The following is a 44548-nucleotide window of genomic DNA, read 5'->3' as shown; positions in this document are numbered from 1 at the left end:
GTCAACGACACCCTCAAAGGCCAGCTCGACCTCGAACAGCACGGCGGGCGCACCATCGAAGGCGTCGGCGTCCGCGTGGCCCAGCGGATCCTGGCGATGACCTGCGCCATCTGGCACAACCGCACCATCGACGCACCCATCACCAGATCACTCATCGCCTACGACCACTGAGCCACAACGGAACTACTCGTCTAGGCCGGGAAGGAAGGGAGTTGGGCGGCTCGCTCCCGCAGATGGCGGTGCAGGCCCCGGTGCGGCTCGCCCCGCCGGGGCAGCCACTCCTTGCGGATCTTGGCGACACAGGTGTAGTTGGTGTCGCAGACATTGGCGAGCGGAGCCTCGCCCGCCTGGCTCACGAGCTGGTACGCGTCCAGCGCGGACAGGCCGTAGTCGCGCTCCAGCCAGCCCACCAGATCCAACTGCGAGACACGGAAGGCGTCTTCGAGGGGCCGGGCCGAGCCCGTCGACATGATGTGGGTGTCGGACTCGATGCGCGGCCAGGGTGTGGCGACGCCCTTGAGGAGCTCCACCACGACCACCGTGTTCATGGCGCACTCGACGGCCACCCCGCACGTCTCGCCCTCGCCCTGGCGGGCATGCCCGTCGCCGAGACTGAACAGGGCGCCCTCCACGTTGACCCCGAGATAGCAGGTCACACCCGCCCGCATCTCAGGGGTGTCCATGTTCCCGCCATGGGCGTCCGGGACCAGCGCGGAGCGCACCTCCAGATTGGCCGGGGCCACCCCGACCGTGCCGTGCATCGGGTCCATCGGCAGCTCGATCTCGACATCGCTCTCGCGAGCCCGGAACAGACACGTCCCGCGCGCCCGGTCGAGCTCCCACATCCACACCACCTCGGGCAGCGGCGGCTGGAGCGTCGCCGTCGTGTGGGTGGAGGTGAGCGCGCCGAACAGCGGGACGGTCGTGGACGCCGCCCAGTCCCGCGCGGGCCGGATCGACACGAAGTGCACGGCGAGGGTGTCGCCCGGTTCGGCGCCCTCGACGTAGAAGGGCCCGGTCTGCGGGTTGAGGAACGGGAACTCGCAGACACGCGACACCAGATCGCGCTCGGAGCGCACCCGCCCGGCGAAGCAGTCCTCGGTGTACAGGTCGAGGGCGGTCCCGGGGGTGATGCGCGCGACCGGGGCCGCACCCCCGAACGTCCAGGCGTACTCGTTCTCCTTGGGCCGCACGGTCAGGATCCGGGGATCGTCGCTCATCCTCGTACCGCTCCTGTCTCCTCGTGGTCCTCATCGGGATCGATGAGGTGAACGCGGCCGGTCTCCGCAAGGCGCTCGGGGTTCCGGCGCGCCACCACCACTAGCACGACGAGCCCGATCGCCATCCACACCCCGACGACGGGCCCGGCGTACGACACCGGCGGTGCGAGCTCGGCGACGAAGCTGAAGGCCGGGATCCCCGCCGCGGTGAGGAGCGCCGGGGCGAACGCGGCGATGCCGAGCACCGGGAACAGCACATGCCTTACGGGGCTGAACAGTTCACGGCGCCGCCGCAGGAAGTATCCGGCGCAGGCCAGGTCGGCGACGATGTACACGCCGATGATCACGATGACGATGACCGTGGCGAGCAGCGCGAACGCCGTCACCGGGTCGTACCAGAGGCCGAGCCCCAGCATCGCGGCGACCGCCACGGCGAACTGCACGGCGACGCCGGTGACGGGGGAGCGGTGGCGGGGGTGGAGGCGGGTGAAGGGGCGGGGGAGGAACCCGATCCGGCCGAGCGCGAAGGCCGTACGCGTCGACACGTTGGAAGCCGCGTTGGCGTTCGCGATCGTCGAGTTGACCACGGCCAGGAACAGCACCACCCAGAACAGGCCGAACGAGGCCCGCGCCACGCCCTCCCACGAGGCGTCGCCGGACGCCCCGAACCCGGCGAACCGGTCGGGGCCGAAGTACACCGCCATCGCGTACGTGGTCAGGACGTACACCACCCCGATCGAGAGAGCCGCCCCCAACACCGCCCGGCGCATCGTCCGGCGCGGATCCCTGGCCTCTTCGGCGAGCGGGGCGGCCGACTCGAACCCGGCGAAGGCGAGCACCGTGTAGACGGATCCGGCGAATACCCCGGCGAATCCGCCGTACCCCCGCGCGGTGTGCGAAGTGCCGAACACCGACAGGGTGTTGTGGGACCCGGCGGCCACGATGAGCATCACCGCGAAGGCCACGAACACCACCACCTCGAAGATGCCGAGCACCGTGCCGAACCGCGCCGACGCCCGCACTCCGAAGAAGCCCGTGACCGCTATGACGACCGCCCCGGCCAGCGACCAAGGCCACCACAGATCCGCCGGATACGACGCCCACTGCTGGTGCAGGGTGCCCGCCGTGGTGAAGCCCAGCTGGAGCAGCGGCAGGGGCGGCACAAGCACCTCGACGAACACATAGCCCCAGCCGACCAGGAACCCGACCGCGGGATGCAGGCCCCGCGCACTGTAGGTGGAGACCGAACCCGCGGCGGGCAGTTGCTGTGCGAGCTCGGCCACACACGACGCCGTGAACAGGCACGCCACGAGTGCCACCAGGACCGACAGCGGCAGGCTGCCGCCCGCGAACGCGGCGCCCGCCGGAATGGACGCGGCGACAGCGGCCGCGGGCGCCATCGCGGTGACACTCTGGAAGAGGACCTCCCGCAGACCGACGGCGTTCCTCGCCAGCTCCGTACCCGTACTGGATCGCCCCGGCACCGATGGCTCCCTCTGTCGGTCAACAGGCAAGAGGCTAGCGCCAGTTACCGTACGGTCAGGGGCACCCGGGGTGGAAGAGGACGGGCGGTGCCGGCGGTGCGCCTCACATGCGGCGGCCCTCCGGGCAGGTTGGCGCAACTTCTGCGGAAGGGCCGCCGAGGCGCCCCCTTTCCGCCGACTCTGGAGGGTATGGCCACACCGCCCGTACCGCCCAAGCCGCCCGGTCCGCCGTACGGGCAGGGATTCGGACCGCCGTCAGGAGGGGGGTTCGGCCCGCCGGCCCCGCCGCTTCAGCCGCCGGGAGGAGGGCGGCGCAGAGGCCCCTTTCTCGCCGTGGCGATCGTGGTGGCCGTCCTGGCGATCGCCGCCATCGCCTTCGCGGTCACGCGGGGCGGCGGCAGCGAGAAGCCGGGTGGCCCTGCCGGGAGCAGCCCCACGAGCCCGACACCGACCCCGTCCCTGAGCCTGCCGAGCGGGTTCCCGACGTCGCTTCCCACCGTGCTGCCATCCGAACTCCCTTCCCTGCCAACGGAGTTGCCGAGCGGGTTCCCGACCACGTTGCCCAGTGGGTTCCCCACGGACTGGCCCACCGGGGACCCCGCCGGGCTGGAGGGGCTGGTGTCGGCCGCCCGGGCGCCGGGCTGAACGTCGCCGACCCCCTGCTCCTCACGCGCCGGAGGCCTCCGCCCGCATCGTCTCCAGCGCCGCCGCCGGGTCCCGGTCGGCCGGGCCCGCCGGGGTCCAGCGGCCGCGCTCCTTGCGGTAGGGCCACCACCGGCCGTCGTGGCCGAGCCGCAGCTGGGCGTCCCGGCCGGTTGCGGTCCACCGGTTGCCGCCGGTCGTCCGCAGCGCGGGACGCTCGCCCTCGGGCCAGGCGCGGTCGAGCCCCGCTACGGCCCGGGCCAGCTCCTCCGTACCGGGAGTCCACGGCTCCTCAAGCACCCGCAGCGACGCGACCCCGCCGAGCCGCCAGGCGCGTACGGCCGAGGCCAGATCGGCGGGGCGACGCCCGGAGGCGGTGGCGAGCCGCGCCGAGATCCGGCTGTCGTGACAGTCGGCGGCAAGGCGCACGGTGTCCTGATCCTCCGTCAACTCCTTCTCGAATGGCTGGAGTTCATGCCCGGGTGTCAGAGCGTCCGCCAGCATGCGGTGGGCCCGCGCCGCCGCGTCCGCGGCCAGGAACTCCAGGGCGTCCGGATCGACCCCGGGCTCCGGCGCGGTCTCGGTGTCCAGGTGTGCGGGCTCGCCCGGCTCCGGCGGAAGCCCGGGGAGATCGGGCAGCGGCGGCACGATGCCCCTGGCCGCGAAGGCTTCCTCGGCCGGAACGCCCTGCGGTATCGCCGGACCGGCTGCGGCGGGGGCCGCGCTGCGCTCCTGCAGGGCGTCGAGCAGCGGCCGTTCCCCGCGGCCCCGCATCAAGAGCAGGACGAACGGATCCTGGTCCAGGAGCCGCGCGACCTGATAGCACAGGGCTGCCGTGTGCGGGCAGTGGTCCCAGGCTTCGCAGGTGCACTCGGGCTCCAAGTCGCCTATGCCCGGAAGGAGTTCGACCCCGGCGCTCGCCGCGTCCTCCACCAGGTGCGGCGGCATCTCGCGGTCGAGCAGTGCCGCGATGTGCCCGGCGCGCTCCGTCGCCATCGTCAGGAAGCGGTCCCAGTCGCCCTCGGTCAGCTCCTGGAGCAGCACGTCGCTTCGCTGGTGCGAGCCGTCCCGGTCCCGTACCACCGCGGTGATCCGGCCCGGCCGGACCGTCACCGCGCCCACCGCGCCCTCCCGGGCGAGTCGGCGCCCCTGCTTGAGCTGCTGGCCGTCGAGCGCGGTGTCCTCCAGGGCCTTGAGCCAGGCCACGCCCCACCAACTCGTCGCGAAGCCGCGTCCGTGCGCGGGCGGCAACGGCTCGAAGGTGCGCTCGTTCTCGTACGTGTCGCTCATCGTCCGCTCCCTCGCAGCGCCACCAGATCCGTCAGCTCGGCATCGGACAGTTCGGTCAGCGCGGACTCGCCCGAGCCGAGCACCGCGTCCGCCAACTGCCGCTTGCTGTCCAGCATGTGGGCGATCCTGTCCTCGACGGTGCCCTCCGCGATCAGGCGGTGGACCTGGACCGGCTGGGTCTGGCCGATGCGGTACGCCCGGTCGGTGGCCTGCGCCTCGACGGCGGGGTTCCACCAGCGGTCGTAGTGGATGACATGGCCGGCCCGGGTGAGGTTCAGGCCCGTGCCCGCCGCCTTCAACGACAGCAGGAATACGGGGACTTCACCGTCCTGGAAGCGCCGCACCATGTCCTCGCGGCGCTCCACGGGCGTCCCGCCGTGCAGGAACTGCGTCGGCACGCCGCGCGCAGCCAGGTGCTCCTCGATGAGCCGGGCCATCTGCACGTACTGGGTGAAGACGAGCACCGAGCCGTCCTCGGCGAGGATGGTGTCCAGGAGCTCGTCGAGCAGCTCCAGTTTGCCCGAGCGGCCGGTGATCGTCGGGCTGTCCTCCTTGAGGTACTGGGCGGGGTGGTTGCAGATCTGCTTGAGCGAGGTCAGCAGCTTCATCACCAGACCGCGCCGCTCGAAGCCGTCCGCGCCGGAGATCTCGGCGAGCGTTTCGCGCACCACCGCCTCGTACAGGCCGGTCTGCTCCTTCGTGAGGGAGACGGCCCGGTCGGTCTCGGTCTTGGGCGGCAGTTCGGGGGCGATGCCCGGGTCGGACTTGCGGCGGCGCAGCAGGAAGGGCCGCACCAGCCGGGACAGCCGTTCGGCGGCCGCCGGGTCAGAGCCGCTCTCGGCGGCGGACGCGTACTTCGTACGGAACGTGGCGAGCCGGCCGAGCAGGCCGGGAGTGGTCCAGTCGAGGATCGCCCACAGCTCGGAGAGGTTGTTCTCGACGGGCGTGCCACTGAGCGCCACCCGGGCCCGGGCCCCGATGGTGCGCAGTTGTCTGGCCGTCGCGGAGTACGGGTTCTTGACGTGCTGGGCCTCGTCGGTGACGACCATGCCCCACTGCGCGGCGGCCAGCTTCGCCGCGTCCAGGCGCATCGTGCCGTACGTAGTGAGGACGAACTCGCCGTCCGCCAGGGCATCGAGGGAGCGGGAGGAGGCGTGGAAGCGGCGCACGGGCGTGCCCGGCGCGAACTTCTCGATCTCCCGCTGCCAGTTGCCCATGAGGGAGGTGGGGCAGACGACGAGGGTCGGGCCCGCCGTCGCCGGGTCGCTCTGGCGGTGCAGATGCAGGGCGATGAGCGTGATCGTCTTGCCGAGGCCCATGTCGTCGGCGAGACAGCCGCCGAGGCCCAACGAGGTCATGTCGGCAAGCCAGTTGAGGCCGCGCAGCTGGTAGTCGCGCAACTGCGCGGTGAGAGCCGCGGGTTGGGCGACGGGCTGCTCGCGGTCGCCCTCGGGGTCGGCGAGCCGGTCGCGCAGCCGGGCCAGCCAGCCCGTCGCCTCCACGTCGACCCGGCGTCCGTCGATCTCGGTCGAGCCGGTCAGGACGGCGGCGAGCGCGTCGACCGGGGTCACCTTGCGGTCCTGGGCCGTGCGGGCGCGCCGTACCTCCTCCGGATCGACGAGCACCCACTGGTCGCGCAGCCGCACCACGGGACGGTTCGCCTCGGCGAGCGCGTCCAGCTCCTGCCGGGAGAGCCGCGTGTCGCCCAGCGTGAACCACCAGTCGAACGCGAGCAGTGCGTCGGCGGACAGTACCGAGGGTGCCTCGGACCCGATCCGCTCGGGCCCCCGGTCCTGCGGGTCCAGCGAGTGCTGCGAGTCCTGTGGGCCGATCACGGCACGCGCCGTCAGCTTGCGGGACAGCTCCTTCGGCCAGTGCACCTGCACGCCGATCGCGGCCAGCGTGCGCGAGGCCGCGCCGAGCAGCTCGGCCGCCTCCTCGTCGGCGAGCTCGACCGCATCCGGCACGGAGGCCGAGAGCAGCGGGGCCAGCGGGGCCCAGGCGCGGGCCGCCCGGCGCAGGGCGAGCAGCGCGTCCATGCGGGCCCGGGATCCGAACGCCGCCGAACTCCCCGCCCACACCTCGGCGGCGTCCGCGACCAGCGCGGGATCGCTGACGCTGTGCATCTGGAGCACCGCGCGGAACACCGGTCCGGCGTTGTCCGGGTCCGCCGAGGCGAGCCCCGGAAGCTCCACCCGTAGCGAGATCCGTACGCCCGCGTCGTGCCCGGCGGCCACATCGGCGGCCCAGGCCCGCTGCTCGGGCAGCCGCTGCGGCGCCTCGGCGGCGAAGGCCGGGGAGCCGGTGGCCCGTGCGGCCGCGGGGGTGCGCGGAAGGCCGTCCGCGACCGCGTCGAGGAAGGCGCGCAGAAGCCGCTCCGGCTCGGGAAGCAGAACGGGGCCGGGCACGTCGAGCGGTACGGCGTGTGCCTCGGGGGGCATCGCGGCGGCCAGCCCGCGCACCTTGTCCAGCTCGTCGGCGCCGAGCGGACCGACCCGCCAGGCATCGTGGTCGCTCGCGGTGAGACCGGGCAACAGCAGCCCCCGCGCGGCGAGTTGAAGGGCGAGCAGCGCGGCCGTGCCCCAGAACGCGGCCGGGCGCGAGGCCTGGGCGAAGGCGCGGGCCCGGGTGAGCGCGGGCAGCGCGTCACGGACGGGAAGGAGGAGGGCGCGCACCTCGTGGAGCGTGGCGTCGGCGGCCACGACGGTGAGGTCCTCGACGGCGCCGGGGGTAGCCGGGGGCTCTTCGCCCTCGGGATGCCAGAAGGCGATCCGGCCGGCGCGGGAGGGGTCCGCGGGCACGAAGGCCACGGAACAGCGGGCGAGTTCGGCGAGCTGGGGCGGAGTGGGAGCGGGGAACCTCTGCACAGCGATAACGCATTCCTCAAATTTGACTACGTTGGCCGGAGCGGCCGAGGGTACAGGAAAGAACGGCCGGGCGGGGGGCTTGTGGGAGTGGCCTGCGTCACTCGTGATCCGGGTGAGTGTTGCCAGCACCACCTGGGGCGCGGGGTAACCCCCCGCCGGTAGAGGGGTGGTGGCTCCATGGTCGTCAAGGAGTGCCGATCCGTACGTTCAGTCAGGTCAGCGCAGGGAACTGCGAGGGACGACCGACCGGAGACGTCATGCCACAGGCGACCATGCCGCAGCCCACCACGGGCCTCGGCGCCCCTGCCGAGCCGCGGGCGGGCAGCGAGTTCGCGCCGCTGCTCAAGACGGTGAAGGGGCAAGGCCTGCTCGACCGGCGCACCGGCTGGTACGCGACCCGCATCGTCGTCAACCTCCTTGCCCTGGCCGCGACGATCGCTGGAATGGTGCTGACCGGTGACACCTGGTGGAATCTGCTGCTCGCCGTGCCGCTCTCGGTGTTCTGGGCCCGCAGCGCCTTCTTCGGTCACGACGCGGGGCATGCCCAGATCACCCGGGGCAAAGGCGCGGGACGGCTCATCGGCCTGTTCCACAGCGACCTCCTCCTCGGCATGAGCTACGCGTGGTGGAACGACAAGCACAACCGCCACCACGCCAACCCCAACCACCTGGACAAGGACCCCGACGTCGGGGTCGGCGCCCTCGTGTGGACCCAGCGCCAGGCCGAGCAGCGCGAAGGCTTCGCCCGCTGGCTCACCCGCAACCAGGCCCGCCTCTTCTTCCCGATGCTGCTCCTGGAGGGCATCGCCCTGAAGGTGTACGGATTCCAGGACCTCAAGCGGCAGCCATCCCGCGAGCGAGCCGTTGAGGCGCCCCTCCTGATCGCCCACCTCGTCGGCTACGCGACCCTGCTCCTGACCGTCATGTCGCCGGGCAAGGCGCTGGTCTTCGCCCTGGTGCACCACGCGCTGTTCGGCCTGCACCTCGGCATGACCTTCGCCCCCAACCACAAGGGCATGGAGATGCCCGACCCGAACGACCCCGGGCACTCGAACTGGGGGCATCTGCGCCGCCAGGTCCTGACCTCGCGCAACGTACGCGGCGGCGTCCTCACCGACTGGTTCCTGGGCGGCCTGAACTACCAGATAGAGCACCACCTCTTCCCGAACATGCCGCGCCCGCACCTCAGGCTCGCCCAGTCGATGGTCCGCGCCCACTGTGCGGCGCTGGGCATCCCGTACGCGGAGACCTCGCTGACCGACTCCTACCGGCAGGCGCTGGGGCACATGCACGAGGTCGGCGCTCCGCTGCGGAAGTGACGCATAGTGGAAGCAGAGCTGGAACCAGCGGACGCCGCCGTGCGTTCTCTGGACAGGAAGAGCGGCCACAGGCCGCGAAAAGGAAGGCGACGGACATGTCGAAGCGCGCGATGATCGCCGCCGGTGGAGTCGTGGCGGGTCTCATCCTGATCCCACTGATCGGTTTCTGGCTCGCCCTGCTGGTGCTGATCGGCGTCCCCGTGGCGGCCTACCTGATGCTGGACCCGAGCCAGCGCCGCAGGCTGCGGCACATATCCCGCAAGGAGCTCGGCCGCTAGGCAGCCCCTGGAAGCCTCTGACCTGCCGGGATAGGCTCGACCCGGTCATTGTTCACGGCAGAGGGGAGCCCCGCGCGATGAGTGCCATCAGGGGAACGGTCACGGCGGTCAGCAGCAACGGTGAGTACTCGTTCACCAAGCCGAACCGGGACAGCATCACGCTGCTGCCCGGGCTCGGTGTGGAGGGGGACGTCCATGCGGGGGTGACGGTCAAGCACCGTTCCCGCGTCGCCCAGGACCCGACGCAGCCGAATCTGCGCCAGGTCCACCTGATCCACGGGGAGCTGTTCGGCGAGGTCGCCGAGCAGGGCTTCGAGGTCGCCCCCGGACAGCTCGGCGAGAACGTGACGACGCAGGGCATCGACCTCCTCGGCCTGCCGACCGGCACCCTGCTGCACATCGGCGCCGAGGCGGTCGTCGAGGTCACCGGCCTGCGCAACCCGTGCCTCCAGATCGACGCCTTCCAGGACGGCCTCCTGAAGCAGGTCGTCGGCCGTGACGCCGCCGGCGACATAGTCCGCAAGGCCGGGATCATGAGCGTGGTCCGCGCGGGCGGCGAGATCCGCCCGGGCGACACGATCACGGCCGAGCTGCCGGTGGGACCGCATCGGCCGCTCGAACGGGTCTGAGTCCGGGCTCAACTGGGCTGTAGCGCAAGGGAGTTGATGCGGGGGCGGGTCGGCGACCCGGTGTCGTCGGCGTAGTGGCACTGGCGGGGGAGCGGGCGCGCCGACCGAGGGCGCGGGTGAGGCAGCGGGCGGGCGTGCTGCTCACCTGAGTCGCCGCGTCGCCCCGCGTCGCCGCGTCGCCCCGCGTCGCCGCGTCGCCCCGCGTCGCCGCGTCGCCCCGCGTCGCCCCGCGACGCTCACCCGGGTCACTCGTAGTACTCCCGCATCAGCTCCACCGACCACTCAGGCTGCGTCGTCTCGCCGCGCGGGCCGAACTCGGCCATGTGCGGCTTGATGTCGAGCACCGGCGTGCCGTCCACCGCGTCGAGTCCGGCGACCCGCACTTCCAGGCCCTCGACGGCGAGGACGCGGCAGCGCGAGACGCCGAGGCGGTTGGGGCGGTTCTTGCCGCGTTGGGCGAAGATCCCCACCAGCGGCCAGTCCGGGTTGCCGCGTGGGCGCCGGGCGCCGGACTCGATCTTTTCCGGGGCCACCCGGTCGAAGTGGAAGACCACTTCGAGATGGGAGAAGTCCGCGAGTCCGTACAGCGCGTCGGGCCCGAACTGCTCCGCGTCGAGCCGAATCACGGCCGTCTCGCGGTCCCAGTGGTCGTCGGCGACCTCGGCCCGCCCTCCGACCACCCACCCCACCGGCCGGCACACCACGTCGAGCTCGTGCGAGGCTGCCCCGCCCGCGTTCCCGTCCTTGTCCCCGTCGACGACGTCCCCGACTCTGTCCCTGTCAACGGCCCTGTCAGCCATGCCAGTTCCTCCCCGTTGTGCGCGTTGGTCCTCGTTCGGCGCTGGATCGGATCGAAGCGCCGGGACGATCGTAGACATGGTGATCCCGAATGATCGGTGGAGGGTCGGAGGCGGCAACCGCCCCTCGCCTCGGCCGGGGGCCGTCGGCGGCAACTGACCGCTCACGTCGGCCAGGGTCCCGAGGCGGCAACCGCCGTGTCGGTTGGGGCGCGGAAGCAGCCGCTCCCCTCAGAGCCTGTGTCTGAACCCCGCCCGGGCCTGCGGCGCCTGGCACGCACTCCCCCAAGGCCTTAAGGGCCAGGGGGGACCCCCATGCCGCGTTGGCCGAAAGCCCTGGTAGCTCCTCCCCCCTGGCCTTAAAGGCCAGGGGGGACCCCCATCAAGGACTTCCAGCCGCCTTGCGATCGCACGCACCAGACGCCGCAGTCTGATCCGGACGGAGTTCAGACACAGGCTCTCACGACGGCCGGACAGCCATCGCCTCCAGCGCTTCGAGGAGGGCGGTCAGTTCCGCGCCGCGGCCCACGGGGTGCACCTCGCAGGGACAGTCGTCCAGCAGGACGAAGGCGATGTCGTCGGTCCGGGCGACCAGCGACCAGCCGGGGCCGTCGGCGCGCAGCGTGCGGGCGCCGCCCGGGGCGAAGGCCGAGCGGACGCGGCCGACCGGGGGAGCGGAGTCGAGGTAGCCGCGCAGCTCGGCGAGCACGCGCCGGACCCCGGCCATCTCGGCCCCGGTGTGGGAGTGTTCGGGTTCCGCCGAGGCGGAACCCGTGGGTTCGGGCTCGCCCGAGACGGCGCCTGCGTTCTCGCGCTCGCCCGATGTGGCCGCCTCCCGCGGCGCCGGGGCGAACGCATCGTCCCCCAGCTGCTCCCGCCACGCCGCCCACTGCGACGCGATCTCGTCCGCGCCGAGGCGGCGTTGGGCCGGGCCCCATTGGGTTGTGTCGGGGGGTGTGAGCGGGCTCCGGTCCTCTGCTTGAGGTTCGGGGTCGTGCGGGGCGGGGACGTCCGGGGCCGAGATGGCCAGTTCCAGGGGCCAGCCCGGCAGGGCCGCCACCACCGTGCGCTCGTCCGGCGACAGCTCGTACTCCATGCCGCAGTCCCAGGACGCGATCGCGACGGCCACCAGCGACACGTCGTCGATGACCACCGTCCAGCGGGCACCCGCGCCGTCCTGGCCGAGGACGAGACCGTAGCCCTGCGCGTACGGCCCGAGGCCGAGCGCCGCGCACGCCTCGGGGTAGTCGTCGCCGAGCACGCTGGGGAACTGCGCGGGCGTAAGAAGCATTGCCGTGAGCACGTACAGCGACTCGTCTGCGGCGGTGGCGGCCGCTTCGGCCTCGTCGGTCCCGGTCACGGAATCCTCCCCTTCGGTTCGCTCGTCGGCGCACCTTAACCAGTGGGTAACGTGGACGTCGAGGGTTCGCGAAGCGCCAATCCGCACTGCGCCTCCCAGAGCCCGTGCCTCAGACCGTCGGCAGACCCATCAGTTCCTGGACGACCGCACTCGGGGGCTCGTCGCGGTCGCGGGCCAGGGCGATGACCGCCCGGCACGCGAGTTCGCGCACCCCGAAGGAGAGGGCTTCCGGCGAGACCCAGCCCGCCGCCTCTTCGAGCGCGTCCTGGTCGTCCTCCGCGCAGGCCGCCACATACGCGGCCGCCGCCTCGAAGATGTTGTGGTGGCGGTCCTCGGCCGATGGTGTCCGAGCCTGCTTCCGGAACCTCCCGAACATCAGGACCACCTTCCCCTGGTTTCACACTGGACGACCCGGCCGCGGTGCGGCGGCGCCGATCTCTCAATCCGTCCGGTCCAACGTAGAGTTGAACGTCCGTCGACACATAGGGGGCAGCGGTGACTCGCTTCGACCGGCTCAAGGAAATCCAAGGGCTCGACCCCGAGCGGGACTTCCTCGCGATCTACCGGATGACGGCGACGCTGGAATTCCCCTGGGACTACACGCGCGCCCTGGAGCTCGCGCTGTACCGCACCTACGCGGTGCCCAGCATCGGCCGGCTCCTCGCCGAGACCGCCGAACTGACGGATCGTCCGCAGAAGAGGTACGACGACACCGTCCTGCTGCTCGACACCGTCATCGAGCACGGCTTCGACAGCGTGGGCGGACGCACCGCCGTGCGTCGCATCAACCAGATGCACCGCTCCTACGACATCAGCGACGACGACATGCGCTACGTGCTCTGCACCTTCGTCGTCATGCCCAAGCGCTGGATCGACTCCTACGGCTGGCGGCGCCTGAGCGACCACGAACTGCGCGCCTCGGCCCGCTACTACCAGACCCTGGGCAAGCACATGGGCATCAAGGAAATCCCGGATTCCTACGAGGAGTTCGAGCGCTGCCTCGACGAGTACGAGGCCGCTCACTTCGGCTTCGACGAGGGCGCGCGGCGGGTGTCCGACGCGACCATCGGCCTGATGGCTTCGTGGTATCCGAAGCCGCTGGCCCCCATGCTGCGCACCGCGAGCCTCGCTCTCCTCGACGACTCGCTGCTGCGGGCGTTCCGCTACGACCCGCCCGCCCCCGCCGCACGGGCCCTGGTCCGCGGCGCACTGCGCCTGCGGGCCCGCACCGTACGCCTGCTCCCGCCGCGCTCCGCTCCCCACTACGCGCGCCAGAACCCCGAGGTCAAGGGCTACCCCAAGGGCTACAGCGTGCCGGAGCTCGGCACGTTCCCGAAACCGGGTGTGCGCGGCTGCCCCGTCCCCCACCTCAAGGCGACCGAAGGTGAGTGAGTCCGGCTCAGAGCGCAGAGGTGTCAAAGGTTCAGAGGTTGAAAGGTTGAGAGGCTGAGAGGTTCAGACACGGCCTCTTCTCACTCCAGTGAACGCAGCGTCGTGCGGAGCCACTTGAGTTCCGCCGCGCTGGTGGCCCGGGCGATCGTGAGGATGCCGCGCCGGAACGGATCGTCCAACTCTTCAGCGGCGATGGGCGGCGGGCGGCGACCATGCGGCTCGCCGACCCGCTCGGCCTGCACCGCACGGCCATCGGGCTCGTGCGCGGTACGGAGCCGACGATGCGCGAGCTCCTCATGAAGCTGCCCGTCGACCGCACCTATCTGGTGGGCGGGCTCGACGACCGGCTGCCCGGGCGCGCCGAACTCGTCGGATCCGGCGTCCGGGTCGTGATGGTTGCGGACGCCGGCCACAACATCATGTTCGACAACCCGGCCGCTTTCGTACGCGAAGTGGCCGGGCCGGCCGCAGTCTGATCCCGACGGGAGTCCAGGCGCAGGCTCCGAGCGGCCCTCAGCCCTCGCGCACGGCCACCGCCAGGTAGCGCTCGTCCTCGTCGGCGTACGAGGTCAGCCGCCACCCGGCCGATGCGAGCAGCGGGCGCAGCCGGGGTTCCGCGCGCAGGTCGTCGTCGGTGATCCGGCGGCCCTGGCGCGCGGCGAGGGCGGCCCGGCCGATCGGGTGGAACAGCGCGAGGCGGCCGCCCGGACGGGTGATCCGTGCCAACTCCCGCAAATTCAGGGCCGGTTCGGGCAGATGTGAGATCAGCCCGGCGCCGAACACCACGTCGACGGACGCGGTACGCAACGGCATCCGGGCCACGTCGGCGCGCAGCAGCACGGCGTACTGGTCGCGCCCGGCCCGTACGGCCTCGGCGAGCATCTCGGGCGTGAGGTCCGCCCCGAGGACGCTGCCCTCGGGGCCGACCGCGGCGCGCAGCGGCATCAGGGCGCGGCCCGTTCCGCAGCCCGCGTCGAGGACGGCATCGCCCTTCGCGAGGCCGAGTTCCGTGACGGCCGCGGCATACGCCGGTCCGTCGTCCGGGAACTTGCGGTCCCAGTCGGCCGCCCGGGCGGCGAAGAATTCCTGAACGTGTGTGTGGTCTTCGGCCATGGGGCCATGATCCCCCATGAGCCGCCGATCCAACGGTGGCTGAAAATCGAGCACGGCGGGCAGGTTCGAACAAGCGGCGATCGCTCTGGAACATTTCTTCGTCATGTTCCAGCAGCTTTCGAACTGCGCCCCCGCCGTGCGCCCCTCCCCGGACTAGCGTCCCTGGGCCATGGGACACCTGGACCACGCCGCCTTCGGCTGGCTTACACCCGTGCTGTCGTACGTGATGGCCTGCATAGGCGCCGCCCTCGGGCTGCGCTGCACCGTGCGCGCCCTGGGGGCCACCGGCCGTTCCCGGCGCAACTGGCTGATCACCGCCGCGTCCGCCATCGGCACCGGCATCTGGACGATGCACTTCGTCGCGATGCTCGGCTTCGCCGTCACCGGCACCGACATCCGCTACAACGTGCTCCTGACCATCCTCAGCCTCCTCGTCGCCATGCTCTTCGTCGGCGCCGGGGTCTTCGCCGTCGGCTACGGCAAGGACCACACCCGCTCCCTCCTGCTCGGCGGCCTCGCCACCGGACTCGGCGTCGCGGGCATGCACTACCTCGGCATGGCGGCCCTCAGGCTGCACGGACGGGTCCACTACGACCCGGTGCTCGTCGCGCTCTCCGTCGTCATCGCCGTGGTCGCCGCGACCGCTGCCCTGTGGGCCGGGCTCAACATCAAGTCGCCGGTCGCCGTGGCCGTCGCCTCCCTCGTGATGGGCGCGGCCGTCAGCAGCATGCACTACACCGGAATGGTCTCGGTGAGCGTGGACGTGGCCCCGAGCGGCGCCGAGCTGCCCGGGGCGACGGCGATGCAGTTCATCTTCCCCCTCGCCGTCGGCCTCGGGTCCTACCTCTTCATCACCGCCGCCTTCGTCGCCCTCTCCCCGACGGCCCGCGAGCGTGCCGAGTACGCCTCGGCCGAACAGCTCGCCCCCACGACCTGAACCGCCTTGCGCCGCCCGGCACTTGGCCCCATCCGTAAGCGAGGAGATCCGTGCGCATACCCCGCAAGGCCCCGGACGCCGCGCCGCCGATCCCGGTGGGCGCCCGCGGGCGACGCGCCCACGCAGGACCGCCGGCCGCCGACGAACACGTCCTCGGGGAACCTCCCGCGCCCCAGGAAACCGAGGCTCCGTGGAGGCTGCGCCCGCGCACCGTACGCGCCAAGATCGTCTCGCTCCTGATGGTGCCCGCCGTCTCGCTGCTCGCCCTGTGGGGCTTCGCCACCGTCACCACCGCCCAGGACGTGTCCGCGCTGCGCCAGACGCGCCGCGTCGACGAACAGGTCCGCACCCCGGTCGCCGCGGCCGTCGCCGAGCTCCAGGCCGAACGGCGGTCCGCAGTACGGTACTTGGCCTCTCCAGCCGACGACCGGGCCGCCGAACTCGACCAGCAGGCCAAGCGCACCGACACGGCGATCGGCAGGCTCCGGCTCGACCGGGAACACACCGTCGCCGACGCGGGCGACCTGCCCTCGGGCGTGAGCGACCGGCTGCGCACCTTCGTCGCCGAGGCCCTGAAACTGCCCGCGCTGCGCACCGGCGTCCATGACCGTTCCACCGGCTGGGACGCCGCCTACCAGCGGTACACCGACACCATCGGCGCGGGCTTCGACGTCGACGGCGCGCTCGCCGACATCCAGGCCCCGGCGTCCGGATCCGGCGCACGCGTCCTGTACGAGTTCGGCCGGGCCGGCGAAATGCTCGCCCGCGAGGACGCGTTGGTGTCCTCGGCACAGCTCGGCCGCACCTTCACGGCCGAGCACCTGCGCCGCCTGGCCGGCGCCGTCGACAGCCGCCGCACCCTCACCGACGGCGCCACCGCCGACCTGACCGGCACCGAACACACCGCCTGGGCCACGCTCAGCGGCCAGAGCGCCTACACCTCGCTGGGCGCCGCCGAGGACAAGATCCAGGCCGCCGAGCCGGGGCGCGCCGCCGCCACCGCCGTGGACCCCGCCGCCTGGGACGCCGTGCTGAGCACGGTGCAGAAGGGCATGCGTGACATCGAGACCGGCGCCGCGGCGAGCGCCGCCGACCGCGCCGACCCGTTCGGCCGCGGACTGCTCACCGCGGGCGGCGCCGCCGTCCTGTTCGGCCTCGCCGCCGTCGCCGCCTCGCTCGTCATCTCCGTACGCATCGGGCGCGGCCTCGTCGTCGAACTGATCAGCCTGCGCAACAGCGCCCTGGAGATCGCCCGGCGCAAACTCCCCACTGCCATGGGCCGGTTGAGGTCCGGCGAGGAACTCGACATCCAGGCCGAGGCGCCGCCCGGGCCGCCTCCCCGGGACGAGATCGCCCAGGTCGGCGAGGCGCTCGGCACCGTCCACCGGGCCGCCCTGCACGCAGCCGTCGAACGCGCCGAACTGGCCAGCGGAATCTCCGGCGTCTTCGTCAACCTGGCCCGCCGCAGCCAGGTCCTGGTCCACCGCCAGCTCAACCTGCTCGACCGCATGGAGCGGCGCGCGGACGACCCGGGCGAACTCGGCGACCTGTTCCGGCTCGACCACCTCACCACCCGCATGCGCCGACACGCCGAATCCCTGATCATCCTGTCCGGCGCCGCCCCCGGCCGCGCCTGGAGCGTGCCGGTCCCGCTCACCAATGTCGTACGGGCCGCGGTCTCCGAGATCGAGGACTACGCCCGGGTGGAAGTGCGCCCGCTCCCCGAGGCCGCCGTCACCGGCGGCGCGGTAGCCGACCTCACCCACCTGCTCGCCGAACTCGTCGAGAACGCCGCCCAGTTCTCGCCCCCGCACACCAAAGTGCGGGTCACGGGCGAGTTCGTCGGCAACGGCTACGCCCTCGAAATCGAGGACCGCGGACTCGGCATGGGCGACGAATCCCTCGACGAGGCCAACCGCAGGATCGAGCAGTCCGAGGCGCTCGACCTCTTCGACAGCGACCGCCTCGGCCTCTTCGTCGTCAGCCGCCTCGCCGCCCGCCACGCCATCAAGGTCCATCTGCGCACGTCGCCCTACGGCGGCACCACCGCGGTCGTGCTGCTCCCGACCGGCCTCCTCCAGGCCGCAGTGACAGCCCCCTCCCGCCCCGCGCGGGCCACCGCCCGGCGTGAGGACCAGCCGCGCGACGAACCCCGCAGGAGGATCGAGGTGCCCCTCGAAGGACCGCCCCGACCGGCCCTGGTCGCCCAGCACGCGCCCCCCGCCGCCCCGCCCGAACCACCTGCGCCGCCCGGCGTCACCACCCTGCGCCAGCGGGCCCGGGGCGTCGCGCCGGACGGCGCGGAGGCCGGACTCCCGCGCCGGGTACGGCAGGCGAGCCTCGCCCCCCAACTGCGCGAGGCCCCCGTCCCCGAGCCGGACACCGGCCCGGACGCCGCGTCGCCCACTCCCGAGCAGGCGCGCGACCGCATGACGGCCTACATGGGCGGCTGGGCCCGCGGCGGCGCCGCCCGCACCACCACAAGCACTCCCGCCCCGGGCGCCCCCGGCGGCGGCCACCCGAGCGAAGGAGACCGCGCATGATCGACCACCAGAGGCTCGACACCCCGCTGCACACCGGGTCGGCGCCCGGCTCCGACGCCCGCTCCCGCTCCGGCGAACTCGACTGGCTGCTCGACGACCTGGTCATGCGGGTGGGCGAGGTCCGGCACGCCGTCGTCCTGTCCAACGACGGCCTCGCCGTCGGCGCCTCCAGCGCGCTGACCCGCGAGGACGCCGAACACCTCGCCGCCGTCGCCTCCGGATTCCACAGCCTCGCCAAAGGGGCCGGACGCCACTTCGACGTCGGGGGCGTGCGCCAGACCATGGTCGAGATGGACGACGGCTTCCTGTTCGTCGCAGCCGCCGGAGACGGCTCCTGCCTCGCCGTGCTGTCCTCGCTCACCACCGACATCGGGCTCATCGCGTACGAAATGGCGCGCCTGGTGAAACGTGTCGGCGAACACCTCTACACGCCGCCGCGCCACATCGTGCGCCCGCCGGCCGCCGGTTGACCGGAAAGGGGACGCCCACCCCATGAACGAGCACCGGCCGGAAGGCCCCGCGTACCGGCCGAGCCACTGGTACGACGCCGAAGCGGGGCCCCTGGTCCGCCCGTACGCCATGACCGGCGGCCGCACCGCACCGGGCCCCAGCGGCGTACGCCTCGACCTCATCGCGCTCGTCACCCTCGCCGCACCGCGAGGGCCCGAGCCCGCCGAGGAATCCCTCCTCGGCCCCGAACACCGGGCGCTGCTCACCCTGTGCCGCAAGGAGACCCAGTCCGTCGCCGAACTCGCCGCCGACGCGGACCTGCCCGTCGGCGTCGTACGCGTCCTCGTCGGCGACCTGCTCGAAGCCGGCCACGTGGTCGTCAGCCGGCCCGTACCGCCCGCGCAACTGCCCGACGAGATCATCCTGAGAGAAGTGATCGATGGCCTCCGAGCCCTCTGAACCCACCCCCGCCCTCGCGCTGAAGATCCTCGTCGCCGGCGGATTCGGCGTGGGCAAGACCACCCTTGTCGGCGCGGTCAGCGAGATTCGGCCGCTGCGTACCGAGGAACTCCTGAGCGAGGCGGGGGAGTCGGTGGACGACACCGGCGGCGTGGACCAGAAGACCACGACCACCGTCGCCATGGACTTCGGCCGGATCACCATCCGCTCGGGCCTGTCCCTCTACCTGTTCGGCACACCGGGGCAGGATCGTTTCTGGTTCCTGTGGGACGAGCTCTCCCAAGGAGCACTCGGCGCCGTCGTCCTCGCGGACACCCGGCGCCTGGAGGACTGCTTCCCGGCCGTCGACTACTTCGAGCACCGCCGCATCCCGTTCGTCGTCGCCGTCAACTGCTTCGCCGGAGCCCGCTCCTACGGCGCCGCCGATGTGTCCGCGGCTCTCGACCTGGACCGCGGCACCCCCGTCGTGCTGTGCGACGCGCGCGAGCGCGACTCGGGGAAGGAGGTGCTGATCCGGCTCGTCGAATACGCGGGGCGCATGCACACCGCGCGCCTGCTCGACTCGGTCGGCTGATGCGCCGCCCGCGCCGCCGCGCGACTCCCCGGCAACCGGCACCGCTTGCCCGCGGCGCGCCGGTGGTGAAGGGTGGCAGGAGAACGGGGAAACGGGGAATTGCATGAGCGGGGAGGCCTGACATGGCTGTGAAGAAGGAACTCGACTGGCTGCTCGACGACCTGACCCGGCGGGTCGAGCATGTACGCCACGCGATCGTGCTGTCCAACGACGGTCTGGTCACCGCCGCGAGCGCCGACCTGGCGCGCGAGGACGCGGAACACCTGGCGGCGGTCTCCTCCGGACTGCACAGCCTCGCCAAGGGCTCGGGCCTGCACTTCCGGGCCGGCAAGGTCCGCCAGACGATGGTCGAATTCGACGAGGGCGTCCTGTTCGTCACCGCGGCCGGCGACGGCAGCTGCCTGTGCGTGCTCAGCTCGGCGGAGGCCGACATCGGCCAGATCGCGTACGAGATGACCCTTTTGGTCAATCGCGTGGGCGAGCACCTCTCGGTGGCGGCGAGGCAGCCGGGGAACCTCGGCGTGACAGAGCTCTGAGCCGTTGAACGGCGCTCCACGCCGAGCCGTTGAAGTGGGGCTTCGCGCGCTCGATTTGAGTTATCCACAGGCCGCACGGGATGTCCGTGCGACGGGTTACGGTCGTCACCGAGAGTAATTCGTCTCTCGCGTACTCGTTCCTCACGGGGGAGGATCCGATGACCGTCGTCACCACTGTCACCACCAAGAAGGCCGTAGTGCCCGCCGTCGCCGCGGGGGCGGCGGCACCGGCCGGGCCACGGCTCGCGTCCGGCACCGCCGCCCGTGAACTTGAGCTCAAACGCGGCGAGTTCGAACTGGCCGTTCAGCTCGGCCACATCCGCACCGTCCCGGACCCGGGCGGCGGGCGACGCCGGGTCACCGCGCGCGAGGTGGCCCGCCTGAGAGCCGCCGAGGACTTTCCCGAGGGCCTGCGCGAACGGGTGCGGACCGTCGGCACCGGCGAGGGCGCCGTCCTGCTCGGCATCGCACCGGGGCGCTTCACCAAACTGGCCCGCATGGGGCGGCTCACCCCGGTGCGCTGCTACCTGAACCGATATCGCGCGGTCGTCTGGCTCTACCTCGCCGACGAACTGGTCGAACTGGCCATGCGTGAGCCGGAGTTGCTGAGCGGCCGCCACCCGGAGCCCGACGGCGGCCAGGACTGGCGGGCGCGCAACTGGCGCGGGCGCAGGATCGCCATGCTCGCCCGCCAGACCGACGACCAGTGGGAACAGGCGGCCGCGGTCGCCTCCGCCCTCGACAGCGCACACCTCGCAGAGATCGTCCGGGACCCCTACGAACGGGCCTGCCTCAGGCGCCTGCAACCCGAGACGTTCAGGATCCACCCCGAGTCCGCGATCGCCCAAGGCATCGTCGACCGCGTGCTCCTGGCGGACGAACCGGACGAAATCGAGTGGTACCGGCTGCGCCTGGTGGAAGCCCTCGCGGACGCGCGGGACCAGTGCCCGGCGCCGCGCCCGATCGCGGACGCGGCGGCGGAGCAGGACGGCCCGCAGGCCGTGGAACCGCCCGCGCCACGGTCCTTGGGGCGGACCGGCCCGCGGACGGCCCCTCCCGCGGCACGCCCCGCGGCGCCGGAGCGCACCCGACGCAGGCCCGTCTCGCAGGAGGGAGGAGCGCCGGTACAGCGAAGTCTGCTGAGGCGGCTACGGCGGGGAAAGTAGCCGGGCCGGGGTGGGCGGACAACCCGGCCGAAGTTCATGACATCCTGTGTCGTCACAGCTCGCCGGACGGGATCGGCGGACGTCCGGGCATTACGGGGAAGGTCGATGAGGCTCTGCTTCCTGGTGGAAGAGCACTACCGCCATGACGGCATGCCCGTCGAGGTGATCCGCCAACTCGACGCGTGGGGACACCAGGTCGACGTGGTGCGGCCCGGCGGCTCCCTGCTGCGGATGTCCGAGGCGGTCCGTGCGGGCAGCCACGACGCCTGGGTGCTCAAGACGGTCTCCGGCGGCCCGGGGCTCCCGCTCCTGGAGGCGGCCGCCGCGGTGGGCCTGACCACGGTCAACGACGTGCGGTCCATCCGCGGGGTACGGGACAAGGCGCTCGCCTCGGCCATCGGGCGCAGCCGGGGGCTTCCGGTGCCCATGACGTACGCGGCCGCCCGGCCCGAACTGCTCGCGGAGATACCCGAGTCCGAGTACCCGCTGGTGGTGAAGCCCGCCGACGGAAGCTCGGGGCGGGCTGTGCACCTCGTGCCGTCGCCGGACCGGCTCGCCGCGATGCTGCCCGTGCTCGCCGGCGAGGGGATGCTCATAGCCCAGCCGTACGTCCCCAACTCGGGCATCGACCTCAAGGTGTACTGCGTCGGAGGCGAGCTGTACGCCACCGAGCGCCGCTCACCGCTCCACCCCGACCAGGGTGTGCGCGAACGGCACGTCCCGCTGCCCGCCGAAGTGGCGGCCATCGTCGACCAGGTCGGCGCTGTCTATGGACTCGACCTGTACGGCGTCGACGTGCTGCTCGGTCCGGACGGGCCGGTGGTCGTCGATGTGAACGACTTCCCGAGCTTCCGCCAGGTCCCGGACGCGGCGGCCAAGGTGGCCCGCGCGGTGCTCGAACTGGCCCGCACGGGAAGCGAGGTCGCCGCGGCGGCCTTCGTGTCCGGCACGGGACGGATCCCGGAGCAGTCGTTCGGGGCGCAGCCGGTCCGGAGCCCGGCGGGGGCGGGCGACGGCCGATGAGGAACACGACGACGGTCGGGCTCATCACGCCCGAGCCCGGCCATCCGCTGCTCGCCGCCACGACGGAACTGCTCAGGCACGAACACCGGGTGGTGACGGTCCACCCGGAGACGGCCGAGCCGGCGCTGCTGGGGCGGCTCGCGGACGTCTACCTGCTGAAGTCGCGCACGCCCCGGGCTCTCGGGCTGGCCCGGGATCTGGAGGCCCGCGGGGCCCCGGTGATCAACTCGGCGGAGGCGACCGCCCTGTGCCAGGACCGTACGGCGATGGCGGAGCGGGCCCGGGAGGCGGGGCTTCCCTTCTCGGCGACCCGCACCTTCGGCTCGCCGGCCGAACTCATGGCTGATGCGCATGCGGCCGGACCCTTGGTGGTGAAGAGCCGCCACAGCAGGCGGCACGACCTCGTGGCCCGCGTCGACAGCCCCGGCCAGTTGGCCGAGCTGGCCGACGCGTGGGCGGACGAGCCCGTCGTGGCGCAGGAGTTCGCCGAGAACAGCGGCTATGACCACAAGCTCTGGGTGATCGACGGCACGGTCTTCGCGGCGCTGCGCCGCTCCGAGCTCGCCCCCGAGGGCCGCGGCCCGACCGTGCCGCTCGCACTCGGTGAACTGCCGCCCGGCTGGGCCGAGTTGGTGGTCGAGGTCGGCGCTGTCTTCGGCCTCGACGTCTACGGGGTCGATGTCATAGACACCGGGGAGGGCACCCCGCTGATCGTCGACATCAACGCCTTCCCCGGGATCAGGGGGCAGGCCGGCGCCCCGGAGGCTCTGGCGGCGCTGGCGCTCCGCAGAGCCGACGCGGCGGTCGCGGCGGCCTGAGAAGGCGGGGCCGAGAGCCCCGCCAGGGTTGGCGGCGCCTGGTGCGCGCACCAGGCGAATCCGTCGCGGGCGGGCGGGTACGGCACCCGCGTATCGGCGGTGATGTACCGCTCCCGGGCCTTCACCATCTGCCCGTCCGGCATCGGTACGCACACTCCTCCAGCCCCTGAAAGCTGATCCTGCCGGAGTGCAGCCACATGCCCGAGCGGCTCGCGGTATCGCCCCGCTCAGTGAGCCGTGTGCTGCAGCACCGTGTTCCAGGCGGTGATCACCGGCCGGTCGTGTTCGCGGCCGAGGCGGGACATCGCCCCCGTGTCGAGGACGAACAGCGCGCCACCCGATGCCGGCAGGCCGAGGTAGCGGGCCGTGAGTACGCGCAGGAAGTGGGAGTGGGCGATCAGGACGACGTCGTCGTCGCCGGCGCGCAGGGCCGCCTCGGCTTCGGCCAGGACCCGGTCCGCCCGCGCGCCGACCTCGGCCGGGCTCTCGCCGCGGTGGCCGGCCGGGCCGGGGGCGACGCCGTCGGTCCACAGGTTCCAGTCGGGGCGGCCGCGGTGGATCTCGACCGTGGTGATGCCCTCGTAGCCGCCGTAGTCCCATTCATGGAGATCCGGGGTGATCCGGGCGTTCTTGAAACCGGCCAATTCGGCCGTGTGCACGGCCCGTTGGAGCGGGCTGACCAGGGCGAGCCCCACGGGCCGGTCGGCGAGCAGCGGCGCGACCGCCCGGGCCTGCTCTTCTCCATATGCCGTGAGTGGCAGGTCGGTGTAGCTCGTGTGCTGCCCCGACAGCGACCATTCGGTCTCCCCGTGACGTACGAGGATCAACTCACCCATGGCTGTGTATTCCGTTCTCCGCGTGCGTCCCCCGGGCCGGTACCGCCCCGGCCGTACGCGGGGACAACCCCGAGGGGGGCGCACACATTCCGTGCGCACCGGCGTGTTGGTTGTCGGATACCTCACGCGCCGAGTGCATGAGCGGAGTGAGCGAGCGGGCCGGCCCGGGATGGGCCCGGCCCCGCTTGGCGCGAACTCCCGCTCAGGGGTGCATGCGTGCCCCCTTGAGGATCTTGTCGACCGCGTTGCGCGGCCCGTGGACGGCCAGCCCGACCAGATCGAGGTCGGCCCCGGGCACGGCCCGGACCGCCGCCCGGTTGTCCGCGTCGTTGCCCGTGCCGAACATGTCGCTCGTGAACACCGCCCGGGGCAGATCGCGGCTCAAGATGCGCGCGTGGGCCGCGCGCAGAACCTCCTTGCCTCCCTCGAAGACGAGGACCGGCTGGCGGAACAGCGGGAGATAGGGGGTGCCGTCGGCATCGGCGTACGGCTCGCCGATGATCTCGGGCAGCGCCGTGCCGAGCCCGCTGACCAGGAAGGCCGTCACATTGAGCCGCTGCCAGCTCTGCAGGTCGTCGCGCAGCAGCACGGCGATCTTCGTGTCGAAACGTACGGGTGCACTGTCTGGTGTCATGGACTGCGATGTCATGGACTGAGACTGCCGAACCCGCCCCGGGCGCGTCTTGTACGTTCCTTGCATGACCGCAAGACAGGAGATCTCCGCTTGGCGGCCCCGGGTCGCGGGAGTCGTGGAGGTCTTCCACGCCCGGTTCACCGAGCACTCCTACCCGATGCACGTCCACGACAGCTGGACGCTGCTGATCGTCGACGACGGCGCGGTGCGCTACGACCTGGACCGCCACGAACACGGCACGCCGGGCGGCGCGGTGACCCTGCTGCCGCCGGACGTACCGCACAACGGCTCACCGGCCACCGTCCAGGGCTTCCGCAAGCGGGTGGTCTACCTGGAGCGGACCCAGCTCGACGAGAGTTTCATCGCGCCCGCGGTGGACGGCCCGGACCTCGTGGACGCCGTACTGCGCCACCGGGTCGGGCAGTTGCACACCGCGCTCGCGCACCGCGGCGAGGAGCTGGAGGCCGAGAGCAGGCTCGCGCTCATCGCCGAGAGGCTGCGCGGCCATCTGCGTCCGCGGCGCGTGACCGGCCGGCCGGGTCCCGACCGCTCGGTGGCGCGGCGCCTGCGCGAGCTGCTCGACGCACGGGTCGTCGAGGGCGTGACCCTGGACGAAGCCGCGGGTTTGGTGCACGCGCACCCCACCCATCTGGTGCGCGCCTTCACCGCGGAGTTCGGCATCGCGCCACACCAGTACCTGACGGCCCGTCGGGTCGACCGGGTCCGCGGGCTGCTCCTCGACGGGCGGGCGCCCGGTGACGTGGCCCGCGCCACCGGGTTCTACGACCAGTCCCATCTGACCCGCCACTTCAAGCGCGTGGTGGGCACGGCGCCGGGCCGCTATGCCCGGCAGGCCCGGGCCTGACGCGCCGGGTTCGGACGCCCCGGGTTCAGACGAACAGGAACGCCGCCGACGTGGCCGCGCCCAGCGCGCCGCCCGCCACCGTCTGCATGACCGTGTGGTAGCTCAGGGCGACCCGCGACCAGCACACCACGGCCGTGATCGCGTAGGCCAGCAGCCACCAGGGGGAGTGCACCACGGCGAGCAGCGCCACGACCGCCGAGGCGACGGCGGAGTCCACCGAGATCTTCCAGACCGTGTTCACGGCGAGCAGGAAGATCGTCATCACCCACAGGGCGAGCATCGCGGCCAGAATGCCGGTCGGGGCATGGCCGAACACCATGACGAGCGAGCCGGCCCCGATCGATCCGAGGATGACGAAGAAGATCGGCGCCCGCTTGGTGCGGTCGACGACATGCCGGTCGCCCCAGGTGCCGCGCTTGCGCTCCCACTCGATGTAGCCGGCCGGTATGAGCCCCGCGCACAGCGCGCCGAGCAGCCCCCACAGCAGGCCGGTCCACTCGCCGGCCGCGGCCAGGCCGATGCCGAGCATGCCGGCGAGCAGGACGTTGCGGGGCTGCAGGACGTCGGTGACGGTGCGGGCCGTGGCCGTCGTACGGCTGTCGGGCTCGGTCAGGGTGTCGCTCACGCGGTCTTCTCCAGGGAATCCAGGACGCTGCGGGCGCGCTCGCCGCTGATGGTCCGGTAGGCGGCGGCCACCCGTACCAGCCAGGCGACTTCGCCGTCCTGGTCGGTGGCGTGCTTGGTGTCGACGGCCGCGGCATCGCCCGCGGCGGCGCCGTCGGCCTTGGCGGCGAGCGCCGCCTTGATCCAGTACGCCTCGGCCAGCGGCCCCTCGGCCCCGGCGCGCGGGCTGTCGTCGGACGCGGCCCGCTTGGCGGCCGGGAGCAGCGCGTCCGGCACGTAGTGGCGCAGCTTCTCGACGGCGTCCGCGATGTCCGCGGCCCACCGGTCGATCCGCAGGTCCGCCGGGGTGCCGAACCGGGTCAGCTCGCGGGTGAGCGAGGCCGGCGGTTCGAAGGGCTGGTCGGGGAACGCCGTCATCAGCTCCCGCCACAGCGGATGCAGCCGGGCCTGCGCCCTCCACAGCCGCACGCGGCGCCAGCCCTTGCTGAACGCGGGGATGGACGCGCCGAGCGCGAAGAACGCGAACAGGACGACCTGGGCCGCCTCGGTGACCTCGTCGAACTTCAGGGCGAAGGCCGCGCTCGGCTGGTCGGCGACGCTGATCCACAGGAACAGGGTGCGGCTGAGGGTGTAGCCGACGCCGATGAACATGGCGAACGTCATCATCCCGAGGCCGATCCGCAGATGGCGGGCCGTGGCCCCGGCGGTGGCGAGCGCCCACTGGTAGGCACAGACGGCGGAGGCGGCACCCAAGTACAGGTAGAACACGCTCATGTAGAGCGTGGCGCCCCACTGCCCGGCGTGATCCGACACGAACCGGTCCGAGGCGTACGAGCGGTCGACCACGGTGAAGAAGAGCACGGTCAGCAGGATCAGCGTGGCGACGGACGCCTTGGCCGCCACCTGCTGGATGAGCCGGGCGAACCGGACGTGGCGGGGGATGGCGCCGCCCTCCGGGAAGTGCCCGTAGATCGCCACGATGTAGCTGAGGATCGCCAGGATCGCGATGGTCGCCGTGTAGTGCTTGATCAGTACGGCGAGGTCGACGACGGGGCTGTTGTTGAGCCCGATGCGTACGACCTTCGTCTTGGTCCACAGGGCAATGGCGAAGCCGGCGTAGCAGCCCCACAGGGCGCGCCTGCGTTTGTCCTCCTCGTCTCCCCAGAGCGCTGCGGGCATGCGCCACAGGGCGACGGCAGTCATCACGCCGGCTATGAGATAGCCGGCAAGGTCAAGCGCGGTCACGGAGATTCCTCGGGGGACGGGGAGGGGGACAGGAGGAGCGGGGCTATGAGCGGCGGAAGAAGCCGCGGCGCCGGTGGGCGACGGGCCGGGAGAGGGAGTTGGCGAGCCGCCCGACCATGTCGTCGCTCGTCACGTCGCGGGCCATCCGGGGGATGAGCGAGGCTCCGAACTCGGCGATCCGCTCGTCGTGGGTGTCGTACTGGGCCCGCGCCTGGATGGGGCCGCCGGAGCGGAAGGCCTCGGTGACCGCGGGCGGCAGCCCGTCCGGCTCTTCGACCACGGGCTCGGCCCGTGCGGTCGGCTCGTCGGTGGCGAGGACCCGGTTGATCAGCGAGGTGTTGAAGACGGGAAGGAGCTGGCGCAACTGGTCGGCGCTCAGGGTCGTGCCGTGGTCGAACCACTCGTGGCACAGCTCGTGCAGGATGACGTGCTGGGTCTGGTAGGCGGTGGGGCGCCGCCGGTAGAGCACGAAACTGGTGCCGCCCGACTTGAGGCGAAGACCGCAGGCGGCGTTCACGCGGGCCAGGCGGTCGGGCAGTTCGTGCAGCACGATGGTGCGGCCGCGGGCCTCTTCCATGTTCGCCACAAGACCCGGAATGCTGAACGGGGCCGGGATGGGCAGATCCGCCAGTCCGGCTTCGCACTCTCTCCGCAGCTCGCGCATGGACATTGAGACCTCTTGATCGTAGTCACGCGTGTGTGACAAGCGGTCTGCGATCCTAGCCAATCCTCATGAACGCGCGGCGGCCGCTACCCGGGCTGTCCGCCAGGGGCGGCTTCGGGCGTGTCCCGCCCGTCCTTGCTGTCTTTGTTGTCCTCAAGGAGGGAGAGGACGAACTGGAGCAGCTCCGGGTCGAGCCCGTCGTCGTCGATCCCGCGGCCCGCCAGGCCGCTGATCTCCCCGGTACGCCGCTTCGCGAGGAACTGGAGCCCGGCCACGACGTCGTCGACCACGTCGGACTCGTCCTTGAAGAAGCGCCAGTCCACGCCGAAGCCGAGCCCGAGCGCCTTGAGGATCTCCTCCGACGGATTGGTGACCTTGCCGGCGAGGATGTTGGAGAAATAGCTGTGCGAGAGCGAGCCGCCCCGCTCCTTGACGAGATCGGCGAAGACCCGGCCGGAGATCTTCTCTCCCGGAAAGGTCTTCTCGACCATGTACTCGACCTTCTGCTGCAACGTCGTCAGCTCTGGAGTGCGCTCTTCGCCGTTGTCCATCAGGGTCCCCACGTCCACGTCCGCCGCTCATGCGCTGTCCGACGATGCGCGATGTTCGATTCGGTCAACGGATTCGTACTTTAACCGACCTTGGTGCAGGAGCCCGGTCGACGGGGAGGCTGTCGGCCACGGTCGATGGCGACAAAACGGAACATCTTGCTCCGCGATCGAAACCGGACTTGCGGAAACACTCTACGTCACTGTTAACTCGAAAAAACACGAACAAGGAGCCACGAGGGGAGTTCCTTGCTCGGGTGGTCGCTGTGCCCTGCGCGCTTGGCGTGTTCAGGGTGCGCGGCCATGGCAAGCAGGTGTAGCCCTTCGCGACGGGGGACGCGCGAAGGGCTACACATGCATTATGCACGTTGTCTGCGGAGTTCGGCGACCACTCTCGTCGGGGTATCGATCGACTCCGCCCAACTCCTAGCCGGATACGACCGATCGTCGAGCCGGGCCCGAGGCCGGCGCCCCTGCGACTTGGCCGGGAAACGCCTCCCGTCCCCGGGGGAGCGCACTGCCATGCTGGCCGGGTGACGTCGAACTATCGGCCGATCCTCGCGCGGATCCTGGCGCAGGCGGAACCGACCACCCCATGGCGGGTGCACCACCGCGACCCCTGGTGCATGGTTTCTCCGGCGCACCACATCAGCCGCCGGCAGGGCTGGAAGCTCCATGTGTCGGCCACGCCCCTCTCGGCGCCCCAGGTCCTGGAGAGCGCGGCCCGCGTGCTGGTCACACACGGCTGCGCGTTCAAGTTCGCGGCCACCGCGAGCATCGCCGCCGAGATGAACGCGGTCCGCGCCGCCCGCGCCCAGTCGGGCAAGTTCCTCACCGCCTATCCTGCTGACGACGAGCAACTGCGGCTCCTGGCCGAGGAGTTGGACGCCCGGACGCGCGGCCTGGCCGGGCCGGCGATCCTCTCGGACCGGCGCTATCGCCCCGGCAGCCTGGTGCACTACCGCTACGGCTGCTTCGCGCGGCCCCGCGAACTCAACGACGAGGGGTTCTACGAGGGCCGCCTGCGCGCACCCGACGGGACCTTCGTGGCCGACGAGCGGAACCCCTGGTTCGCCCCGCCGCCCTGGGCGGGCAGCCCCTTTCCCGTATCCGCATCGGCGAGTTCCGGACGGCGGCGCGGCGACCCGGTCCTCCTCGCCGGCCGCTACCTCGTCAAGGAGGCGATCCGGCACTCCAACCGCGGCGGTGTCTACCGCGCCCGCGACGAACGGACCGGCGACACCGTTCTGCTGAAGGAGGCCCGCCCCTACGTCGGCGTCGGGTTCGACGGCAGGGACGCACGGGACTGGCTCCGGCACGAGGCCGAGATCCTGCGCCGGCTCGCCCCCCTCGGGATCACCCCGGCGGTACGGGAGGTGTTCGAGGCGGGCGGCCATGTATTCCTCGCCGAGGACCTGATCGAAGGCGTGAACCTCCAGCAGTGGACCGCCGACCGGCTGCGCACCGGCGACGGACGCGTCCTCGTCGCCGAGGCCTGGAGCCTCGCCCGCGAACTGGCCGTGATGATCGGCCAGTTGCACGCCGAGGGCCTCGTGCTGCGCGACTTCAAACCGGGCAACGTCGTCATGACGCCCGACGTCCGGCCCGTACTGGTCGACTTGGAGTGCGCGGTACGCACCGGCACTCCGGCGCCCGTTGCGGGAACGCGCGGCTTCACGGCGCCGGAATACCTCGAAACCCCGGCCGCCGGTCCGGACGTCGCCCCGCCCGGACCCGGGCCGGAGGCGGACTGCTTCAGCCTGGGTGCGACGCTGCTCCATGTGACGGCCGGGATCAGCCCGGTCCTCGCCCCGGACTCCCCGCCCGCGAGGCCGACGGGTGAACGCCTCGCCGAACTCATCGCCACGGCCGCCCCGGAACTGTCCGCCCTGCGCGCGCTGGCCCCGCTCATCACGGGGCTGACCGGGGACGGCGCGGAGCGGTGGACCCTGGAGCAGGCTGCGGAGTATCTGAGTAAGGGGGCGGGCGCGAGGGAGGAGGTGCGGGCGAAGGGGCAAGCGGGCGCGCGGCTCCTGGAGGGGGACTCCGGCCCGCGGCCCGGCGTGGCGCGCCGGGGCCTCGTACTGCGCTCGACCCCCTCGGGCCCCGCTGTCCCTTCCCTAGACCGTCTGCTCGCCGACGGACTCGCCTTCCTCGCGGACTCGATGGACCCGACGCGGGAGTACCTCTGGCCCGGCCCGGCCTCGCTCCCGGACGGGGACGCGTGCAACGTGCAGCTCGGCGCGGCCGGTGTGCTCGCCGTGCTGGACCGGGCGGTGCGCTGTGGACACGAGGCGGCCGCGCCCACCCTGCACACCGCCGCCGCGTGGCTCGACCGCCAACTGGCCGCGCCGGGCCGCATTCTGCCCGGCCTGTACTTCGGCCGCTCAGGCGCCGCCTGGGCCCTCTTCGAGGCGGCGACGACTCTGGGCGACCCGGCACTGGCGGACCGTGCGATCACGTACGCCCTGAACATCCCGCTCGAAGGCGGCAACCCCGACATCTGCCATGGGCTGTCCGGGGCGGGCCTGGCGCAGCTGCACCTGTGGCACGCGACCGGCGACCGGCGCTTCGCCGAACGGGCGGTCCAGTGCGCGGACGGCGTGCTGAGGCTGCTGCACGAGGGGCCCGGAGTCGAATGGGACGCGGGCCCCGAGTTCCGTGCCGAACTGGCGGGTTCGCTCTGCTACGGGTTCGGGCACGGCGTCGCCGGGAACGCGGCCTTCCTCCTCGCGGCCGGCCGGGACCTGGACCGGGCCGACCTGATCGACATCGCCGTCGGCGGAGGGCACGCGCTGTGTGCCGTCGCCCAATGGCGCTCGGGCAGCGCGCACTGGCCGAAGGGCCCGGGCCGCACCGAGCGCCCCGGGCTGAACTTCTGGTGCAACGGCACATCCGGCATCGGCACCTTCCTGGTGCGGCTGTGGCACGAGACCGGCGACCGGCGGTTCCTGGAACACGCCGAGGGCGCGGCACGCGCGGTCCGGCAGCAGCGCTGGCAGGTCGGCCCGGGAACCTGTCACGGGGCGGCCGGCAACGCCGAGTTGCTGCTCGACCTCCACGAGATGACCGGCGAGACCGGACACCGGGAAGCCGCCCTCGACCTCGCGTCCTGCCTGACCTTGCGGGCGGCCCGGCGTGACGGCCGGTTCCTGGTGCCCGACGACACGCTGCGCGAGATCTGCGCCTCGTACAACGTGGGGATCTCCGGCGTACTGGACTTCCTTCTCCGCCTCACCCACGGCGGACCACGATCGTGGCTGGTCGACCGGCCGGCCCGAGGGCACCACCCAACCCCTGGAAGGGACATGGCACATGGAGAGCCTCGTTCTGGAACTGCAGGAGCTGCCCGAAACCGATGAGCAGCAGCTCGAACCCATGATGTGTTGCGACACCGGTCACCACAGCTTCGATTGGACCGACCTGTGCGCGGCGCTCGACTGACACCCTCCGGCGCCTCGTGACGGCGTGATGAAGTCCCTGGCCTCCCTTGTCACCAGCACGGCTGCGACCACCTCGCAGCCCGGGTGAGCGGCACCTGTGCGGGCATGTTCGCAGCCCGCACAGGATGCGCCCGACGATCCTGGTCCGACGTCAACCCGCCTATTCGGTAGGTGAGGTGGAACTCGGCAGATGAACGACCACCAGGACGATGCCCGCCACCATGAAGTTGCGGGCCGCCGCGTCGAGGCCGTTCCAGGACTTGGACTGCCACATCGAGAACCACTCCCCGCCGACAGCCATGAACCCGGCGCCGAACAGCAGCAGCACCATCAGCAGCCCTATGGTGCTCAGCCGTCGGGCGCGGCCGAACCCGGCCCGGCGTCGCAGCCCGCCGAACCACACGACGGCCGCCGCTATGAGCACCAGGGCCGCCAGCGTCTCCCAGGCGATGATCAGCACGTACGCGATGTCCTGGAGCGTGCTCGACGTGATGGCCCGCCACATGAGATCCGGGTCCTTGAACGTGGTGTCCATCGCCAGCACGTGACGGACGAACTGGCGGTTGGTGTCGAAGTCGGTGATGTTGCCGAAGGCGACGAGCGCCATGTACAGCGCGACGGTCGCGGTGAGCAGTGTCGCGGCAAGCGGCAGCGCCGGAAGGCGTGTCCCGTTCGAGGGGCGTGCGCCGCCCGCCGTACGTGCCCCGAACCCGAACCTGGAGGTCATCCCGTACTCCCTTGTCGCACCGAACCGGTTCCAGCACCGAACCAGCGGGCTCTGCGCGCGCGCCCGTCGATCAGCCTGCCCACCATCGTGCCGCGCACCACTGACAATCGAGGAGGTCCGGTGCATCGTCACGGAGGACCATACCGGCGAGCGCCGCCCGGACATGATCTTCGCGTGGGGAGGGAGTGTGACCGAGCCGGGTACGCCGACTGCCCCGGAGAGAGGTACGGCTGCCGGCTGGAGGAGCCCGGCCGTCTGAACGTCCTTACTGGACACGGGCGTTGACGGTCGACACACCCTGGAGTTGACTCGGCGATGAAACAGCGCACCAGGGAAGGAGCTTGACCATGATTCCCGAGCAGCCTGTTCCTCCTACTGCTCCACCGAACCCCCCGTTCGCGACTCCCCGCCCAGAGGCGGGCCCACCGCTCCGCGCGGCCGACTGCTCCTGTGGCCCGGGCTGCCAGTGCGGATGCCAGAGCGGCGGCCCCTGCCAGTGCGGGGGCGCCGTCCCCTGCTGACCCCGTAAGAGCCTGCGTCCAACGACCGAGCGGCCCCGCCGACATGGCGGGGCCGCTCGGTCGTTGCCTGCCGGGTCAGCCGAGCCGGGTGAGCTTCGCGCCGAACGACGGCTTGGCCAGATCGTCCTTGAGCGCGACCGGCACCTTCACCTCGCCGGTGCCACTGCCCACGGTCAGCGTGCCGACCTCCGTGCCGGCCTTCGCCGTGTGCGGCAGCTTCTTGCCGCCGTCCGTGAGGCTGATCCCGATGGAGGCGCCGGACCAGACGGGTACGCTCAGGTCCTTGGTCGCCACGACCGGCACCGTACCGCCGAGGCCGTCGTCCACCTGGCCGACCACCTCGCCCTTCTTCACCACCGTCTCGCTCCTGAGCGCCTTGTCCGCGGCCAGGATCAGGCTCTTGCTGGCCGCCGTCGCGGTCTCGATGATGCTCGGCTTGTGCTGGCCGAACACGGCGCCGATGACCAGCTGCTTGCTGTCGCCGACCGTCGTCTCGGCCGCGAACAGCAGATTGCCGCCCGCCTTGGTCGTGGACCCCGTCTTGATGCCGACGACTCCGTTCAGCGGGACGAGCTTGTTGAAGTTGTGCTGCGTCCTGGCCGTCTCGACCGTGCCGCCGCCGGACGTCGTCGTCGACGTGTACGACGGGAGCTTGGCGATCTGCCGGAAGATGGGGTCGGCCATGGCACGCTTGGCCAGTTTCACCTGGTCCTCGGCGGTGCTGACCGTGGATTCCATCAGGCCGCTCGCGTCGGTGTACGTCGTGTTGGTCATCCCGAGTTCCTTGGCGGTGTCGTTCATCTTCTTGATGAACGCCTCCTCCGTCGACGCGTCCCAACGGGCCAGCAGGCGGGCCACGTTGTTCGCCGAGGGCAGCATGACGGCCTGCAGGGCCTCCAGTTCGGAAACCTGCTGCCCGGCCTTGACCTCGACGACCGACTCCTTCTCCTGGACGCCGTTGGTGTAGTCGTCCTGCGCCTTCTGGTCGACCGGGATCGAGGGCCCCTTGTCGCCGGCCTTGAGCGGGTGGTCCCGCAGGATGAGGTACGTGGTCATCACCTTGGCCACGCTGCCAATGGGCAGCGGCTTCATCTCCCCGTACGTGCCCATCCGGCCGAGGCCGTCGATGTCGACCACGGCCTGCCCCTCGGTCGGCCAGGGCAGCGACAGGGCGCCGCCGTCAGCGGTGTGGCTCGACTTGCCGGTCAGCTTGAGCGTGGGCGTGGGGAGCGGACGCAGCGCCTGGACCGCCACCAGGACGACGGCGAGCAGCGCCACCAGCGTGCCCCAGATCTTGATCCTGCGCGCGACCGTACGGCCCACCGTCTCGGCCTTCGGCGGGGTGTTCGTCAGCTGCGCGAGCAGGTCGAGCGGGGGCGGCGGCCCCGCCGAATCGCCGGATCTGGACGCGGTCGCGGGCGCCGTGGCGGAGGCGGGCGGCCGGGTCAGCGCCATGGTGCGGTCGTTGTCCGCACGCGAGGGCGCGGCGAACTCCCGGGTGCGGTCCGACTCGGTGGAGAGCTCGCCGGACTTCTTGCCGGACGACGGCGGTACGGGCGTCGGGGCGACGGGGCGGGGCGGGGTCGGATGCGGCAGATCCGGCTTCAGCGCGACGAACTCGCTGGTCCGCTCGGAATCCGACTCCCTGCGGGCGGCCCAGGAGGGGGCGGGGGGTTTCGTTGCGGAGCCCGGGGCCGGGGCCGCGTCTGGGGCCGTGTGCGGGGCGGACTCCGTGTCCGTGTCGGTGTCCGAGTTCGAGTCCGTGACCGGGGCGGACCCCTGGTCCGTGTCCGAGTGGGAGTCCGACTTCGGGTCCACGCCCGCGTCCGGGCTGCGTACAGGTACAGGTGTGGGGACGGGAGCGGAGGCGGGTTCGGGCTTCGCCGATGCCTCGGGTGCGTCTGCCGCGGGACGCTCGCCGTCTCCTCCGGGCTGCTCTTCGCGCTCTTCGCGCTGCTCGGGCTGCTCGTCGTTCGGCGGGGTGCTGGTCGAAGCGCCCTCGGCGCCCTCGGCGCGCTGCTCGCGGTCAGCCTCGCCGTCTGCGTCCTGGTCCGCGTCGTCCGCGTGGTCCGAGTGATCCGTGCCGTCCGCCTGGTTCGAGTCGCACTCGGGGGACGACCCGGGGGACGCTTCCTCGGCCGGCCGCGCGGCTTCCTGCCGGGTTGCCGAGGACGAAACCGCCAAGGTCTTGTCGGCCCGATCGGCGCGATCGGTCTGGTCCGGAGTCGGCTCGGGGCCGCCGGAGTCGGGGCCGACCTCGTTCGCCTGGTCCGCCGGAGCCTGCGCCGACTCCGTACGAGCCTCACGAGCCTCGGGGCGCTTACTCTCGTCCCCCGCCGCCTTCACCGCAGCGGCGGCCTCGTCGCCCGGTACCGCCTCCTTGCCGGAAACCCCGCCCGCCTTCGCGCTGTTCTTCTCGTTCATACGTAGTGCAGCCCGCCTTGCTGATGCTGATCTCGCCCTGTGCTCTGTGCTGTCGGCCGCCTAGACGTCTGGAAGATACGAAGTCGTTCCAGTCGGAAGCCCTCATTTCCGATCTGATCCGAAACCTTCGTGACACCAGGCGACCAAGCAGGCAGCAACACGATCGCACGTTCATGTGACCAAATGATGACAAAGGCGCCTCGGGACCTGTCATGAGGCCCAGGCTGTCTGCCGCCCCCGACGCATTGTCAGACCCCCTTCCTATGCTGGCAGGGCAAGATCGAACGGGGACTCGTCGGGAGGCAGAGGTGCGGATCGAGCGCCATCGAATCGGTGAGGCGGCGTTGACCGCCGCGGAGGCCGGCTTCGCGGAGCGGATCGCGGGGGACGTACATCGGATGCAGCATGATCCGCGTCCGTCCCGGGCCTGGCGTTCGGTCGCCGGCGCCTTCCTGGACTACCTCGGAGCGCGGTCCATACGGCTGCCCGAGCTGGGCGGAAAGGACGCCGAGGTCGCGCTCGGATCGGCGGCCGCCGCCGCGGTCGGCGCCCTGGAGCTCACCCTGTCTCCGGGGCGGCAGCTCGATGTGTTCATCGACTACGTCGGGGCAGGGGTGTCCTACGGCGGCGAGTTCGACGCCGAAGAGGAGGACGCGGACCAGAGCAGGCAGGTCTATTCCTTCGAGTGGCTGGACGGCTTCTACCTTGCGTTCCTCGCCCAGACCTCGGACCGCAAGACCGAGATGTTCATCGAGGCCGCCCCGCCGTGGCGCGGAAACGAGGGGCGTGCCGATGTGGCGCTGGTCCACGCCTTGATGGCATACGTCTTCGGGCATGAGGAAGGGCCGGACGACGCGGCCTGGCCTGGGCCGGTCCAGGACGTCGAGAAGTGCGCGCTGATCGACATGCTGGCCGCGACGCTGGGCGAAGGCGACGACTGGCCGGGCCACCGGGCCGCCCTCAGCACCCTGCGAGCGCTGGCGGCGGGCGACGAAGAGGCCTTCACCCGGTGTCTGGCAACGCAGTTGGAGCAGTACCGAAGCCGAGCCGAGGGAGGCGACGCCGGGCCGCGAAGCCTGTTGCCGCTGGACGCGATGGCGCTCATGGCGATGGCCCACCGCAGGCAGGGATGGCGCACGCGCATCGACTCCGCGTACCTTCCGCGGGCGCTGGTGACCGGCTTCGCTCCCGGCGCGCCCCGGGTCCGGGCGTACGGGCGGGACAAGCGCGCCGATGCCGTGGCCGCACTCGCCACCGGCCCCCTCGTGGTCGACAGGCCGCCGCACCCCTTCGCGGCGCAGTCCACGGACGCGTCCCTGTACGACGACTTCGCCGCACAGGAAATGGACCGGTTCCACGACCCTGCCGAAGACCCGAAGACGCTCGCAAGGGATCTGACGTCGCTCATGGCGGACCAGCGGCAGCGTTTCCTGGTGCGGGCAGCGCTCGATCCGGACGGGACGGATACGTGCCAGTACGAGGCTCTGCTGCTCGGCGCCGAGGCCGGAGCCGGCGCCCTGCGCGTGGCGCGCGCCGAGCCCGGCACGGAGGTTGAGGTCGCGATCGGAGGCACGACAAGGCTGCTGCCGGCGTGGCGCAGCTCCTACCGGCCCAACCCGCACCAGTGGCAACAGGCAGTGGCGCTGGCGCTGGTCGTCGGAGCGCGCAAGCCGCTCGCCGACTGCGTCCTCGTCGAGCCCGAGTTCTTTGCGGAGGACGGCCGTCCGTCACCCGGTGGGGCGTACTGCGCGGCGCTTCACGACTATCTGCGGGGCGTCGACCCCGAGCCCGCGATGGACCACGCGCTGACGACAGCTGCCCGGATGGCCGACGGCAGCTTCCTCGCCCCACCAGTCTCGCTGCTGTCCCAGCTCGTCGAGGGCGACCAGCAGGGCTTCGCCCTCGCGCTGGCCGACGCCCTGGAGGAACACCGCGAGCACTACACGGTGGGTGACCGGGGCAAGGACATAGAAGCGGCCGTCAACCTCGATGTGCTGGGGCTGGCCTGCCACGCCCGTCGCATCGGCTGGCCCGTCCCCATACGCTCGCCCTACCTGCCCGAAGGGCTGCTCCGGTAGCGGGAGTAGGCCCGCTGACCGTGTGCCCGCCTGCTGACCGAGGGGGCCTCGCTGACCGAAGGGACGCCGCTAGCCGCGAACGCGCCCGATGGATCCCGAGCCCCGGACGATGAGCCGGGTCAGGAGGACGACGGAGCGGGGTGCGGAGCGGTCGCCGTCGATCCGGGAGAACAGGAGGTTCGCGGCCGTCGCGCCGAGCGCGACCGGGTCCTGGCTGACGACGCTGAGCGGCGGGCTGAGCCGGTCGGCCAGCGGGAAGTCGTCGAATCCGACGAGGGCGACGGGATCGGGCCGCCCGAGCCCGTCCATCACGCCGATGGTGATCAGGTCGTTGGTGGTGAACAGCGCCGTGGGCGGATCGGGCAGCGCCCGCAGTTCGGCGAGAGCGGCCGCGGCATCGGACTGGGAACGCAGTCCGTGGCGTACGAGACAGGGATCTTCGGGTATGCCGTGGGAGGCGAGGGCGCCGAGGTAGCCCGCGTGGCGTTCGCGCTGGGTCCAGATGTCGAACCGGTCGCCCAGGTAGGCGATCCGGGTGTGCCCATGGCCGAGCAGGTGGCTGACGGCGCGCTCGGCGCCCGCGCGGTTGTCGACGGTCACGGTGTCGACGGCCAGCCCCTTGGCGGGCCGGTCGACGCAGACGACACAAGTCCCGCCCTCCATGGGCCGCTTGAGGAATCCGTGGCCTCCGTTGGTCGGCACCAGGATGAGGCCGTCCACCTGGCGGGCGGTGAACGCGGCTATGACCTCACGTTCGCGGCGGGGTTCGTCGTTGGTGCTGCCGACCAGGACGAGAAAGCCGCGCCGATGCGCTTCGTCCTCGACGGAGCGGGCCATGAGCGCGTAGAACGGATTGGCCAGGTCGTCGACGACAAGGCCGATGGTGGACGTGCGGAGGTTCTTCTGCCGCAGGTTGCGGGCGTTGTCGTTGCGCTGATAGCCCAACTGCCGTATGGCCTGCTCGACTCGGGCGGCGGTGTCCGGTGAGACCCCGGGCTCGCCCGACACCGCGCGCGAGACGGTCATGGGGCTCACTCCCGCCGCGCGGGCCACGTCCTTCATCGTCGGGCGCTTCACGAGCCTCCTCATCGACCGGTCCGCGCCCGGGTCCGGCACGGCGACGGCTCGATGATGACAGACGACGCCCCATGTCAGGCGGCCAACGGGTGGCCTGTGACCGCCGAGAACGAAGCCGCGGAAGAGACCACCGCGGCTTGGTAACGTTCCCATGAGGGAAGCCCCGCCCGGCCTCATTCAACTGACTGATCATCAAAAATGGCTGAACGGACGGTGATTGCTCCCTATGGCCGATGGCGACGGAACCTCAAGGTGAACAAGGGGCGCGATTTCATCCACCACCCTTGACGGGTGGTCAGGGACACCTCAACAATCCTGAGTTGATTGGTAACGTTCACATGCACACCGAGCATCCCCGCCCCCGAGACCGCCCGCCGTACGGCGAGCGGCCTCTGCGAGAAGGTGGTCCCCCTCGTGCTCCGCTCCGTGCCTTCCGCCGGATCAGTGATCCGGTCCAGACGCCTCTCCCGATGCGTCGGCGCCTTCAGCGCCCTCGCGCTCTCCGCCTTAGGGCTCGCCGGCCTCGCCGTGGTGCCCGCTCACGCGGCGACCCTTCCCTTGACGCAGTACGTCGACCCTTTCATCGGCACCGACGACAGCAACGCCCCCAACCCCGTGCCCGGCGGCGCCGGGGGCAGCACCTACCCCGGGGCCGTGGTGCCCTTCGGCGGCGTGCAGTTCGGGCCGGACACACCCACCGCCTCCCCGTCCGGCTACCGCTACAAGGACACCTCCGTCGAGGACTTCAGCCTCACCCACTTCGACGGCGCAGGCTGCGCCAACAACGAGGACCTGCCACTGCTGCCGGTCACCGGCGCGCTCGGCAGCTCTCCCGGCACCAACTGGACGAGCTACGCGTCCGGTTACACCAAGGCGAACGAGGTCGCCAAGCCCGGCTACTACAAGACCCGCCTCGACCGCTACGCCACCGATGTGGAGCTGTCCGCCACCACCCGCACCGCCATGGGCAAGCTGACGTATCCCGCCTCGACGGCCTCCCAGCTGCTGATCAACACTGGCCGCAGCGCCACCGGAAACCGCGCCGGAACCGTGCACATCAACGGCAACGAGCTGACCGGAAGCGTGACCGCGGGCGGATTCTGCGGCTCGTCCAAGACGTACCAGATCTACTTCGACGTGCGCTTCGACCGGGCGCCGACCGGCTTCGGAACCTGGTCGGGCGGCACCGTCAGCGACGGCTCGGCCGGCGCGTCCGGCACCAACACCGGTGCCTACGTCACCTTCGACACCACCAGCAACGCGGCGGTCCAGTTCAAGGTCGGCCTGTCCTACGTCAGTGTCGCGGGCGCGCAGGCCAACGTGACCTCGGAGAACAACGGCTGGGACTTCGACGCGGTCCGCGCCGCGGCGGACAGCTCCTGGAACCAGATGCTCAACCGGCTCCAGGTCTCCGGCGGCAGCGCCTCCGACAAGCAGAAGTTCTACACCGCGCTCTACCACGTGCTCCAGAGCCCCAACATCTCCAGCGACGTCAACGGCGACTACCGGGGCTTCGACAATGCCGTGCACAACTCGGCCAGGCCGGTGTACCAGAACTATTCCGGCTGGGACATCTACCGTTCCTGGGCGGCGCTCATCGCGCTCATCGCACCCACCGAGGCGAGCGACATCGCCAAGTCGATGGTCCTTGACGGGCAACAGGGCGGGCTCCTGCCCAAGTGGTCGCAGCAGACCAACGAGGACTTCGTCATGACGGGCGATCCCGGCCCGATCATCGTCAGCAGCATGTACGCCTTCGGAGCCCGCGACTTCGACACATCGGCGGCATTGTCCCTGATGGAGAAGGCGTCCAACGGCGGTACCACGCAGGGCAGTCCGATACGCGGTCGCCAGTCCACCTACACGAGCCTGCACTACCTCGACGACCCCTCCGACTCCCTCGAATACTCGGCGTCCGACTTCGCGGTGGCCCAGTTCGCGAAGTCCCTCGGCAACACATCGAGCTACACCACACACATGGGGCGCGCCCAGTGGTGGCGCAACACATTCAACTCCGAATCGTCCTATGTGCAGCAGCACAAGAGCGACGGCTCGTGGAGCTGGCCGCTCGATCCGGCCAGCCAGTCCACCTTCACCGAGGGCAACGCCTCCCAGTACACCTGGATGGTGCCCTACGACTTCTCCGACCTGATCAACTCCATGGGCGGCCCAGGAACCGCCGTCCAGCGTCTCGACCACCACTTCACCGAGGTCAACGCCGGGCAGAGCAGGCCCTATTACTACATAGGGAATGAGCCCGAGCACGGTGTGCCATGGGCCTACAACTACGCGCGCCACCCGGCCGGGGCCACCGACGCGGTGCGCAAGGTGATGGCCGAGTCCTTCACCACCGGCGCCGGCGGGCTGCCCGGGAACGACGACCTCGGGGCGACCTCGGCCTGGTACGTGTGGGCCGCGCTCGGCATGTACCCGGCCACGCCCGGTGCGGACACTCTCGCGCTGCACGGGCCGCAGTTCCCGTCCATCCTGGTCCAGCGCGCGGCCGGGAACATCACCATCAACAGTTCCGGAACCGGCCCCTATGTGCAGGCGCTCGACGTCAACGGAGCGTCCACCAGCCATAGCTACCTCCGCTACCCGGATGTCGCGGGCGGCGCGACCCTCACCTACACGATGGGTGGGACGCCCGGCGCGACCTGGGGGACTGGCGCCTTCGACGTGCCGCCGTCGTTCCAGGACGGGGCCACGCCGGTGCCCGCCGCGCCGGAGCTCGGCACCAACCTCGCGCTCGGCAAGCCGGTGACCGGATCGGCGGTCTGCGCCGCCGCGGAGTCGGCCGACAAGGCGGTGGACGGATCCCTGACGAACAACAGCAAGTGGTGTTCGTCCGCGGCGAACCCCTCGATCCAGATCGACCTCGGGGCCGTCCGGAACGTGTCCTCCTTCGTGATCAAGCATGCCGGTCTGGGCGGCGAGAACACCGGCTGGAACACCGGCGCCTTCCAGATCCAGACGAGCATCGACGGCTCCGCCTGGGCCACCGCGGCCACCGTCACCGGCTCCCGCTCCAGCCGTACCTACCACCCCGTACCGGCCAGATCGGCCCGCTACGTACGCCTCGTCATCACCAGCCCCTCCAATACCGGCGGCGGCGGGAGCAATGCCGCCCGCGTCTACGAGCTGGAGGTCTACGGTCCGAGCGGCGGCGCCCGGGACCTCGCGATCGGGCAGCCGGCCACGGGCTCCGCGTCCTGCAACACCTCGGAGACCCCGGACAAGGCGGTCAACGGCAGCTTCACCGGGGGCTCCGGTGACAAGTGGTGCTCGAAGGCGTCGGGCACCAAGACCCTCCAGGTCGATCTGGGTGCGTCCCATCCGCTGACCTCGATCACCGTGCGCCATGCGGGCGCCGGCGGCGAGAGCGCGGACTGGAACACCAGGGACTTCGACCTGAGCGTCTCCGCCGACGGCAGCACCTGGACCACGGCGGCCCAGGTCCGGGGCAACTCCGCGGATTCCACGACCAGTTCCGTCACCGGGTCGGCCCGCTACGTACGCCTCGCGGTGATCACCCCGACCCGGAACGGTGACCCGGCCGCCCGTATCTACGAGTTGGAGGTCAACGGCACCTGACCGTCATCACCGGCACCTGACCGTCACTACCGTCACTACCGGCGGCTGAGCGACGAAGAATCGGCGCCCCGCGCGCCAATTCCGAGGACGGCGGTCTACCTCAACTCCCTTGGGGTAGGCCGCTGTTGGTATCTCCACTCACAGACGTGTCTCGATCTTGCCTGCTGAAACGATTCACGTGCATAAAACGCCCTAAGCTTGGGAATTCAACCACCAGAACAGGGAACACCTGTGCGACGCAGGGGTGAAGGTGGGGATGTACAGATGAAGGCCATGCGGTTCGCCGGCGCGGGACGGCCGCTCACCATGGAGACCGTTCCGGACCCGGAGCCCGGACCGGGATGGGTGGTGGTGGACATCGAGGCGGCCGGTCTGTGCCACTCGGACCTGCACATCATGAGCGGCATGGATCTCGGCGACCTCACCGTCAAGTCCCCGGTGACCCTGGGGCACGAGGGCGCGGGAGTGATCTCCGCGGTGGGTGACGGCGTGCGGGACTTCGCGGTGGGCGACCGGGTGGGCATCGCCCTCGTCACGCACCCGGTCGAAGCGGCCCGCTTCGCGCCGGGGGTGGGCCACGACGGCGCGTTCGCCGAGCAGGAGCTGGCCCATGTGTCCACGCTGGTGCACATTCCGGACAACGTGACGTTCGCCGAGGCCGCGGTCGCGACCGACTCGGTGGCCACCGCCTACCACGCCGTGCGGACGGCCGGTTCGGTGCGGCGCGGCCTGACAGTCGGCGTCATAGGCCTCGGTGGCCTCGGCCTCAACGGCGTACGGATCGCGAAACTGCTCGGCGCGACCGTGTACGGGGTCGACATCAACCCGGCCGCCTTCGGCCCGGCGACGGAGGCCGGAGCCGCGGCCTGCTACCAGGACGTACGACAGCTCACGGCCCAACACCCCGATGTGATCGTGGACTTCGCCGGGGTCCCCGCGACGGCCGCTGCCGCCGTGGAGACCGTGCGCCCGGGCGGCCGTGTGGTGCTCGTCGGGCTCGGCGGCACCGTCGCCCCGATATCGATCGCCTCCCTGGTGATGCGCAACGTCCAGCTCGTCGGCTCGCTCGGCGCGAGCAAGGACGAACTGCGGGAGGTGTACGACCTCATCGCGCGCGGGGCGCTCAAGCCCACGGTGCAGGAGGTGCCGTTCGCCGAACTCCCGGCGGCGATGGACCGGTTGGCCCGCGGCGAAGTGAGGGGCCGCCTCTACACGCGGCCGCGCGCCAACATACGCGTCGCGGCGGAAGCCGCCTGAAGAGCGGCGTGGGGAGCGAGCTCAGGAGGAGGGCGGGGGCCGTCGGCCGACGCCCCCCGCGATGGCCGGATCTGACAGAAAACCGTCATTGCTGACATCCGGGCCCGCCCCGATGATGGTGGCATGCCCACTCCTCATCGTGTGGTCATCGCGGTCTTCGCGGACGTCGACGTCCTGGACGTGACCGGCCCCGCCGAGGTCTTCGCCCTGGCCAACCGCGTGATCCGGGGCCGGACCGAGTACCGGGTCCGGCTGGCCGGTCCGGCCCGGGGCGAGGTCGCCACCTCGGCCGGGGTACGGCTGCTCGCCGACCTCGCCTTCGACGAAGTCGGCGCCGCGGTGGACACGTTGATCGTGCCGGGGGCGGTGGACATGACGCCCGAGGGCCCGGTCGCCCGGATCGACGACCGGGTCGTGCGGTGGGTGCGCGACACCGCGCCCCACGCCCGGCGGGTGGCTTCGGTGTGCGTGGGCGCGCATGTGCTGGCGGCCGCCGGGCTCCTGGAGGGACGTACGGCGACCACGCACTGGTCGACGGCGGCCCAGCTCGCCTGCGAGCACCCCGGCGTGACGGTCGATCCGGACCCCATCTTCGTACGCTCGGGACGGGTGTGGACGGGCGCGGGCATCAGCGCCTGCCTCGACCTCTCGCTCGCGCTGGTCGCCGAGGATCACGGGGAGGAGGCCGCGCTGGCCGTCGCGCGGCTTCTCGTCATGTACCTCAAACGGCAGGGCGGACAGAGCCAGTTCAGCGTGCCGCTGTCCCGGCCCGCCTCGACCCGCAGGGACAGCGCCGAACTGCGCAGGTTCATCGCCGACCATCTGGAGGGCGACCTGTCCGCCGCCGTCCTGGCCCGGCGGATGTGCTTGAGCGAACGGCACTTCGCCCGGGTGTTCCGCAAGGAGACGGGCACCAGCCCCGCCGCCTATGTCGAGGCGGCACGGGTGGAGGCGGCCCGGCGCCTCCTGGAGAGCACCGACCAGTCGCTTCAGCAGATCGCGGCGGCCTCGGGCCTCGGCTCCCTGGAGTCCCTGCACCGTGCGTTCCAACGACAGCTCCGAGCCACCCCGGCGGCCTACCGCCGCCGCTTCCGCACCCTCACTTGACGCGGTG

General features: G+C 71.5%; 38 protein-coding genes and 2 pseudogenes. 21 read left to right on the top strand and 19 right to left on the bottom strand.

Annotation, left to right across the window (positions count from 1 at the left end; translation table 11 throughout):
- A pseudogene (locus tag ACWC2B_RS09515) lies at nt 1–171 on the top strand (IS982 family transposase); the annotation flags it as partial.
- A 20-nt stretch (nt 172–191) separates the two neighbouring features.
- Here the strand turns inward: ACWC2B_RS09515 and ACWC2B_RS09510 are convergent.
- The 5 genes from ACWC2B_RS09510 to ACWC2B_RS09490 form a co-directional block, all read right to left on the bottom strand.
- Nucleotides 192–1220, bottom strand: coding sequence for an acetamidase/formamidase family protein (locus ACWC2B_RS09510; protein ID WP_450715884.1), 1029 nt, complete (start codon nt 1218–1220; stop codon nt 192–194).
- Complete coding sequence (locus tag ACWC2B_RS09505) at nt 1217–2704, bottom strand: APC family permease (protein ID WP_450715883.1); 1488 nt, start codon at nt 2702–2704, stop codon at nt 1217–1219. The genes ACWC2B_RS09510 and ACWC2B_RS09505 overlap by 4 nt, the downstream gene beginning before the upstream one ends.
- A gap of 290 nt (nt 2705–2994) precedes the next feature.
- Nucleotides 2995–3201, bottom strand: coding sequence for a hypothetical protein (locus ACWC2B_RS09500; RefSeq protein ID WP_450715882.1), 207 nt, complete (start codon nt 3199–3201; stop codon nt 2995–2997).
- 169 nt (nt 3202–3370) lie between these two features.
- Nucleotides 3371–4636, bottom strand: coding sequence for an SWIM zinc finger family protein (locus tag ACWC2B_RS09495; protein WP_450715881.1), 1266 nt, complete (start codon nt 4634–4636; stop codon nt 3371–3373).
- Nucleotides 4633–7503 (bottom strand): SNF2-related protein, encoded by a 2871-nt coding sequence (locus ACWC2B_RS09490; RefSeq protein WP_450715880.1) that lies wholly within the window; start codon nt 7501–7503, stop codon nt 4633–4635. Before ACWC2B_RS09490 ends, ACWC2B_RS09495 begins: the two co-directional genes overlap by 4 nt.
- Nucleotides 7504–7760: 257 nt before the next feature.
- Between ACWC2B_RS09490 and ACWC2B_RS09485 the strand changes: the two genes are divergently transcribed.
- From ACWC2B_RS09485 to ACWC2B_RS09475, 3 genes are all read left to right on the top strand, one after another.
- Nucleotides 7761–8822 (top strand): fatty acid desaturase family protein, encoded by a 1062-nt coding sequence (locus tag ACWC2B_RS09485; RefSeq protein WP_450715879.1) that lies wholly within the window; start codon nt 7761–7763, stop codon nt 8820–8822.
- Nucleotides 8823–8917: 95 nt separating this feature from the next.
- Nucleotides 8918–9100: a hypothetical protein gene (locus ACWC2B_RS09480; protein ID WP_053724879.1), complete on the top strand. Its 183-nt coding sequence runs from the start codon at nt 8918–8920 to the stop codon at nt 9098–9100.
- A 77-nt stretch (nt 9101–9177) separates the two neighbouring features.
- Nucleotides 9178–9729 carry an MOSC domain-containing protein gene (locus ACWC2B_RS09475; protein WP_450715878.1) on the top strand — a complete coding sequence of 184 codons (552 nt, stop codon included), beginning with the start codon at nt 9178–9180 and terminating at the stop codon, nt 9727–9729.
- A gap of 245 nt (nt 9730–9974) precedes the next feature.
- Here the strand turns inward: ACWC2B_RS09475 and ACWC2B_RS09470 are convergent, their stop codons facing one another.
- The 3 genes from ACWC2B_RS09470 to ACWC2B_RS09460 form a co-directional block, all read right to left on the bottom strand.
- Nucleotides 9975–10529 (bottom strand): SAM-dependent methyltransferase, encoded by a 555-nt coding sequence (locus ACWC2B_RS09470; protein WP_450715877.1) that lies wholly within the window; start codon nt 10527–10529, stop codon nt 9975–9977.
- 457 nt (nt 10530–10986) lie between these two features.
- A complete protein-coding gene (locus ACWC2B_RS09465) occupies nt 10987–11886 on the bottom strand; it encodes a hypothetical protein (protein WP_450715876.1) in 900 nt (299 codons plus the stop codon).
- 109 nt (nt 11887–11995) lie between these two features.
- The gene (locus ACWC2B_RS09460; protein ID WP_450715875.1) at nt 11996–12262 is read right to left on the bottom strand and encodes a hypothetical protein; all 267 of its coding nucleotides are present in this window, start codon (nt 12260–12262) and stop codon (nt 11996–11998) included.
- Between the two features lie 119 nt (nt 12263–12381).
- Here ACWC2B_RS09460 and ACWC2B_RS09455 point away from each other — a divergent pair, with 119 nt between their 5' ends.
- Nucleotides 12382–13278, top strand: coding sequence for an oxygenase MpaB family protein (locus ACWC2B_RS09455; protein ID WP_450715874.1), 897 nt, complete (start codon nt 12382–12384; stop codon nt 13276–13278).
- 80 nt (nt 13279–13358) lie between these two features.
- On the opposite strand, the pseudogene ACWC2B_RS09450 reads toward ACWC2B_RS09455, so the two are convergent.
- A pseudogene (locus ACWC2B_RS09450) lies at nt 13359–13475 on the bottom strand (PadR family transcriptional regulator); the annotation flags it as partial.
- 15 nt (nt 13476–13490) lie between these two features.
- Between ACWC2B_RS09450 and ACWC2B_RS09445 the strand changes: the two are divergent.
- Nucleotides 13491–13754: a hypothetical protein gene (locus ACWC2B_RS09445; protein ID WP_450715900.1), complete on the top strand. Its 264-nt coding sequence runs from the start codon at nt 13491–13493 to the stop codon at nt 13752–13754.
- A gap of 37 nt (nt 13755–13791) precedes the next feature.
- On the opposite strand, the gene ACWC2B_RS09440 is transcribed toward ACWC2B_RS09445, so the two are convergent.
- Nucleotides 13792–14391 (bottom strand): class I SAM-dependent methyltransferase, encoded by a 600-nt coding sequence (locus ACWC2B_RS09440; RefSeq protein WP_450715873.1) that lies wholly within the window; start codon nt 14389–14391, stop codon nt 13792–13794.
- 169 nt (nt 14392–14560) lie between these two features.
- On the opposite strand from ACWC2B_RS09440, the gene ACWC2B_RS09435 reads away from it, so the two are divergent.
- The 9 genes from ACWC2B_RS09435 to ACWC2B_RS09395 all read left to right on the top strand — a co-directional run bounded on the left by ACWC2B_RS09435 (nt 14561) and on the right by ACWC2B_RS09395 (nt 22897).
- Complete coding sequence (locus ACWC2B_RS09435) at nt 14561–15328, top strand: MHYT domain-containing protein (RefSeq protein ID WP_450715872.1); 768 nt, start codon at nt 14561–14563, stop codon at nt 15326–15328.
- Nucleotides 15329–15378: 50 nt separating this feature from the next.
- Entirely contained in the window at nt 15379–17871 is a 2493-nt protein-coding gene (locus tag ACWC2B_RS09430; protein WP_450715871.1) for a sensor histidine kinase, read from the top strand.
- Nucleotides 17868–18341, top strand: a complete 474-nt coding sequence (locus ACWC2B_RS09425) for a roadblock/LC7 domain-containing protein (protein WP_450715870.1) — start codon at nt 17868–17870, stop codon at nt 18339–18341. The genes ACWC2B_RS09430 and ACWC2B_RS09425 overlap by 4 nt, the downstream gene beginning before the upstream one ends.
- A gap of 22 nt (nt 18342–18363) precedes the next feature.
- Entirely contained in the window at nt 18364–18780 is a 417-nt protein-coding gene (locus tag ACWC2B_RS09420) for a DUF742 domain-containing protein (RefSeq protein WP_450715869.1), read from the top strand.
- Nucleotides 18761–19354, top strand: a complete 594-nt coding sequence (locus tag ACWC2B_RS09415) for a GTP-binding protein (protein WP_450715868.1) — start codon at nt 18761–18763, stop codon at nt 19352–19354. The genes ACWC2B_RS09420 and ACWC2B_RS09415 overlap by 20 nt, the downstream gene beginning before the upstream one ends.
- A 122-nt stretch (nt 19355–19476) precedes the next feature.
- Entirely contained in the window at nt 19477–19890 is a 414-nt protein-coding gene (locus tag ACWC2B_RS09410) for a roadblock/LC7 domain-containing protein (protein WP_450715867.1), read from the top strand.
- Between the two features lie 158 nt (nt 19891–20048).
- Nucleotides 20049–21056 carry a DUF6397 family protein gene (locus ACWC2B_RS09405; protein WP_450715866.1) on the top strand — a complete coding sequence of 336 codons (1008 nt, stop codon included), beginning with the start codon at nt 20049–20051 and terminating at the stop codon, nt 21054–21056.
- 105 nt (nt 21057–21161) lie between these two features.
- Nucleotides 21162–22079, top strand: coding sequence for an ATP-grasp domain-containing protein (locus ACWC2B_RS09400; protein WP_450715865.1), 918 nt, complete (start codon nt 21162–21164; stop codon nt 22077–22079).
- On the top strand, nt 22076–22897 hold the full coding sequence (locus tag ACWC2B_RS09395; RefSeq protein WP_450715864.1) for an ATP-grasp domain-containing protein: 822 nt from the start codon (nt 22076–22078) through the stop codon (nt 22895–22897). The genes ACWC2B_RS09400 and ACWC2B_RS09395 overlap by 4 nt, the downstream gene beginning before the upstream one ends.
- 227 nt (nt 22898–23124) lie before the next feature.
- On the opposite strand, the gene ACWC2B_RS09390 is transcribed toward ACWC2B_RS09395, so the two are convergent.
- Nucleotides 23125–23733: a histidine phosphatase family protein gene (locus ACWC2B_RS09390; protein WP_450715863.1), complete on the bottom strand. Its 609-nt coding sequence runs from the start codon at nt 23731–23733 to the stop codon at nt 23125–23127.
- Between the two features lie 202 nt (nt 23734–23935).
- A complete protein-coding gene (locus ACWC2B_RS09385; protein WP_450715862.1) occupies nt 23936–24433 on the bottom strand; it encodes a DUF2000 family protein in 498 nt (165 codons plus the stop codon).
- Between ACWC2B_RS09385 and ACWC2B_RS09380 the strand changes: the two genes are divergently transcribed.
- The gene (locus tag ACWC2B_RS09380) at nt 24432–25232 is read left to right on the top strand and encodes an AraC family transcriptional regulator (protein ID WP_450715861.1); all 801 of its coding nucleotides are present in this window, start codon (nt 24432–24434) and stop codon (nt 25230–25232) included. The genes ACWC2B_RS09385 and ACWC2B_RS09380 overlap by 2 nt on opposite strands.
- A 25-nt stretch (nt 25233–25257) precedes the next feature.
- On the opposite strand, the gene ACWC2B_RS09375 is transcribed toward ACWC2B_RS09380, so the two are convergent.
- The 4 genes from ACWC2B_RS09375 to ACWC2B_RS09360 form a co-directional block, all read right to left on the bottom strand.
- Nucleotides 25258–25857: a hypothetical protein gene (locus ACWC2B_RS09375; RefSeq protein ID WP_450715860.1), complete on the bottom strand. Its 600-nt coding sequence runs from the start codon at nt 25855–25857 to the stop codon at nt 25258–25260.
- The gene (locus tag ACWC2B_RS09370; RefSeq protein WP_450715859.1) at nt 25854–27101 is read right to left on the bottom strand and encodes an MAB_1171c family putative transporter; all 1248 of its coding nucleotides are present in this window, start codon (nt 27099–27101) and stop codon (nt 25854–25856) included. The genes ACWC2B_RS09375 and ACWC2B_RS09370 overlap by 4 nt, the downstream gene beginning before the upstream one ends.
- A 43-nt stretch (nt 27102–27144) precedes the next feature.
- Nucleotides 27145–27771, bottom strand: coding sequence for a toxin (locus tag ACWC2B_RS09365; protein ID WP_450715858.1), 627 nt, complete (start codon nt 27769–27771; stop codon nt 27145–27147).
- Between the two features lie 80 nt (nt 27772–27851).
- Nucleotides 27852–28316 (bottom strand): hypothetical protein, encoded by a 465-nt coding sequence (locus ACWC2B_RS09360; RefSeq protein WP_450715898.1) that lies wholly within the window; start codon nt 28314–28316, stop codon nt 27852–27854.
- A 530-nt stretch (nt 28317–28846) separates the two neighbouring features.
- On the opposite strand from ACWC2B_RS09360, the gene lanL reads away from it, so the two are divergent.
- Nucleotides 28847–31675: a class IV lanthionine synthetase LanL gene (gene lanL / locus ACWC2B_RS09355; RefSeq protein WP_450715857.1), complete on the top strand. Its 2829-nt coding sequence runs from the start codon at nt 28847–28849 to the stop codon at nt 31673–31675.
- 241 nt (nt 31676–31916) lie between these two features.
- On the opposite strand, the gene ACWC2B_RS09350 is transcribed toward lanL, so the two are convergent.
- Entirely contained in the window at nt 31917–32483 is a 567-nt protein-coding gene (locus tag ACWC2B_RS09350) for a DUF2165 domain-containing protein (protein WP_450715856.1), read from the bottom strand.
- Between the two features lie 596 nt (nt 32484–33079).
- A complete protein-coding gene (locus ACWC2B_RS09345; RefSeq protein WP_450715855.1) occupies nt 33080–35428 on the bottom strand; it encodes a D-alanyl-D-alanine carboxypeptidase in 2349 nt (782 codons plus the stop codon).
- A 308-nt stretch (nt 35429–35736) separates the two neighbouring features.
- On the opposite strand from ACWC2B_RS09345, the gene ACWC2B_RS09340 reads away from it, so the two are divergent.
- Complete coding sequence (locus ACWC2B_RS09340; protein ID WP_450715854.1) at nt 35737–37506, top strand: Imm49 family immunity protein; 1770 nt, start codon at nt 35737–35739, stop codon at nt 37504–37506.
- Between the two features lie 69 nt (nt 37507–37575).
- On the opposite strand, the gene ACWC2B_RS09335 is transcribed toward ACWC2B_RS09340, so the two are convergent.
- Nucleotides 37576–38583 (bottom strand): LacI family DNA-binding transcriptional regulator, encoded by a 1008-nt coding sequence (locus ACWC2B_RS09335; RefSeq protein ID WP_450715853.1) that lies wholly within the window; start codon nt 38581–38583, stop codon nt 37576–37578.
- Between the two features lie 402 nt (nt 38584–38985).
- On the opposite strand from ACWC2B_RS09335, the gene ACWC2B_RS09330 reads away from it, so the two are divergent.
- From ACWC2B_RS09330 to ACWC2B_RS09320, 3 genes are all read left to right on the top strand, one after another.
- Nucleotides 38986–42177 carry a GH92 family glycosyl hydrolase gene (locus tag ACWC2B_RS09330; protein ID WP_450715852.1) on the top strand — a complete coding sequence of 1064 codons (3192 nt, stop codon included), beginning with the start codon at nt 38986–38988 and terminating at the stop codon, nt 42175–42177.
- 264 nt (nt 42178–42441) lie between these two features.
- Nucleotides 42442–43434 carry a zinc-binding dehydrogenase gene (locus tag ACWC2B_RS09325; protein WP_450715851.1) on the top strand — a complete coding sequence of 331 codons (993 nt, stop codon included), beginning with the start codon at nt 42442–42444 and terminating at the stop codon, nt 43432–43434.
- Nucleotides 43435–43557: 123 nt separating this feature from the next.
- Entirely contained in the window at nt 43558–44541 is a 984-nt protein-coding gene (locus tag ACWC2B_RS09320) for a GlxA family transcriptional regulator (protein ID WP_450715850.1), read from the top strand.
- The last annotated feature ends 7 nt before the right edge of the window (nt 44542–44548 follow it).

Source organism: Streptomyces sp. NPDC001415 (assembly GCF_053597395.1).
This window is presented reverse-complemented; position numbering and strand designations above follow the sequence as displayed.

Excerpts from the sequence above, each read along its gene's own strand:
- ACWC2B_RS09320 (WP_450715850.1), top strand. The coding sequence starts at position 43,558 with ATGCCCACTCCTCATCGTGTGGTCATCGCGGTCTTCGCGGACGTCGAC.
- ACWC2B_RS09360 (WP_450715898.1), bottom strand. The coding sequence starts at position 28,316 with ATGGACAACGGCGAAGAGCGCACTCCAGAGCTGACGACGTTGCAGCAG.
- ACWC2B_RS09445 (WP_450715900.1), top strand. The coding sequence starts at position 13,491 with ATGCGGCTCGCCGACCCGCTCGGCCTGCACCGCACGGCCATCGGGCTC.
- ACWC2B_RS09365 (WP_450715858.1), bottom strand. The coding sequence starts at position 27,771 with ATGTCCATGCGCGAGCTGCGGAGAGAGTGCGAAGCCGGACTGGCGGAT.
- ACWC2B_RS09460 (WP_450715875.1), bottom strand. The coding sequence starts at position 12,262 with ATGTTCGGGAGGTTCCGGAAGCAGGCTCGGACACCATCGGCCGAGGAC.
- ACWC2B_RS09425 (WP_450715870.1), top strand. The coding sequence starts at position 17,868 with ATGATCGACCACCAGAGGCTCGACACCCCGCTGCACACCGGGTCGGCG.
- ACWC2B_RS09345 (WP_450715855.1), bottom strand. The coding sequence starts at position 35,428 with ATGAACGAGAAGAACAGCGCGAAGGCGGGCGGGGTTTCCGGCAAGGAG.
- ACWC2B_RS09435 (WP_450715872.1), top strand. The coding sequence starts at position 14,561 with ATGGGACACCTGGACCACGCCGCCTTCGGCTGGCTTACACCCGTGCTG.
- ACWC2B_RS09405 (WP_450715866.1), top strand. The coding sequence starts at position 20,049 with ATGACCGTCGTCACCACTGTCACCACCAAGAAGGCCGTAGTGCCCGCC.
- ACWC2B_RS09380 (WP_450715861.1), top strand. The coding sequence starts at position 24,432 with ATGACCGCAAGACAGGAGATCTCCGCTTGGCGGCCCCGGGTCGCGGGA.
- ACWC2B_RS09420 (WP_450715869.1), top strand. The coding sequence starts at position 18,364 with ATGAACGAGCACCGGCCGGAAGGCCCCGCGTACCGGCCGAGCCACTGG.
- ACWC2B_RS09350 (WP_450715856.1), bottom strand. The coding sequence starts at position 32,483 with ATGACCTCCAGGTTCGGGTTCGGGGCACGTACGGCGGGCGGCGCACGC.
- ACWC2B_RS09440 (WP_450715873.1), bottom strand. The coding sequence starts at position 14,391 with ATGGCCGAAGACCACACACACGTTCAGGAATTCTTCGCCGCCCGGGCG.
- ACWC2B_RS09470 (WP_450715877.1), bottom strand. The coding sequence starts at position 10,529 with ATGGCTGACAGGGCCGTTGACAGGGACAGAGTCGGGGACGTCGTCGAC.
- ACWC2B_RS09385 (WP_450715862.1), bottom strand. The coding sequence starts at position 24,433 with ATGCAAGGAACGTACAAGACGCGCCCGGGGCGGGTTCGGCAGTCTCAG.
- ACWC2B_RS09390 (WP_450715863.1), bottom strand. The coding sequence starts at position 23,733 with ATGGGTGAGTTGATCCTCGTACGTCACGGGGAGACCGAATGGTCGCTG.
- ACWC2B_RS09475 (WP_450715878.1), top strand. The coding sequence starts at position 9,178 with ATGAGTGCCATCAGGGGAACGGTCACGGCGGTCAGCAGCAACGGTGAG.
- ACWC2B_RS09325 (WP_450715851.1), top strand. The coding sequence starts at position 42,442 with ATGAAGGCCATGCGGTTCGCCGGCGCGGGACGGCCGCTCACCATGGAG.
- ACWC2B_RS09400 (WP_450715865.1), top strand. The coding sequence starts at position 21,162 with ATGAGGCTCTGCTTCCTGGTGGAAGAGCACTACCGCCATGACGGCATG.
- ACWC2B_RS09485 (WP_450715879.1), top strand. The coding sequence starts at position 7,761 with ATGCCACAGGCGACCATGCCGCAGCCCACCACGGGCCTCGGCGCCCCT.
- ACWC2B_RS09395 (WP_450715864.1), top strand. The coding sequence starts at position 22,076 with ATGAGGAACACGACGACGGTCGGGCTCATCACGCCCGAGCCCGGCCAT.
- ACWC2B_RS09480 (WP_053724879.1), top strand. The coding sequence starts at position 8,918 with ATGTCGAAGCGCGCGATGATCGCCGCCGGTGGAGTCGTGGCGGGTCTC.
- ACWC2B_RS09410 (WP_450715867.1), top strand. The coding sequence starts at position 19,477 with ATGGCTGTGAAGAAGGAACTCGACTGGCTGCTCGACGACCTGACCCGG.
- ACWC2B_RS09510 (WP_450715884.1), bottom strand. The coding sequence starts at position 1,220 with ATGAGCGACGATCCCCGGATCCTGACCGTGCGGCCCAAGGAGAACGAG.
- ACWC2B_RS09415 (WP_450715868.1), top strand. The coding sequence starts at position 18,761 with ATGGCCTCCGAGCCCTCTGAACCCACCCCCGCCCTCGCGCTGAAGATC.
- ACWC2B_RS09495 (WP_450715881.1), bottom strand. The coding sequence starts at position 4,636 with ATGAGCGACACGTACGAGAACGAGCGCACCTTCGAGCCGTTGCCGCCC.